Source organism: Sphaerisporangium sp. NPDC004334 (assembly GCF_053602655.1).
Genome location: NZ_JBSGDZ010000028.1, coordinates 56492 through 112407 on the forward strand (window position 1 = coordinate 56492; position 55916 = coordinate 112407).

Genomic DNA, 55916 nt, shown 5'->3' on the forward strand with positions numbered 1-55916 from the left:
TCGCCCGGCCCAAGGCCACGGCGACCCCCACCCGCAACCGCGTCGTGCCCACCCGGGCGCCGCGCGCGGGCGGTGGCGGCACGGCGGCCGGCGGGCCGGCCGAGGAGCCCTCCGGCATCCCCGGCGGGGTGGTCGCGGCGGCCCTCGCCGCGGCCCTGGCCGGCGGCGTCGCGGTGGCCCGCCGCAGGTCCAAGACCGGCTGAGCTTCGCGCCCCCGCACCACCCATGGCTGACTCTCCCAAGTGGCTGAAGGTCGTGGCGATCGGGTTCGTCACCGGGACGATCATGTTCGCCATGACCGACCGGGACAAGGACGCCGCCGCGCCCCGGCAGGCCGCCACCGTCCCCAAGCGCATCGACATCCCATCACTGAACCTCAAGGCGCCCCTGATGAAGCTCGGGCTCTCCGACGACGGAGAGGTCGAGCTGCCGCCGTTCGAGAAGCCCGCGACGGCCGGATGGTTCGACCAGAGCGTCGTGCCCGGCGACGAGGGCGCCTCGGTGATCATCGGGCACGTGGACACCAAGACGGCCCCCGCGGTCTTCTACCGCCTCCGCGACGTCAAGAAGGGCGCCCTGGTCAAGATCCTGCGCAGCGACGGCAAGACGGCCACCTACAAGGTCGACGCCATCGAGCAGATCGCCAAGGACCACTTCCCCGCCCAGCGCGTCTACGTGGACGACGGCCTCCGCCTCATCACCTGCGGCGGCGTCTTCGACCGCAGAACCCACGAATACCTGGACAACATCATCGTCTACGCCTCCAGAACCACCTGATCTCCGAACCCAGCCGCTTTCTCGGCTCACCCGGCGGTTGGGTCGCCCCGTTTGTGTCACCTGACCTCTCCCGGCACCCCATGGCCTTGCGGGTGCCGCCCCTTCCTGGGGCCACCCGACGATCCGGCTCCCACCCACCCCTCTGTGGTACCTGCCATCTCGTCCCCGAACCCCATGGCCTGGCCCCCCACGCCGTGCTCGGGCGCGCCGGTGTCCTGACCGACGAAGGAGGAAGTGCGAGGAACGAGCGCTTCCGAGTGAGGAGGGAAGGGCACCGGCTCAAAGGCGCCCGAGCACCGCGCGACCGAAGGGAGCGCCATAAGCAGGGCGCCCGAGCACAGCGCGAGCGGAGCGAGCGCAATCAAACACAGCTAGGCTTAATGTTCGTGCTGGTCTTGGCCTTCGATACCGCGACTCCGGCCGTCACGGCGGCGCTTCACGACGGCGAGCGGGTGCTCGCCGAGTCGACGACGATCGACGCGCGCCGTCACGGCGAGCTGCTCGTTCCGTCCGTGCGCGAGGTTCTGCGCGAGGCGGGGGCCTCGCTGCGCGATGTGACGGCGATCGTGGCGGGGGCGGGTCCCGGGCCGTACACGGGGCTGCGCGTGGGGCTGGTGACGGCGCAGGCGTTCGCCGCGACGGCCGGCGTCCCGGCGTACGGGGTGTGCACGCTGGATGTGCTGGCGTACGCGAGCGGCCTGGACGAGCCGTTCGTGGTGGCGACCGACGCGCGCCGCAAGGAGGTCTTCTGGGCCCGCTACGCGGACATGCGCACGCGCGTGGAGGGCCCGTCGGTGGACCGCCCGCAGGATGTGCCGGGCGGGTTGCCGGTGCTCGGGGCGGGCGCGCGCATGTACGCCGAGATCGTGGGCGAGGACCGGCTGGTGCCGGGCGCCGCCGACTATCCGGCCGCGGGCGCGCTGGCCGGGCTGGCCGCCGAGCGCCTGGCCACGGGCGCCCCTGGGGACGACGGGGTGCTGACGGCGCCGCATCCGATCTACCTGCGCCGTCCGGACGCCCGGGTGCCGGGTCCGCCGAAGAAGGTCACCGTATGACCGGCGCCACGCTGCGCCAGATGACCGAGAACGACCTGCCGGCGGTTCTGGCGATCGAGCGTTCGACGTTCCCGTTCGACGCCTGGAGCGAGGGCATGCTGCGGGGCGAGCTGGCCGACCAGCCGCGCACCCGGCACTACATCGTGGCCGTGGCAGGCGGAGAGGTGGTCGGGTACGCCGGGCTGGCGGCGGCGGGCGACCAGGCGGACGTGCAGACGATCGCCGTGAACGCGGGGCACCAGCGGGCGGGCATCGGCAGCGCGATGTTGCGGGCGCTGCTGGAGGAGGCCGGGCGCCGGGGCGCGACGGCGGTGTTCCTCGAGGTCCGGGCGGACAATCCGCCCGCGCAGGCGATGTACGAGCGTTTCGGGTTCGAGCGCATCGGGTTGCGGCGCGAGTACTACGACGACGGAACCGACGCGATCATGATGATGAGAAAGCTGGAGGAGGGGAGCGCGAATGGCTGAGGAACCTCTGGTCCTGGGCATCGAGACCTCCTGCGACGAGACGGGCGTCGGCATCGTCCGCGGCAACACGCTGCTGGCCAACGCGGTCGCCTCGAGCGTCGAGGAGCACGCGCGGTTCGGCGGCGTCGTGCCGGAGGTGGCGTCGCGGGCGCACCTGGAGGCCATGACGCCGACCGTCGAGCGCGCCTTGGAGCAGGCGGGCCTGCGCTTCTCCGACATCGACGCCGTGGCCGTCACCGCGGGCCCCGGGCTCGCCGGGGCGCTGCTGGTGGGGGTCGCGGCAGCCAAGGCGTACGCGCTGGGGCTCGGGGTGCCGCTGTACGGGGTGAACCACCTGGCGGCGCATGTGGCGGTGGACCAGTTGGAGCACGGTCCGCTGCCCAAGCCGTCGATCGCGATGCTGGTGTCGGGCGGTCACTCGTCTCTGCTGCTGGTCCCGGACGTCGCCAAGGATGTGATCTCCCTCGGCTCGACGGTGGACGACGCGGCGGGTGAGGCGTTCGACAAGGTGGCCAGGGTGCTCGGCCTGCCCTTCCCGGGCGGCCCGTACATCGACCGCGCGGCGGCCGAGGGGTCGGGGACGGCGGTCGCGTTCCCGCGCGGCAAGTACGACGACGGCACGCTCGACTTCTCGTTCTCGGGGCTCAAGACGGCCGTCGCGCGCTGGGTGGAGGCCAAGGAGCGCGCGGGCGAGCCGGTGCCCGTGGCGGACGTGGCGGCCTCCTTCCAGGAGGCCGTGGTGGACGTGCTGACGCGCAAGGCGTTGCAGGCGTGCCGGCGTTACGAGGTGGAGGATCTGCTGATCGGGGGCGGCGTGGCCGCCAACTCGCGGCTGCGCGCGCTGGCGCAGGAGCGGTGCGACGCCGCGGGGGTGCGTCTGCGCGTGCCGCGTCCGGGGTTGTGCACCGACAACGGCGCGATGATCGCCGCTCTCGGGTCGGAGCTGGTGGCGGCCGGGGTGGCCCCCTCGCCGCTGGACATTCCCGCCGATTCCTCCATGCCCGTGACCACCGTCCACGTCTGACGGCTCGCCACCCGATGCCCGTCGGGTGGGGCGGCGCCGGGGTGGTCCGTCTTGAGGTGCCGCCGGAGTGGTCCCGTTGGAAGGGCGGCGCCGGGCGGGCGGGAGGCGGTCAGTCCTTGGGGGAACGGGCGGGGCGCAGGAGGGCCTCGGCGAGCGCCAGCATGGTCTCCTCCAGGGCTCCGAGCCTGCGGGTGAGGTCGCGGTGCGTCGGCTGGACGATCTGGTCGACGGTCTCGCAGAGCTGGTCGCGGTCGGGGCGGGCGCGGACCAGCTCCACCAGCTCGCCCAGGGGCGGCAGGGCCGCCGCGGCCTCGGTGAGCCGCTCGTCGAGCGTGTCGAACCGCCTGCCCTGGTCGTCGGCCTGGGCGCGGATCAGCTCGCCGACGCGTTTGTGCACCTCGCCGACCTCCAGCAGCGCGGGCAGCTGCCCCACGCGCTGGTTGACCGCCTCGACGCGGTCGTCCACCATCTCCAGCCGCTCGTTGACGTCCTCGAACCCCGCGTCGATGGCGCCGAGGCGTTCGTCCTGCTTGGACAGGCGGCCGTCGACGCCGGTGAGGTGCTGGGCCAGGTCGGTGAGGCGGCCGTCGGCGTCGGCGATCTGCTGTTTGACGCCGGCGAGGTTGCCGTCGACCCCGGCGAGGCACGATTGGACCGTCTCGACGCGGCCGTCGAGGCCGGTGAGGCAGGACTGGGCCGTGTCGACGCGGCCGTCGAGCCCGGCGAGGCACGATTGGGCGGTTTCGATGCGGCCGTCGATGCTCTGCAGGCGGACGTCGACCGTCTCCAGCCGTCCCTCGACCGCCCCGACGTGGCTGTCGACCGTGTCGAAGCGGCCTGACAGGTCGCTCACCCGCCCGTCGGTGGTGTCCACCCGTCCCGCGATGGTCTCAAGCCGCCCGTCGAAGCCGGCCAGCCGGTCGCTCACCCCCGCGAGCCGACCGTCGACGCTCCCGAGCCGACCGTCGACGCTCCCGAGGCGCCCGTCGACGCTCCCGAGGCGCTGGTCCACGCTCTCGAGCCGCCCGTCCAGCGCCTCCAGCGGCGCAAGGCGGCCTTCGACGCCCGAAAGGCGGGCGGTCAGGCACGTCTCGGTCTCGGCGAGCTTGGCGGTCATGCCGTCGACCTTGCCGGCGAGCTGCTCGATGGAGCCGGTGAGGCGCTGAACGGCCGACGAGAAGGTCTCGTCCAGGCCCTCGCCGAGGTCCAGGACGCCGCCCTCGACGCGCTCGGTGCGCTGGGTGAGGTCGAGCAGGGCCTTGTCGACCCGCGTGAAGCGGCCTCCCGCGGCCTCCATGCTCGCGCCGAGCTGGGCAAGGCGCCTGGTCAGCTCGGGCATGCCCTGGGTGCCCTCCAGGACCGCCTGGAGGCGCTTGAGGGCCTCGGCGACGCCTTCGCGCACGGTGCCGAGGTCGGTCCACAGGCCGGGCAGCTCGGCGATGGGCTTGACGCGGTCGCCGACGGCCTCGATGCGGTCGCCGAGCCCCGCGACGCGGTTGCCCACCCCGTCGACGCGGTCGCGCACGATCTCGACGTGCTGCGCCAGGCCCTCCGCCCAGGCCGGGGGACGGCTGACCAGCTCGCCGAGCCGGCCGCTGACCCCTTCCAGCGCGCCGTTCAACCCGCCGAGCTCGCGTTCGCGGACCTCCCGCAGCAACCACTCCATGCCTTCCAGCCGCTGCCGGATCTCGTCGAGCACGGCGCCCTGGGTGCGCTGCTCGTAGACGTGGTCCTGCGCCGCCCTGGCGAGCAGTTCGCGCATGCGGTCGGAGATGGCGGTCTGGCTTCCTGCCTGGAGGAGGGTGTGGTTGGAGTGATCCACCGAAAGCTCCTTCACTCGCGGGCGGTCGGCCGCACGGCGGTGGGGTCGGTACGGTCGTTCTCTGTGGCGAATCGGGCGGGTGCACCATGGATCAGGCAGAATCCCGCGCGCTGGCCAACTGTAGTGGCTCGGCCGGTGACTTTCGGGTCCGACTTTAAAACATCGTGATTATCGCTGGATTGCCCCCATTTGTTGGCGGCGAAAGGCATCGTGGCAGGTCAGGATGGGTCGCAGATGATGGCGAAGGGACGTTCGCCGATGCGGGTCAGCACCACGACACACGAATTATCCCCGGAAAGATGCAAATCTCGCCGCAGGCGCTCCAGGTCGAGCGCCGAACCGCGTTTCTTCAGCGTCACCGTGCCGACGCGGCGTTCCCGGAGTGCGGCGCGCAGGCGTTTGAGGGAGAAAGGCAGGGTTTCCCGAACTTCGTACCGCGACGCCCACGGAGTCGTGGCCTGGTCGTCCCCGGTGATGTAGGCGATGTGCGGGTCGAGCAGGTGGCCGGACACCTGGGCGGCGACCTCGGCCACGAGATGCGCCCTGATGGCCGCGCCGTCCGGTTCGTACAGATAGCGCGCCACCGGCCCGTGGCCGGGCGCGCCGAGGGACGGGTCGGCCGGCAACGTGTGACCGGAGGGCAGCAGGGTCGCCCTGCGCAGCACCGTCTCGGCGGGGCCCGGGTCCCCGCCCGCGGCGAAGGCGCCCGTCCACAGGACGGCCTCCTTGACCTCGCCGCGGTAGGACACCCATTCGGCCTCGGTGCCCTGCGGGATGAACTCGTAGGGGATGCCAGGCGCGACCTTCAGGCAGGCGGCGCGCGCCCGGGCCACCATGGCGAGCACGGCGGGCCACGGCGGCGAGTACCCCATCGGGTCGAAGACCCGCCTGCCGGTGGACCGCCGCGCCGGGTCGGCGAACAGCACGTCGTAGGCCGCCGGGTCCACCTCCGCAGCGTCCGCGGCGCGGACGGTGACGCGGTCGCCGAGGTCGAGCGCGAGGGCGTTCGCCCGTGCGACCTCGACGGTGAGCGGGTCGAGGTCCACGGCGTCGACCTCGCATCCGGCGCGGGCCAGGGCGATGAGGTCGCCGCCGATGCCGCAGCAGGCGTCGGCCACGCGCGCGCCGGCGGTGAAGCGGCGGGCGCGGTGGGCGGCCACCTCGGCGCGGGTGGCCTGCTCCAGCCCGTCGGGGGTGAAGTACATGCGGGCGGCGTCGTGCCCGAACTTGACCGCGCCGCGCGCCCGGAGCCGTGCCTGGGTGAGGGCGGCCGCGGCGAGGGGGGCGTCGTAGGTCTTCCTCAGCCGGCTGGCGGCCGTCACCGGATCTGTGCCGTCCGTCACAGCGCCCACGGCCTCGCCGAGGGCTTTCTGCCCGCGGGGGGTCAGCAATTCGCGGAAGGCGTAGAGGTCCACGTCTCCCGACGCTATCGCGCTGCTCCCGCCTGCGTGGCAGGACCTCGTTAGCGCGCGGGGTCACCGCGACCGTGCGCCGAGGCCACTCCCATAGGCGGACAATTCGGGCGAGTCGTACGGTGGCTCACGACCGGACTGACCTGGGGCGGCCTGTCCGTGTTGACTGTGTCGGCGGCCTTGCATACTGTTCAGTGTTGGCACTCGGCTAGTGAGAGTGCCAATCAATAATGCGACGAGGCAGGTCTGACACCCGCGACGGCAGGCCGCTGGTCGCCTCTTCAGCTCATCACCACAATCTGAAGGGGAGGTCCGATCGTGACGACCGCCACCAAGGTTCCCGTTAAGCCGCTCGGCGACCGCATCGTGGTCCAGCCGCTTGAGGCCGAGCAGACGACCGCTTCCGGTCTGGTCATCCCGGACACCGCCAAGGAGAAGCCCCAGGAGGGCAAGGTCCTCGCGGTGGGCCCGGGCAACTGGGACGAGGACGGCGAGAAGCGCATCCCGCTCGACGTCAAGGAAGGGGACGTGGTCCTCTACAGCAAGTACGGCGGTACCGAGGTCAAGTACGGCGGCGAGGAGTACCTCGTGCTCTCCGCCCGCGATGTTCTCGCGATCATCGAGAAGTAAGCCCCGGGACGCGTAAGCGACCACCTGTACGGAGCCTTACCCGAATACGCGTGTCAAGCCCCGGGCCCTTTCACGAGGCCCCGGGGCCTGACGCTGGGAGGACCTTTTAATGCCCAAGATCCTGGAGTTCGAGGAGGACGCGCGGCGCGCTCTTGAGCGCGGCGTCAACGCCCTCGCGGACGCCGTCAAGGTGACCCTCGGGCCGCGCGGCCGCAACGTCGTCATCGACAAGAAGTTCGGTGCGCCGACCATCACCAACGACGGCGTCACCATCGCCCGCGAGGTCGAGCTCGACAAGCCATACGAGAACCTCGGCGCTCAGCTCGCCAAGGAAGTGGCGACCAAGACCAACGACATCGCCGGTGACGGCACCACCACCGCCACCGTGCTCGCCCAGGCGATGGTCCGCGAGGGCCTGCGGAACGTCGCCGCCGGCGCGTCGCCGCTGTCCCTCAAGCGCGGCATCGACCTGGCCGCCCGCGCGGTCAGCGACCGCCTCCTCGAGCGGGCCCGTCCCGTCGAGGACAAGAAGGAGATCGCCAATGTGGCGACGATCTCCGCGCAGGACGCCAAGATCGGCGAGCTGATCGCCGAGGCGTTCGACAAGGTCGGCAAGGACGGTGTGATCACCGTCGAAGAGTCCAACACCATGGGCCTGGAGCTCGAGTTCACCGAGGGTCTCCAGTTCGACAAGGGGTACCTGTCGCCGTACATGGTGACCGACCCCGAGCGCATGGAGGCCGTCCTCGAGGACGCCTACGTCCTGCTCCACCAGGGCAAGATCTCCTCGATCGCCGAGTTCCTGCCGCTGCTCGAGAAGGTCGCCCAGACCAAGAAGCCGCTGTTCGTGGTCGCCGAGGACGTCGAGGGCGAGGCCCTGGCCGTCCTGGTCACCAACAAGATCCGCGGCACCTTCACCTCGGTCGCCGTCAAGGCGCCCGGCTTCGGCGACCGCCGCAAGGCGATGCTGCAGGACATGGCGATCCTGACCGGCGGCCAGCTGATCTCCGAGGAGCTCGGCCTCACGCTGGCCAACGCCGGCACCGAGGTGCTCGGCACGGCCCGCCGCATCGTGGTCACCAAGGACACCGCGACCGTCGTCGACGGCGCCGGCGACCCCCAGGCCATCCAGGACCGCGTCCGCGAGATCCAGCACGCGATCGAGCAGACCGACTCCGACTGGGACCGCGAGAAGCTTCAGGAGCGCCTCGCCAAGCTGTCGGGCGGCATCTGCATCCTGCGCGTCGGCGCGGCCACCGAGGTGGAGCTCAAGGAGAAGAAGCACCGCCTCGAGGACGCCATCTCCGCGACCCGCGCCGCGATCGAGGAGGGCATCGTCTCCGGCGGTGGCTCCGCGCTCGTGCACCTGGCCAAGGAGCTGGACGACCTCGGCCTGACCGGCGACGAGGCGACCGGCGTCTCCATCGTCCGCCGCTCGCTGGTCGAGCCGGCCCGCTGGATCGCCGAGAACGCCGGCCTGGAGGGCTACGTCGTCACGGCCAAGGTCGGCGAGCTGCCGGCCGGCCACGGCCTCAACGCCGCCACCGGCTCCTACGGCGACCTCATCGCCGAGGGCGTCATCGACCCGGTCAAGGTCACCCGCTCGGCCGTGCAGAACGCCGCGTCCATCGCCGGCATGCTGCTCACGACCGAGGTACTCGTGGTCGACAAGCCCGAGGAGGAGGCTCCGGCCGCCGGAGGTCACGGTCACGGTCACGGCCACTGATCCGATCAATCGATCGAAGCACGGCTCCCGCCGCAGGGCGGGGGCCGTGTTTTTTTGCGTCGAATCGATTTTGCCGCCCCTCGATTTGACGGGACGGTAAACCGACCGGTGCGGCAGTGCGTCGGCCAGGGCGCTCCGCGCCGCCTGCGAGCTGGTGCGACATCTAACGAATATCCAGCGAATTCGGGTCGCGAGTGAAATATGCAAACACTACTGTGTTCGCTCGATTACCCTGCGTTATCGTCGCGTCAATGTGACCAATCCGTATCCGTTCACTATGACGACATGCGCGATCGTGGCGGGCATCATGCCTAACGTGACCGAGGGATGCGTCGCCGACGCCAAAGCTGGGGTAAGGCTTGCGACGAGATCGGACGAGTCCGACCTCAGGGATCTGACGAGCCTCGCCGTGCAAGGAGATCGCACCGCGATCGAGTCACTGCTCGGGCAACTGCGCCCGATGGTGGTGCGCTATTGCCGTGCCCGTCTGGGCCGGGTGTCCGGCCATTACCACATAGCCGACGACGTGGCCCAGGAAGTCTGCATCGCGGTGCTGGCCGCGCTGCCGCGCTACCGCGACATGGGGCGCCCGTTCGCCTCGTTCGTCTTCGGCATCGCCTCGCACAAGGTCGCCGACGCGCTGCGCAGCTCGGTGCGCTCCGCCGTGCCCACCCAGGACCTGCCGGACGGTCCCGACCAGGGGCCGGGGCCCGAGGAGACCGTGGTGCGCTATATCGAGGCCGAACACGCCCGCGCGCTGCTGTCGCGTCTTCCGGAGAACCAGCGCGAGCTGATCATTCTGCGGGTGGTGTCGGGATTGTCGGCCGAGGAGACCGGTAACGTACTGGGTATGTCACCAGGTGCGGTTCGCGTCGCCCAGCATCGGGCGCTGGCAAGGCTGCGGGCGATGGCCGACATGGAGTCGATAGCTTGACCGCCCTCCACCCGGCCCGTTCACTGCGAAAACGGGGGTCCGACGCCGACGCCGACGTGGTCAGGACGGACGCGATCATCGACGCGCTCGCCGGGCGGCGGCCTCTCGACCAGGACGCCGACCCTGTGGTGGGCCTGCTCCAGGCGCTCACCAGGGACGTCGATCAGCGGCTCTCCTCGGTGTCGATCACCCCGTCGACGTAGCCTCTGGCGTACTCCCAGCTCACGTAGTCGGCAGGGTCGGGGGCGAAGGCCGGCTCGTGCACCTGGGGGCGGCCGTGGTCGATCATCTGCCGCAGGTTCCCGCGCAGCAGGTCCCAGTCGAAGTAGTGCCGTTCACCGCACTCGGGGCAGTCGAGGACCAGCCCGAGAACCCCCTGGGGCTCAAGGAGCGAGCGGAAGACCTCTACATCGGCGAGGTCGGTCAGCGCCTCCTCGCGTTCGGTCGTGGTGAGCGGCTCGGAGTCGTCGAGATCACCGAGCACGGAGGCAGGGTCGTTGGGGTCTTCCGCGAAGGGGTCGCGGGGGACGTCTTCCAGCACGCATTCCACCTTATGACCCCCACCTACCCTGATGAGGGCAAGTGGCGGGGATGCCCAGGACGCCCGCCACCTCGCCTTCGCCTCCCACGGCACAGCCGTCACGGCGGTCACACGCCGCCTGACGGCGTGAGGAGCGCCGGCCCGGCGAGCAGGAGACCCCGCTTCTCCAGGGAAGGGACGATCCGCGCCGATGGGGCAGGGGTTCGCGGGCCGAGGGAAGCGTGACGCCTCGCCGCGCGTTGTCCACACCGGGCGCCAGGACTGAGATCTCCGCTCTCTGGTGCCGAAAAGATGACAGGACCTGAAATTTCTCTGTCCGCTGTGCCACATCGACCGGCCGTCCATCAAACCGGCAGATCATCGGATCTCTCGACCCGTTCATCCACAGGAACGGATGGCCGCCGGATCGTCAGGCGGCGGTTATCCACAGGGTCGCCGAGCCGGTGATGAGCGGACCACTAAACTGACCGCAGGGGGCCGGCGCCTTTCCCCATCTTGAGAGCGCCATGGCAGGAGGGTTGCAGATGGCCAAGTTCACCGAGCCGGGGCTCACGTTCGACGACGTGCTCCTGGTGCCCGCGTACTCCGATCTGCAGCCGGGTGACGCCGACACCACCACCCGCCTGTCGCGGTCGATCACCCTGCGCATCCCCCTGGTCTCCGCCGCGATGGACACCGTCACCGAGGCGCGCATGGCCGTGGCGATGGCCCGTCAGGGCGGCATCGGCATCCTGCACCGCAACCTCTCCATCGAAGAGCAGGCCCAGCAGGCCGATCTGGTCAAGCGCTCCGAGGCCGGCATGGTCACCAACCCGGTGACCTGCTCGCCCGACGACACCCTCGCCGACGTCGAGCAGCTCTGCGCCCGTTACCGCATCTCCGGCGTCCCGGTCACCGACCGCGGCGGCGTCCTGGTCGGCATCGTCACCAACCGCGACATGCGCTTCGAGACCGACCAGAGCCGGGTCGTGCGCGAGGTCATGACCCCCATGCCGCTGGTCACCGCGCCGGTCGGCGTCCCCCGCGACGAGGCGTTCCACCTGCTGCGCCAGAACAAGGTCGAAAAGCTCCCCCTCGTCGACGCCGAGGGCAGGCTGCGCGGCCTCATCACGGTCAAGGACTTCACCAAGAGCGAGCAATATCCTCTCGCCACCAAGGACTCCGACGGCCGCCTGGTCGTCGGCGCGGCGGTGGGCGTCGCCGGCGACGCCGAGCAGCGCGCCATGGCGCTGATCGAGGCGGGCGTCGACGTGATCGTGGTCGACACCGCCCACGGCCACTCCCACGGGGTGTGCGACATGATCGCCAAGATCAAGGCCAACGGCCGGGTCGACGTCATCGGCGGCAACGTCGCCACGCGCGCCGGCGCCCAGGCGCTCATCGACGCCGGCGCCGACGCCGTCAAGGTCGGGGTGGGCCCGGGCTCCATCTGCACCACCCGCGTGGTGGCCGGGGTGGGCGCCCCGCAGGTCACGGCCATCTACGAGGCGTCGCTCGCCTGCGGTCCCGCCGGGGTGCCGATGATCGGCGACGGCGGCCTGCAGTATTCCGGCGACATCGTCAAGGCGCTGACCGCCGGCGCCAACACCGTCATGCTCGGCTCCCTGCTCGCCGGCTGCGAAGAGTCGCCCGGCGAGCTGATCTTCATCAACGGCAAGCAGTTCAAGTCCTACCGCGGCATGGGGTCGCTGGGCGCCGTCCGCAACCGCGAGCGCGGCGGCTCCTTCAGCAAAGACCGCTACTCCCAGGAGAACGTCGCCAGCGAGGACAAGTTCATCCCCGAGGGCATCGAGGGCCAGGTGCCCTACCGCGGCCCGGTGGCGGCGGTCGCTCACCAGCTCGTCGGCGGCCTGCGCCAGGGCATGTGGTACACCGGCTCGCGCACCATCGACGACCTCCACGAGAACGGCCAGCTGATGCCCATCACCTCGGCCGGCCTCAACGAGAGCCATCCCCACGACATCCAGATGACCGTGGAGGCCCCCAACTACCACGGCCGCTGACCCCGCGCGCCAGATGGGATGACGCGCCCCGTGGACGAACGGGGCGCGCGAGGGTAATGACGTACGAGGACGCGCGAGTACAGCGGCGGCTTCACCGAGGGACGGGAACGACAAGAGCATGACTCAGGTAGAGATCGGGCGTGGCAAGAGCGGACGCCGCGGGTACGCGCTGGACGAGATCGGCATCGTGCCGTCGCGGCGCACCCGCGACCCCGAAGAGGTCTCCATCGCCTGGCAGATCGACGCCTACCGCTTCGACCTGCCGGTCGTGGTGAGCCCTATGGACAGCGTCGTCTCGCCCAAGACGGCAATCGAGATCGGGCGGCTCGGCGGGCTCGCCGTCCTCGACCTCGAAGGTCTGTGGACCCGCTACGAGGACCCGGCGTCGCTGCTGTCCGAGGTCGCCGAGATGCACGGCGAGGCCGCGACCAAGCGCCTGCAGGAGATCTATTCCGCCCCGATCAGCGACGAGCTCATCGGCCGCCGCATCGAGGAGGTCAGGTCCGCGGGCGTCACCACCGCGGCGCGGCTGTCGCCTCAGCGCACCGCCCAGCACTACAAGGCCGTCATCGACGCCGGCGCCGACATCTTCGTCATCCGGGGCACCACGGTCTCCGCCGAGCACGTCTCCGGCCGGGCCGAGCCGCTCAACCTCAAGCAGTTCATCTACGAGCTCGACGTCCCGGTCATCGTGGGCGGCTGTGCCACCTACACCGCGGCCCTGCACCTGATGCGCACCGGCGCCGCCGGCGTGCTGGTCGGGTTCGGCGGCGGCTCGGGCCACACCACCCACACCGTGCTCGGCGTGGCCGTGCCGATGGCGACCGCGATCGGCGACGTCGCCGCGGCCCGCCGCGACTACCTCGACGAGTCGGGCGGCCGGTACGTCCACGTCATCGCCGACGGCGGGATGACCAGCTCCGGTGACATCGCCAAGGCCATCGCCTGCGGCTCCGACGCGGTCATGGTCGGCTCGCCCCTCGCCCGCGCCGCCGAGGCCCCCGGTCGCGGCCACCACTGGGGCTCCGAGGCCCACCACGGCGAGCTCCCGCGCGGCGCCCGCGTCGAGGTCGGCACCATCGGCACCCTCGAACAGATTCTGCACGGCCCGTCCACGGTCGCCGACGGCTCCATGAATCTCATGGGCGCCCTGCGCCGCACCATGGCCACCGCCGGCTACTCCGACCTCAAAGAGTTCCAGCGCGTAGAGGTAGTGGTAGCCCCCCACGTCTCCTGACTCACCCCCGCCACCCCGCCCACCCGGCGGGGTGGCGACCCTGTTCCTCCACCTGATCCCGATCGCCATGACCGAGCACACCTGAGGTGGAGTGGTCATCCCGTAGTCCACCCGGTCCGGTCGCAACACCCGGACACACCTGAGGTGGAGTGATCATTCCGGGTGAGGGAGGTGCGCGGGGGGAGAGTTCGGGTCACGAGGAGTTGATCCAGGCGCCGTGTTTCATGACGCGGTGGACGGTGAGGTCCTCGTCCAGGACGACCAGGTCGGCGTCCTTGCCGACGGCGATGGAGCCGACGCGGTCGTCCAGCCCCAGCACGCGGGCGGGGGTGAGCGAGGCCATCACGGCGGCGTCGGCGACCGACAGGCCGACCTCCCGCACCGTGCGGCGGAAGGCGACGTCCATGGTCAGCGTGCTGCCGGCGATGGCGCCGCCCTCGACCAGCCGCGCGGCGCCGCCGGACACCTCGACCTCCATCGGGCCGAGCCGGTAGGTGCCGTCGCCCATGCCGGCGGCGGCCATCGCGTCGGTGATCAGTACCGCGCGGCCGGTGCCCGCGGCGCGGGCGGCCAGGCGGAGCATGGCCGGGTGGACGTGCAACCCGTCGTTGATCAGCTCGACGGTGACGCGCTCGTCCTCCAGCAGCGCGGCGACGGGACCTGGCTCGCGGTGGTGCAGCGACGGCAGGGCGTTGTAGAGATGGGTGGCGACCGTGCAGCCGGCCTCGATGCCGGCGATCGCCTGGTCGTAGGTGGCGTCACTGTGCCCCAGGGCGGCGATCACACCGTCCGACACGGCCGCGCGAATGGTGTCGAGCCCGCCGGGCAGTTCGGGGGCGATGGTGATCATGCGGACGTGCCCCCGTCCGGCCTTGAGCAGGCCGGCGAGCTCGCCAGGGGACGGGTCGCGCAGCAGAGCCGGGTCGTGCGCGCCGCAGCGGGATCGCGCGATGTAGGGACCCTCGAAGTGGATGCCGGCCAGCACGCCGTCCTCGCACAGTTCCGCCAGGGCGGTGGTGGCGCGGGCGATGTCGGCGAGCGAGGCGGTCACCAGGCTCGCCATGATCGTCGTGGTGCCGTGCGCGGCGTGGAAGGCGGCGATGCGCCGCGCCTCCTCCTGGTCGCCGGACGGGAACGACCCGCCGGCGCCGCCATGGGTGTGGACGTCGACGAACCCGGGGACGACGTACCGCCCGTCGAGGCCGTGCCCGTCGCCGTGAGGGGCGCGTCCGCGGCCGATATGGGTGATGCGCCCGTCCTCGATGGTGATCCAGCCGTCGTGCACACCTGCGGGGGTCACGACGCGGGCGTCGGCGAGTGTGATGCTCATGAGGACAGGATCACAGATCGGGTCAGGTGAAGTGGCTGGTCGGGGTCCAGGCCGAGGGCCTTGGCGCGGGCCACCGCGACGCGCTGGACGCGGACCAGCTCGGCCATCGGATCGGCGTTCCCACCGACGAAGGCGCCCCCCGCCGCGCGCACGTCCTCGGCGATCCCTTCGGGGGCGGTGCCGAGCATCCAGGTCACGCGGCCGGGGCCGGCGATGCTGATCGGCCCATGGCGGTACTCCATCGCCGGGTACGCCTCGGTCCAGGAACGGGACGCCTCGCGCATCTTGAGCGCGGCCTCCTGCGCAAGCCCGCACGTCCAGCCCCGGCCGAGAAAGGTGAACTGCTCGGCCGCGACGAAGGCCTCGGGAACCGGCTCGGCGATGGCGCGCTCGGCGTCGGCGATCGCCTGGCCGAGGTCCTCGCCGAGGTGGGCGCGCAGCAGGGCGAGCTGCGTGGTGGCGAAGCGCGTCTGGACGACCGACCGCTCGTCGGCGAAGTCGAGGACCACGACCTCGTCGGCGAGGGACATCACGGGGGTCCGCGGGTCGGCGGTGACGACGGTCACCGGGGTGCCGTCGAGGCGGCGCAGCAGGTCGAGCACCTCGGTGGTGGTGCCGGACCGGGTCAGGGCGAGCACCCGGTCGTAGGCCCGGCCGTAGGCTGCCCCGGCGCTGGGCGGGGCCGGGGAGGTCGGTACGGCGATGGGCGCTTCGGAGGCGGCGAAGGCGTCGGTCTCGCCGTGGCCGGCGCGTTCGCGCAGGACGGCGTACGCCTGGGCGATGAACCAGGAGGTGCCGCAGCCGACGACGGCCACGCGCTCGCCGGGCCGCGGGAGGGCCGCGGTGGCGGCCATCTCGGCTCCGCGGCGCCAGCAGGCCGGTTGCGAGGCGATCTCCATCTCGGTGTGCGTTGTCACGGGCCCTCCTCCACACGTCTGCTCTCTTCTGCGGGTTTTACCACAGTAATGAGCATGATTGTGCAGACGAGGTCAGGCGGACAGGTGAATGTGGCCGTGTGGTGTGCGACGCTTTCGGACCATGAGCCGGTATGAACGCTGGAACTCCCTGCTGGAGCTCCTCGCCCAGCAGGGGCGCCTCACGGTGGAGGAGGCCGCGGACACCCTCGGGGTGTCGACCGCGACGATCCGGCGCGACTTCGACGAGCTCTCACAGCAGCAGATGCTCATGCGCACGCGCGGCGGCGCCGTCGCCCAGAGCGTCAGCTACGACCTGCCGCTCCGCTACAAGACGGCCCGGCACGCCGGCGAGAAGCAGCGCATCGCCGAGGCGGCGGCCGCCCTGGTCCAGCCCGGGGCCGTGGTCGGCATGAACGGCGGCACGACGACGTCGGAGGTCGCGCGGACGCTCGCCGTGCGGATTCCGGCCGGCGCCCAGATCACCGTCGTGACCAACGCGCTCAACATCGCCGCCGAGCTGACCGTGCGGCGGAACGTCAAGCTCGTCGTCACCGGCGGGGTCGCCCGGCCGCAGTCGTACGAGCTGATCGGCCCGCTGGCCACCGGGGTGCTCCAGCAGGTCACCCTGGACATCGCCTTTCTCGGGGTCGACGGCATCGACGTCGGGGCGGGCGCGTCAGCCCACCACGAGGGCGAGGCGAGCGTGAACAACCTGCTTATCGGCAGGGCCTCCCACGTCGTCGCCGTGGCGGACGCCTCCAAGGTGGGCCGGCGCGCCTTCGCGAAGATCTGCGACATCGGCCAGATCGACACGCTGATCACCGACGCGAGCCTGACCGACGCCGACGCCGCCGCCTTCACCGACGCCGGCCTGCGGGTGGTGCGGGTCTGAGCGGCGGAAAGATCTACCGGTGGGAGGTGGGGCGCAAGGGGATCGGTGGGGTCGCTGATGGAGCACGGCACGCGTGAGCCGGTCCAGCGGCGATCCGCGCCGACCCCGGTGGAGCACGCCTATCGCATGCTGGTATCTACTCACGGGTAGAAATTGGACACGACGCGACAAGCCGCACCCCAGGGGGTCGCAGATGACAGCGCACACAGCCGGCGGGGCCGATGCGGGCACAGAAGCGAACGCCGCGCAGGGCGGCGACCCGGCGGCGCGAACGGGCGGGGACGCGCGGCAGCGGGCCCGACGGCGCGTAGGTCCGCGCGGGCACGAGGTGCCCGATAGTGGCGTAGGCGTGGAGCGTGTCGACTCATCGGTTCAGTGGGAGGGTGCTGAGGTGGAGATCCGCGACGGCGGCATGCATTCGGCGCGCATGGGGCCGGCCGAGCGGTCGGCGGCGCTGACCCGGATGGCCGATCCCGACTACGAGCTGGACGTCTTCGTGGTGGGCGGCGGTGTGGTCGGCTCGGGCGTGGCGCTGGACGCCGTGACGCGCGGGCTCACCGTCGGCCTGGCCGAGGCACGCGACTTCTCCTCCGGCACCTCCTCCCGTTCCTCCAAGCTGATCCACGGTGGCGTGCGATACCTGGAGCAGCTCAACTTCGACCTGGTGCGCGAGGCGCTGCAGGAGCGGGCGCTGCTCCTGCAGCGCATCGCCCCCCACCTGGTCCGTCCGGTGCCCTTCCTGTTCCCCCTGACCCACCATGTGTGGGAGCGGCCCTACGTCGCCGCCGGGCTGACCCTGTACGACACGCTCGGCTTCTCCACCGGGCTCACCCGGGGCATGCCGGGGCACCGGCACCTGTCGCGGCGCCGGGCGCTGCGGCTCGCTCCGGCGCTGCGCAAGTCGGCGCTCACCGGCGCGGTGCAATATTGGGACGCCCAGGTGGACGACGCCCGGTACGTCACGACGATGCTGCGCACGGCCGCCTCGTACGGGGCGCACGTGGCCTCGCGCACCAAGGTGGTCGGCTTCCTGCGCGAGGGTGAGCGGGTCACCGGCGTCCGGGTGCGCGATCTCGAGGGCGGGGCGGAGCTGAACATCCGCGCCCGGCAGGTGGTCAACGCGACCGGTGTGTGGACCGACGAGATCCAGGAGATGGTCGGCGGACGCGGCCAGATCCACGTCCGCGCGTCCAAGGGCGTGCACCTGGTGGTGCCGCGCGACCGCATCCACTCCCTGACCGGGATCATCCTGCGCACCGAGAAGTCCGTGCTGTTCGTGATCCCGTGGGGACGCCACTGGATCGTGGGCACCACCGACACCCAGTGGTCGCTGGACAGGGTGCACCCGGCCGCCTCCCGGCAGGACATCGACTACGTGCTCGACCACGTCAACGAGGTGCTGTCGGTGCCGCTGACCCGCGACGACGTCGAAGGCGTGTACGCGGGGCTGCGCCCCCTGCTGGCCGGGGAGTCGGAGGAGACCTCCAAGCTGTCCCGCGAGCACGTCGTGACCCACCCCGTGCCCGGCCTGGTGATGATCGCCGGCGGCAAGTACACGACGTACCGGGTGATGGCCAGGGACGCGGTGGACGCGGTGGTCCACGGACTGGACCAGCGGGTGCCGGCGTCGTGCACCGACAAGATCCCACTCGTCGGGGCCGAGGGCTACCAGGCGCTGTGGAACGCCCGCCACCGGCTGGCGCGGTCGTCGCGGCTGCACGTGGCCCGCATCGAGCACCTGCTCCAGCGGTACGGCACGATGATCGACGAGGTGCTGGCCCTGATCGAGCGGGATCCGTTGCTGGCCCGGCCGCTGTCGGGCGCCGACGACTACCTGCGCGCCGAGATCGTGTACGCGGCGACGCACGAGGGCGCCCGCCACCTGAACGACGTGCTGGCGCGGCGTACGCGGATCTCGATCGAGACCTTCCACCGGGGCACGGCCGTCGCCCAGGAGGCGGCCGAGCTGCTCGCCGGGCCGCTGGGCTGGGACGCCGAGCAGGTCAAGCGCGAAGTGGAGTACTACGCCAAGCGCGTCGAGGCCGAGCGCGCCTCGCAGGAGCAGGACACCGACCAGGAGGCCGACGCCATCCGCCTCGGCGCCCCCGACATCGTCCCGGTCTCCGAACCCGACACCAAACCGGTCTGATCCGTCCGCGATCCGCGCTCCGGAGATCGAACCTGCCTGATCGTCTGGTCCGCATTCCGGAGATCGAGCCGGTGTGATCGGTCCGGTCCGCGTTCCGGAGGTTGAGCCGGTCTGATCAGTCTGGTCCGCGTTCCGGAGATCGAGCCGGTCTGATCGGTCCGGTCTTCGGTTCCGGCGTCGAGCCGGTCGGTCGGGGCTGCCGTTGGCCGCACGTTCCGGTCCCTCGCGAGCCCGGAGCCGTGCGGCCCGGCACTCCGGGGCGTATTGCGCGATACGACCCGGAAGCTCCCGGACCTTCACCGGCGACCGGCCGCCCCGCCGGAGGCCCGGCCCATCCGCGCCGGCGGCCCGGCCGTCCGTGCGAGGCGGCGTGGTCAGCCGGTGAAGGGGATCCAGGACCGGTCGGCCAAGGTGGTGGCGTCGCTGGCCTTCAGACCGCTGTCCGACAGGGTCCACAGGGTGTCGCCGACGATCAGGCAGCGCTGGATCGTCGGGGTGGCCGGCGCGAAGCCCTTGGGACTCTTCTCCTTCGGGTGGGTGATAGTGCCGCGGCTGGTGATCGAGTCGTCGGTGACCTTGAGGACCAGGGCGGCGGTGCGGTAGTCGTCGGTGTGGCCGCCCCAGCTGCTCAGTGGCAGCATGGCGAGCCCGGTCGCCGGCCAGTACAGGAAGGCGTGCGGGTCCCACTCGGCCTCCGAGCCCGACTTCTCCTGGTGGAAGCGCGCGAGCCTCGCCGGCCTGGCCGGGTCGCTGACGTCGAACAGGGAGATCTGAGTGCCCAGCGTCCTGCCCTGGTCGCTCGCCTCCTGCCCGACGCCGATCAGCCGCCCGTCGCCGGCGGGGTGGAGGTAGGCCGAGAAGCCGGTGATCTTCAGCTCGCCGGTGACCTTCGGCGCCGCGGGGTCGCGCAGGTCCAGGGTGTACAGCGGGTCCACCTGGCGGAAGGTCACCACGTAGCCGACCGGGCCGATGAAGCGCACCGAGTAGATGCGCTCGCCGTCGCCGAGGCCGGTGACCTCGCCCACCTTGGACAGGGTGGCGGCGTCGAGCACGTACACCGCGCTGGTGCTCTGCTCGGTGGCCACGCCCGGCCGGTCGAACGTGGTGGTGGCGATGCGCAGCTTCCCCTCGTACTCCGACAGGGCGTACTGGTTGAGCAGGCGACCGGGCACCGCGCCGGAGGCGACGTACTCGGGGACCCCCGCGCCGCTGATGTCGAAGCGGTGCACCTCGGTCTGCTCGGGCGGCTCCGGCGCGGCCGTCGCGTTCGGCGCGCCACTCGGCGTCCAGGTGGGCGAGGCCGGCGCCGTGGGCGAGGCCGGTGCGGTGGGCGCGGGCGTCGAGGTGAGGGTGGGCGAGGGGCTCGCGTCCGGCGGGGCGTCGGTCACCCTCATCCTCAGCGAGGGCATGGGCGTCAACGAGAGCATCGACGGGTCGCCGCTCGGCCCGACCTTCTCGGCGGGCGGGGTGCTCGGCGGGTCCTTGGGTGCGACCGTCGAGCCGCCCCCACCGGGCGTCACGGCCGAACCGCCGCCACCGGGTGTCACGGCCGAACCGCCGCCACCGGGCGTCACGGCCGGGCCGCTCGCGACGGGCGACGGAGGCAGGCCGGTCTCGGCCGGCGTGACGGGCGTGGCCGGGGTGAGCGTCGCGGGCGGCGGGGGCGTGTCGTCGATCGCGGCGTTCCGGAACCCCCAGCGGGGGTTGCTGGTGACGTACATGCTGGTCGGAGTGGCGTACACGGTGTCGCCGTCGGCGGCGACGCTGATCGGCTCGTCGCCGTCGAACCCGGCCTCCAACTGCACCGTGTGGACGGTCAGCATCGAGGTTCCGGAGTACTGCCGGGGGTGGCTGACCCGTTCACAGGCCACCTTGTGTTTGGTGGTCGCGCGCCTGGGCCCGGTGATCTCCCAGGTGGGCAGCCAGGCGTCGATCGGCGCCGCCCGGACGATCTCCTGGTTGCGCCGGGTCAGCTCGGCCTCGGGCTCGTCCTTGCCGGGCTGGTGGGTGAAGGCGATCTCCGGCTGCGACCGGACGACGATGCGCACGGTCGAGCCGATCATGCGTGCGTCCACATGGGACCCGGCGGTGGCCATCGACGCGAGGATCTTCATCTCCTTCAGGTCGACCAGCGTGTACTGAGGGCCCGGGGGTGCCGCGGGGCGCATGGCCCTGTCCCCGAACGGCACCATCCCGCCCTCGGTGAACAGCACGAGCGCGCGGTCGCCGTGGACCAGCAGGTTCGCGGGGGCGTAGCCCTTGTCGGCCGGGACGAGCCGCAGGCCGGCGGTGACCTTCCTGGATGCGGCGTCCACGACGCGCAGCACGCCCCGCGCGTAGGTGATGACCCGCTCGCCGTCGGTCTTCACCAGGTCAGGCTCGTCGACGCCCGCCTCGTGCACGTTGGTGGTGGAGTAACCGGGGACGGCGGACTTCGCGTCGGCGGTCATCCGCCCGTCGGCCGACCTGCCGGTGGCGGTGAAGATCTGGCCGGGGCCGATGCCCCAGGGGCCGACGTTCTTGACCGTCGCCTCGCGCAGCCCGGCCAGCATGTCGTCGCAGCCGGTGTAGGCGACCAGGCGGATGGCGCCCAGCGTCGCCGGCGGCACGTCCGGGGAGGCCGTGCGGCTCCCGGCGTCCGTGCACGCCGCCACCAGCAGCGCGGTGGCGAGCGCCGCGGCGGCCGTACCGATCGAAGTCCTCATGCCCCTACGACGCACCGGGACGTGGCGCGGTTCAGGATCAGGGACGGGCGGGCGCCGGACGGCCGGTGGGAGCGGGCCGTCGGTGGGCGCGTTCCGGCGGGTAGAGGCGCCGATAGACTGTGGGGACCGCGGCGTCTTTCCTTTGGGGGTCCTTCCGGTGTCTGAGTTCGACACGGTCCTGGTCGTCGACTTCGGCGCGCAGTACGCGCAGCTGATCGCGCGGCGGGTCCGTGAGTGCCACGTGTACTCCGAGATCGTGCCCTCGACGATGCCGGTGAGCGAGATGCTCGCGAAGAACCCGAAGGCGATCATCCTGTCCGGCGGCCCGGCGTCGGTGTACGCCGAGGGCGCGCCCGCGGCGCCGGAGGGCCTGTTCGACACCGGGGTGCCGACGTTCGGCATCTGCTACGGCTTCCAGGAGATGGCCCGCGTCCTCGGCGGTGAGGTGGCGCACACCGGCATCGCCGAGTACGGCGGCACGCCGCTGACCGTGGGCAGCGAGGGCGTGCTGTTCGCCGGTCTGCCCGCCGTCCAGTCGGTCTGGATGTCGCACGGCGACAGCGTCTCCTCCGCCCCCGAGGGCTTCACGGTCACCGCGTGGACGCCCGACACCCCGGTCGCGGCCATGGAGTGCCCCGAGCGGGGCCTGTACGGGGTCCAGTTCCACCCCGAGGTGCTGCACTCCGATCACGGTCAGGCGGTGATGAAGCACTTCCTGGACGCCGCGGGCTGCCGCCCCTCCTGGACCATGCTCAACATCGTCGAGGACGCCGTCGAGGCCGTCCGGCGGCAGGTCGGCCCCGAGGGGCGGGCCATCTGCGGCCTGTCGGGCGGGGTCGACTCCGCGGTGGCCGCCGCGATCGTCCAGCGGGCGATCGGCGACCGCCTGACCTGCGTGTTCGTCGACCACGGCCTGCTGCGCAAGGGCGAGGCCGAGCAGGTCGAGCGCGACTTCGTGGCCGCCACCGGGGTGCGGCTGCGGGTGGTGGAGGCCGCCGAGCGGTTCCTGAAGGCGCTGTCCGGGGTGTCCGACCCCGAGGAGAAGCGCAAGATCATCGGTCGTGAGTTCATCCGGGTCTTCGAGGACGAGCAGCGCGCCATCCTCGCCGACGGGCCGGTCGACTTTTTGGTCCAGGGCACGCTGTACCCGGACGTGGTCGAGTCGGGCGGCGGCACCGGCACGGCGAACATCAAGTCGCACCACAACGTGGGCGGTCTGCCCGACGACCTGCGGTTCAGCCTGGTCGAGCCGCTGCGCACCCTGTTCAAGGACGAGGTGCGCCGGGCGGGCGAAGAGCTCGGGCTGCCGCCGGCGATGGTGTGGCGCCAGCCGTTCCCCGGCCCCGGGCTGGGCATCCGCATCGTCGGCGAGGTGACCGAGGACCGCCTGGCGATCCTCCGCGAGGCCGACTCCATCGCCCGCGAGGAGCTGTCGCGAGCGGGTCTCGACCGCGAGATCTGGCAGTGCCCGGTGGTGCTGCTCGCCGACGTGCGCTCGGTCGGCGTCCAGGGCGACGGGCGCACGTACGGGCACCCGGTCGTGCTGCGGCCGGTGACCAGCGAGGACGCCATGACGGCCGACTGGTCGCGCGTGCCGTACGACGTGCTGGCGCGCATCTCCACCCGCATCACCAATGAGGTGCGCGAGGTCAACCGCGTGGTTCTCGACGTGACCAGCAAGCCGCCGGGCACCATCGAGTGGGAGTGACCGGCCACCCGGCCGACATATCGGACAAAGCGGAATGAGTGCCGGAGTTCAGGGTTTGGACGGTCGCTGACCGAGTAAATTCTGGCAAATGCTTACGGCTCAGCCGCGCACCGCGCCGTCCCCCGCCGGTCCGGGTTCCGGGCCGCGCCTGGCATGGCTGGACGCGATCAGAGGCGTGGGCGCGACGGCCGTGCTCCTGGAGCACATGTTCTACCGCTTCCTGCCAGGGCTGCGGCCGGGCTGGTTCAACCTCGGCATGTACGGCGTGCTGGTGTTCTTCCTGGTCAGCGGCTACATCATCCCCGCCTCGCTGGAGCACAGGGGTGATGTCCGGGCGTTCTGGGTCGGCAGGTTCTTCCGGCTCTACCCGCTGTACCTGCTGGTCACCGGGCTGGTGCTGGCGTCGCTGCCCCTGGTGCCGCTGCGGCCGGCCGTGGTGCCCGACGCGGCCACGGCGGCCGCGCACGCCACCATGCTGCTGGACGTGGTCGGCTCGGGCGGCGTCGCCGACACGATGTGGACGCTCTCCTACGAGATGGTCTTCTACCTGCTCGTGACGGCGCTGTTCGTCGCGGGGGTCCACCGCCGCAGCGGCCTGTGCGCCGTGGGGTTCGCCCTCGCCGCGCTGGTCGTCGGGCTGCTGCTGGCCGCCCCCGTCCTCGACCGCGGCCCGGCGGCGTTCGCCGCGCTCGGCGCCTTCGTGGCCGGTCTGGCCTGCGTGCTCGCCCCGTCGGGGTGGGCGCGCCGGGCCGGCGCGGTGATCCTCGGCGGCCTGGCCGTGACGCTGGTGCTGCTCGGCAGCCGCACCCCGTGGCTCGGGCCGGCGATCCTCGCGGTGATGTTCACCGGCACGGTGATCCACCGCTGGGAGCGCGGGCAGGCCGGCGGCCTGCGCGCGGTCGCCGTCGTCACGGCCGTGCTGGCGGCGGTCCCGTTCTTCGCCTTCCCCTCCGGCGGGTGGGCCTACCCGAGGGTGTGGATCACCACGCTCGCGCTGGTCGCGGTGACCTTCGCGGGCGGCATGGCCCTGCGCCGCCGCACGGTGCCGCGCGCGCTGGTCTGGCTCGGGGTGATCAGCTACTCGGTGTACCTGCTGCACCATCCGCTGCTGAAGCTGTTCCTCGCCGTGTTCGGCGATCCCCGCGAGCGTCCCGCCGGCGTACAGGCGCTGCTGGCCCTCGCCTTCCTCGTCGTGGTGCTGGCGCTGAGCCGGCTGACCTACCGCTTCGTCGAGCGCCCCATGCAGCGCGCCGGTCGGCGGCTGGCGCAGGCGTGGACGGGCCCGCGCCCGGGCGAAGCGCCCGGTTCCGGGGCATGACGGACTACAGGGGCGAAGGAAAGGAACGCGGCATGGAACCGACGCGGGTTCGCGTCCCGGCCCGGCGGCTGGCGTGGCTGCGCGGCGAGCTGGCCCGCTGGCAGGCGGAGGGCGTCATCGACGCGACCGCCGCCGAGCGCATCGCCGGCCGGTACGTCCCCGGGCGGAGGGTGAGCCTGGAGCGCGTCGTCCTGCTGCTCGGCGGCGGCTTCCTCGGCGTCGGGCTCATCTGGGTCGTGGCGGCCAACCTCGATCAGCTGTCGCCGCCGGCCCGGTTCGCCGGCATCACCGTGGTCTGGCTGGCCGCCGCGATCCTCGGTGAGGCGCTCGCCGGGCCGGCGGTGAGATCGGCGGCCCGGCTGGTGGCGGTTCTGGCCGCAGGAGGAGTGGTCTTCCAGGCCGCGCAGAGCCTGCAGGTCCCGGCGTACGGCTCCGGCCTGCTGGGCGTCTGGGCGGCGGGCGCGCTGGCGTACGCGTACGCGACCCGCGCCGCCGGGCCGCTGCTCGCGGCCCTCGTCCTCGGAGCGTCCTGGTACGGCTGGTGGTCCGGCGAACAGACCGACTCGGCCGGAGGCGTCGCGGTCTGCCTGGTAGCCGCCGGAACAGCCGCCATCTCCCTGGCCGTCCTCCACGAACACTTCGGCGCGCGCACAGCCGAGCCGAGTTCGTGGTCCGGGCGGTTCGCGGCTAGCTGGCGGGCGGCCGGATTCCTGCCGGCGCTGGGCGGACTGTTCGTCGCGGCCTTCCCCGGCGTCTCACAAGGCGAGATGTACGGCGCACCGGCGCTGTGGGCGGGGCTCACCGCAGCGGCCGTGGCAGCGGGTGCGGCGCTCGTCCTCGGCGGCGCGGAGGATCGGCGCGAGGCGGCCGGGGCGCAGGTCTTCGGTGGCCCGCAGGATCGGCGCGAGATGCTCGCGAGGCGCGTCCTCGGCGGCGCGGGCGACCGGTACGAAGTGCTCGCGGCGCTGGTCATGGTCGTCGCCGCGGTGGGACTGGTCGCGTGGGCCCCTGGCGACGCCGAGCCGGCGATGGGCGGGTTCACCGCCGCGCAGACGGCGCGGGCCGTGGCGGGCACGCTGCTGTACATTCTCGCGGCGAGCTGGTTCGCGGTCGCGGCGGCCCGGCGGGACGAGACCCACCTGGTGCTGATCGCCACTGTGGCCCTGGTGGTGTTCGTCACGGCGCAGAGCTTCGCGGTGTTCCAGCCGCTGCTGTCCGGTGCGGCGCTGTTCCTGGCGCTCGGCGTGATCTTCATCGTCACCGGGGCGCTGGTCGAGTACGGGCGCCGGCGGCTGATGGAGGCGACCCGATGAGCGGCTCTTCCTCGCGCGTCTCCCGGCGCACCGCGGTCATGGTGGCCGCCGCGCTGCTGCTCCAGATGGCGCTGCTGGTCGTCGTGCTGCGACCGCAGCTGTCGGCCCGGCTGTCCGGTGCCGAGTACCGTCTCGCCGCGGGGCCGGTGGACCCGGTCGACCCGTTCAGGGGCGCCTACGTGATGCTGACCTACCCCGGCCTGCCGTCCGCCGAGGGGCAGGCGGCGGGCCGGGTGTACGTGCGGCTGGTTCGCGATGGCGCGCTGTGGAAGGGGGCCGGTGTCGAGCGGCGGCGCCCGGCCGCCGGCCCGTACCTGGCATGCCGCACCGGCGGCTACGGGAACCTGCGGTGCGGCATCGACAGCCTGTTCCTGCCCGAGGACAAGGCCCGCCGCGTCGGCTCCGAACTCGCGGCCGACCGCGCCGCGGCCGTGGTGAAGATCGACGACGAGGGCAACGCCGCCCTCATCGACGTGGTCCCCCGCTGACGCCGACGCACCCTCCACCACCGTCCGCCGGCTCACCCACCGTAAAACGGCGCCGTAACCGCCGTCCCCCACCCCGCCGACCCGGCGCCGGTCACATCCAGCACATAGCCGAGGTGGAGAGCCGCGAGCGGCCGGAGCGCGTGACGGTGTCGGTGGTCCCTGGATGGGTGGTCAGTCGAGGCAGAATTCGTTGCCTTCGGGGTCGGCCATCACGATGTGGCCGGCGCCGAGTGGGGGAGTGGGGTCGTGGCGCTGGAGGCGGGTGGCGCCGTGGGAGACCAGCCGCTCGGCCTCCGCTTCCAGGGCCGCCATCCGCGCGTCGCCCTCCAGCCCCGGAGCCGCACGCACATCGAGGTGCACGCGGTTCTTGGCCTGCTTGCCCTCGGGAACCCGCTGGAAGAACAGCCGCGGCCCGGCGTCGTCGGGGTCGACCACCGCCGAGGCGTCGTTGCGGTTCTCGGGCGGCACGCCCATCGCTTCCAGAGCCTGCTCCCATGACTCGAAGCCCTTGGGCGGGTCCTGCGTCCGGTAGCCCAGGGCCTCGGCCCAGAAGGCCGCCAGCGCGGCCGGGTCGGCGCAGTCGAAGGTGATCTGTACGTCGCGGGCCATCTCAGCTCGCCTCCCGGCCGGTCAACTGGTGGGTGTGCAGATGGAGGTCGCGGAGCAGGCACACCTCGGACAGATGGTGGATCAGCTCGCGGTTGATGTGCAGCACCAGCGTAGCCAGGGACCGATCGGCGTAGGGCCCCTCCGCCTCGCCGCACGGGCGGGTGAGGCCGGTCTCGCCGAGAGACTCGACCCCGGCCAGCCAGGTGGCGTACTCCGCGTCGAGCTGGGCCAGCGCCGCGGCCGCGGTCGGGGCGTACTCGAATGATCGGTAGTCGGTGCTCGCCCGGCCGAAGTGCGCGGCGTTGCGCACGGCCAGCACGCCGACGATCACGTGCCCGAGTCGCCAGGCGATCGTCGTGAACGGCGGCGGCTCGGGCATCGGCATCGCGAAGTCGATGGTCATCGCGCCCGACCCCGCCTGTATCGGTGCGGTGCCGGTGCCGCGCGGGCGGACGTTCCAGCAGCCGGGCGCCGGCTCCCAGAAGTACTCGTCATCGGTGAGCCCCTCGAGGCGATCGCGCAGCTGCTCGGTCCAGTGCCAGGCGAACTGCTCGCGGAGCAGGGAGTTCCATGTCTGGTCGGTCATGGGTCCAACCTCCCGCATATAGCGGACAGGATCGTTCCGCGATCTGTGGAACGATGAACGCGTGACCGTGGAGGCGACGACCGAGCGGGTGCTGCGGCTGCTGGGGCTGCTGCAGCGCCGGCCGTCCTGGACCGCGTCCGAGCTCGCCGCCGAGCTGGAGGTCACCGACCGCTCGGTGCGCCGCGACGTGGAACGACTGCGCGCGCTCGGCTACCCCGTGCACGCGACGGCGGGTGTCGGCGGCGGCTACCGGCTCGGCGCGGGCACCCGGCTGCCGCCGCTGCTCCTGGACGACGAGGAGGCGATCGCGACGGCGGTGTGCCTGCGGCTGGAGTCGGGGGGCACGGTCGCCGGGGCGGGCGAGGCGGCGCTGCGGGCGCTGGCGAAGCTCGACCAGGTGATGCCGCCCCGGCTGCGCGCCGAGGTGCGGGCGGTGTACGGCGCCACCGCGACCATGGCCGTCCCCGGGGTCGCGATCGACGCCGAGCTGCTGGTGACGCTCGCGCGGGCCTGCCGCGACGCCGTGCGGGTGCGGTTCAAGTACACCGGCCGCGACGGCGGTGAGCGCGAGCGCACGGTCGAGCCGGTGCGCATGGTGTCCACCGGCCGCCGCTGGTACCTGATGGCCTGGGACGTCGACCGCGACGACTGGCGCACCTTCCGGCTGGACCGCATGCGCGAGGTGGCGGCGACGACCTGGCGCTTCCGGCCGAGGGAGCATCCGGACCCGGTCGCCTACGTGCAGCGGTCGGTGACCGGGGCGCCGTACCGGTATGTGGCCCGGGTGCGGGTGCACGCCACACCCGACCAGGTGCGGCGGCTGGTGCCGCCCCAGGTGGGACGGGTCGAGGACGACTGTGATGGGTGGTGCCTGCTCGTCACCGGCGGGGACGACCTCGACCGGCTCGCCCTGCACGTGGCATGGCTGGGCTTCGAGGTAGAGGTGCTGGAGCCCGTCGAGTTGCGGGAGGCCGCCGCGGTGCTCGCCCGCCGCCTCGCGGCGATGGCCGAGGCGGGCGGCTAGGAGTCAGCCCCTAGTCGTCGAACTCGCCGTCGCGGACGCCGAGGACGAAGGCGTTCCACTCGCCCGGTGTGAAGCGCAGCACCGTGCCGTTGGGGTCGGCGGGGTTGCGGAGCGCGACCGCGCCGCCCGGCAGATAGGCGATCTCGATGCGGTCGTCGGACGTGCTGCCGGGGGCGCTGAGCCAGGTGACGTCCGAGATGTCCATCGCGTACAGCTCGGCCTTCTCGTGCCCGTCGTTCATCGCCGGCCTGCCTGGGTCGTTGCGGGAGGGGTCACGCGGGCAACGTTAGCAGCCGCCCGCCCCGACGGCCGGTCGGTTGCGACGGTCGCTCGATCGCGGCGACCGGCCGGTTGTGGTGACGGAGCGGTCGCGGCGGTTCGCCGGTCGGGGCGGCGGGTCGGTTGCGGCGGTGCGTCGGTCGGTGCGTCGGTCGGGGCGGCGGGGCGGTCGGTTCGCCGGTCGGCGCGGCGGGCCGGACGGTCAGTTCCAGCCGCCCACGGGGTAGACCTCGCCGGCGGCCAGCGACCTGCCGCGCAGCAGGGCGGTCACCGGGACGACGTGGTAACCCTTCTTCTCCAGTGAGGTGAGGATCTTGGGCATGGCCTTCACCGTCTCGGGCCACACGTCGTGCATGAGGACGACGCGGTCGCGCTTGGCCAGGCCGAGCACCTTTTTGGTGACGGCGGCGGTGTCGCGGAGCTCCCAGTCGCGGCTGGTGCCGTTCCACAGGATCTGCGCCATGCCGAGCTCGGCCGCGATGCCGCCCACCCGCTCGTCGGTGTCGCCGTAGGGCGGGCGCATGAGGTCGGGCGCCCTGCCGGTGAGCTTCTTGATCGCGTCCCGTGGGCGGGTCAGCTCGTCCCTGATGTCGCCGTCGGGCAGGGTGGTCAGGTGCGGGTGGTCGTAGGTGTGGTCGCCGATCTCGTGGCCCTCGCGGGCCATCCTGCGCACGATCGAGGGGTACTTGCCGATCTGGGCGCCGACCAGGAAGAAGGTGACCTTGGTGTGGTGCCGCCTGAGCAGGTCCAGCAGCGTGGAGGTGTAGCGGCCGGGGCCGTCGTCGAAGGTCAGCGCGATGCACTTCACCTTGGCGCAGTTCACCTTGCCGGCAGCCGTGGGGGAGGCGGCACCAGTGGAGGAGGCGGCGCCCGTGGACGAGGCGGTGGCCGTGGAGGAGGCGGCTCTCGCCTGGTTGGTCCGCGCCGTGCCGGAGGCGGCTTGGCCGGTGGACGCCAAGGCGGCGGGCGTGGCCGCCAGTGTCATCGTGGTCGCGATCACGGTGGGAATCCATCGCCGCATCGAAAATCCTCCTTGGCTCGGCGCCGCGTCACCTTATCCCAGCCGTACTAATAACCGGATAAGTGGGTCAATATCGGCATGGGTCCGGCACCAGGGGCGGAGCGCCGGGCTAGACGCGAGCCGGCCTCGCGCGGCGGACGGCGGAGGGGAAGGTCAAGCCCTCGGAGGCGGTCGCCGGTGGCGGTCAAGAAACCATCTAGAGATCTCATGTTAGTTACAGACGGTGATTTTCGGTGGCTTCGCGTGGCCATGCTGGCAGTCATGAGGCCATATTCGCTCGATGACGTCCTCGCGACGCGCAAACGCAGAGACTCATGGTGGACGGTGTTCATGGTCGACCCGGTGGCCTGCCGGGTGGCACTGTTCGTAGCGAATCACACCGAGATCACCCCGAACGCCCTCACGCGCTTCTCGCTGGTCCTCGGCATGGTCTCCGCGGGCTGCTTCGCCATGGGCCACCTGGTGCTCGGCGCGGTGCTGTTCTATGTGAGCTTCATGATCGACTGTGTCGACGGCAAGATCGCCCGGCTCAAGGGCACCGGGACCCCGTTCGGGCTGTGGCTGGACTACGTCGGCGACCGCATCCGGGTGGTCTGCTGCGCGGTCGGCCTTGCCTACGGGCAGTACGCCGCGACCGGCCGGCTCGCGTTCGTGCTGCTCGGAGCGGGCATCGCCATCTTGGACCTGTTCCGCTACGTCAACGCCCCCCAGATGAAGCGGGTGCGCCAGACGGTGAAGGCGCGCAGGCGCGCCGCCCGCCGCGAGGAGCTGGACGCGGTCCGCGACGCGATGGCCGTGGAGTCACTGGCGCAGGATCCCGAGTATGACATGCCCTACGCCGCCGCGGCGGCCGCGAACGAGCCGCCGGATCCGTCCGGCTACGACCCCTGCGATCCTTACGACCCGTACGACCAGATGGCCGACCCGGGGTACCGGTTCGAGGACGCGCCGCCCGGGCCGCGCGCGCCCGGACGGTCACCGGGCGAGCACATCGACAACGCGGACAACGCGGACAACGCCGACCAGCCCACCGAGACCTACAACGGGCCGCTGATCCCCCGCCAGGCGTCCCCGTCCAGCGAGTACGGGCATACCTACCCCTACGACCGCGCGGCCCCCTTCGACCAGGCGTCCTCGCACGACTGGACGGGCCCGCACGGCCACGCGGCCTCCTTCGGGCAGGCGGCGCCCGACGGCGAGACCGCCTCCTGGCACGCGGTGGACGCCCGGCAGGTCCCCCCGCCGCCGGAGGGGGAGGAGCCGCCGGCCGGCCTGCGCCAGCGCGTCGGCCTGTGCCTGGCCCGGCACCGCGTGCGCACGCACCTGATGAGCGGCATCGAGTTCCACGCGGCCGTGTTCATCCTCGGCCCGGTGCTCGGGCCCGCGGCGCTGCTGCCCGTCACCACCGGCGCGGGCGCGCTCCTCGTCCTCAACGAGATCTTCCTGGTCTACCGCATGTGGCAGTCCACCCGGGCCCTCGCGGCGGGGGCCGCGCACCCGCCCGCCGGTCCGGACGACGAACCGCACGTGCGCACCGACCCGTTCTTCACGGGGGTGTAGCCGATGCGGACGGACCGGCCGGTCTTCGTGATCGGCTGCCCGCGCTCCGGCACCACGATGCTGCAGCTCATGCTGCACTCGCACCCGCGCATCGCGGTGCCGCCGGAGAACCGCTTCCTGCTCCAGGCCTACTTCCGCCGACGCCTGCACGGGGACATGCGAGAGGCGGAGAACCGCCGCGGGCTCGCCGAGTGGATCGCCACCGACCGGAGCACCAGGTTCGGCGAGCTGGGTCTGGACCGCGCGGCCTACGTCCGCAGGGCGGTCGAGGGACCCGGGTCGCTGGGCTCGGTGATCGGCGAGGCGTTCCGCGCGTACGCCGAGCGGTTCGGCAAGCCGCGCTGGGGCGACAAGCGGCCCTGCTACATCCGGCATGTGGGCGCGCTGCTGCGCCTGTTCCCCGATGCCCAGTTCGTCCACCTGGTCAGGGACGGACGCGACTGCGTCGCCTCGCTCAAGGAGATGACCTGGTACAAACTGGACATCCTCCACGCGATCGCCACCTGGGCGGAGGCCGTCGACCTCGGGCGCCGCTACGCCGAAAGGCTGCCGGCCGGCACCTTCCACGAGCTGCGGTACGAGGACCTGACCGCCGACCCGCACGGCGAGCTGGCCAAGGTGTGCCGCTTCCTCGGCGAGGAGTTCGACCCCGCGATGTGCGAGCCCCGGCGCATGGCGACGGCGGCGGTGCCCTCCCACAAGGTGTGGCACAGCAACACCCACCAGGAGATCACCCAGGCCAGGGTGGGAAGCTGGACCACCCGGCTGGAGCCGTGGGAGATCGCGCTGTGCGACAGCGTCCTGGGCGGACGCCTGCGCGCCAGGGGCTACGAGCCGGCCGGCGCCCCGCGGCCCTCCGTCCCGCGACTGCTCGCCTACCGCAGGACGGCGGCCCGGCGGTGGCTGTCGCTGCGCAAGCAGCGCCTCCGCGACCAGGTGAACGGCCGCCGCGAGCCCGGCCCGGTGGCCGCCATGCTCACCTCCGGCCAGCTCTCCCTCCTCACCGTCCCCGCCCCCCGCGCCCCCTTCCAGGAGTCCACCCCTGTTCCGCGGGTCCCCTTTCAGGAGTCCGCCCCCGTTCCGCGGGTCCCCTTCCAGGACGGCCGGTCAGCGGCGGATGTGCGCGAACAGGGTCTCCCAGCGGTCCAGGACGTTCTCCGGCCGTAACGCCGCGGCCCGGGCCCTGGCCGCGGCGCCCAGGCGCCCGCGCCGGGCGGGGTCGGCCATCAGCCCGCTCAGCGCGGCGGTGAACGCCTCGACGTCCGCGGGCGGCACCAGCGTCCCGGTCGTGCCGTCGAGCACGAGCGAGCGCACCCCGCCCGAGACGTCGAAGGCCACCGACGGCATGCCGTACGAGGCGGCCTCGGCCACGGCCGGGGGAAGCCCTTCATGCTCACTGGACAGCCCGAGGATCGCCGCGTCGAGGAACTCCTGCCCCATCCGCGCGGCCGGCACCCGGCCGCGGAACACCACGCGGTCGCCGATCCCGAGCGAGGAGGCGTGCGCCCGCAGCCGGGTCAGCTCCGGCCCGTCCCCGATCAGGTGCAACTCCCAGTGTCCGCGCGTGCGGCCGGCGCGCGCGAAGGCGGTGATGAGCCGGTCGAACCGCTTGACCGGGGCCAGCCGGCCCACCCCGAGCACGCGCGGCACGTCCAGAGGGGACGTCCTGTCCGGCCAGGCGCGCAGCGGGTTGGGCAGGTGGGCGGCGTTGGGCAGCAGCGCTTCCTCGGCGAACCGGCGGGCGTCCTCGGGGCTGAGGAAGACGGCCTGGTCAAGGGCGCCGTAGTCGCGCCGTACCAAGGCCAGGTGCGTGGTGCCGCGGGCGCGCTCGTACGAGCCGTGGTACTGCCCGATGGCGCGCAGCCGCGGCGGCAGCAGATCGGCCAGCCAGGACACCGCTCCGGGCGAGGTCAGCACCGCGTACCCGGGGCCGATGGAGGCCAGCAGCCGGGCCACCCGGCCGCGCGCCACCCACCGGACGCCCTCGCCGAGCGGCCGCCGTTGCACGACGTGGCGCTCGTACAGCGGCCGCTCGACGTACCGGAACGGCTCGGGCGCCTGGTGCAGGCCGATGACGTGCACCTCGTGCCCGCGCAGGGCCAGGCCGTGGGCGACCGTGTGGGTCACCTGCTGCACGCCGCCGAGCGTGTCGGCGTCCATGCAGGCGAACACGACCGCGTTCATGTGCCCTTTTCGCCGGGCAGGCCGGAGAAGAAGGCCTCCACCACGCGCGCCGCCGCCTTGCCGGTCTCCTCCGCGCAGAACAGGGCGGCGAAGTCGGCGTACCGCTCGGCGTGCTCGGCGCTGACGGCCGGCAGGTCGCGCAGAGCGGCGACCAGTTCGGCCGTGGTCGTCAGGACGGGCCCGGGGGCGATCTCGCGCAGGTCGTAGTTGAGTCCGCGGTCCATCCGCACGTAGTCGTCGTGGTCGTCGGCGTACAGCAGGATGGGCCGCCCGGTGCAGGCGTAGTCGCAGATGATGGAGGAGTAGTCGCTGACCAGCGCGTCGGAGGCGAGGATGAGGTCGTTGACCTCGGGGTACGCTCCGGCCGCCCGGACGAGGTGGCGCACCCGCTCGGGCACGGTGAAGCGTTCCGCCGGATGGGTGCGCAGCACCACCACCCAGTGGTCGGCGAGCGCGCGGGCCATGGCGTCCAGGTCGACGCGCACCGAGGTGCCGCCGCGCCTGTCCAGGTCGCGGTAGGTCGGCGCGTAGAGCAGGATGCGGCGGTCCTCGGGGATCTCCAGGGCCTCGCGCACGCGCGGCCCCGCGCCGGGGTCCCCGTTCACCAGCACGTCGCACCGCGGCGAGCCGAACCCGAGGACGGCGCCGGTGTACTCGTTCGACGGCACGAAGACGCGCTCGAACTCCGGCCCGGGGGAGACCAGCGCGTCCCAGCGGGCCACGGCGGAGCGCCACCGCTCGCGCGGGCCGGGGAAGTCCCCGCGCAGGTCCGGCGACTCGAACCCGACCGTCTTCAGCGCCTGGCCGTGCCAGGTCTGCAGGTAGCGGGTGCCCTTGGGCTTGGGGAAGTCCAGCGGGAACCCGTGGCTGTCCACCCAGTAGCCCGCCCGGGCCATGGTCCAGACGTACCGCCAGCTCATTCGCCGCACGAGCGGCACATCGGCGGGGAACCCGGCCGCCTTCGCCCGGGCCGACCAGCGCACCCGCAGCGGCAGGTCACGCCGCCGGATCTCCTCGTAGATGTAGCGGGGGTTGCCGGTGTAGGAGGCGCCGAGGTCGGACTCGAACAGCGCCAGGTCGCGGCGGCGCGGCACCACCTTGATCAGTCCTCGGTACACCCACAGCTTCAGCTCGGCGCGCCCGGCCAGGTCGCGCAGCGAGCGCAGCCGCGCCGCCCGGCGCAGCGTCGGCGACGGCCGCCAGGAGACGCGCAGGACGGCGCCGTCGCCGCTCGGGGCGACGGTGACCTCGTGCCGCCCCGCGGTCAGGGTCAGGGCAGGGGTGGCCGGGTCGACCAGCAGGCGGTCACTGGTGCGGTGGCCGTCCGGGCGGACGTGGGAGACGCGCACGTCCCGGCCGCCGTCGAACCCCAGGCGGCCGAGCCTGGCTCGCGCCAGGTCCACCTCCACCTGCGTGAGGTAGCTGCCGTCCGGCTGCCGCCGCGGCGCCAGCGGCACGCGCAGCCCTTTGACGGTCAGCTCGGCGGTGGTCTTCCAGCGGCGCAGCACGGCGAAGGGGTCGTAGGTGCGGACCGTCATCGACACGACCGTCCCCTGACAGGAGATCTCGCCCACTTCGTGCCTGATCCGGGACGCGGCGAAGGGCAGCTCGGCCAGCCGCAACGGCGTGATGTCCAGCGCGGGGTGAGCGCGCGTGCCCCAGTACGTCCGGCCGTCCACTCGCAGGGCGTGGCGGGGGGCGGCCTTGGGACCGGTCAGCGACCGCGCCGCCACCAGCAGGTCCTCGGCCCGGTCGGCGGCGATCAGGTGGCAGCACACCCTGATCATCGGATCGGCCCGCTGGAGCACGCCCGGCTCCAGTTCCGCGAGGTAGGGGCGTACGACCGAGGCGAACTCCTTGATCCACACCTTGGTGTGGCGGGGCAGCTTGTTGAGATGGACGCGCAGGTCCTGCGCGAGGAAGCGCTGCTGCCGGTGTCCGACGAGGTCGGAGCACCCGTTGTCGCGCAGCACCGCGTCGCTGATCTGCGCGGCCCGCACCCGGTCGCGCACGCCGTCCAGGTCCCCGGCGGACGGCGGCGGGGAGGCCGGGGCGGCGGCCCGCTGCGACAGGTACACCGTCCACGGCACGATCGCGAAGCGGCGGGCGGCGCAGAAGAGCGCTGCGGTGAAGACGTGGTCCTCGTGGCGCAGGTTCTCGGCGAAGCGCAGGCCCTGCTCGCGCAGGAACGCGGTGCGGTACAGCTTGTTGGTGGCGAACCCGTCCAGGAACAGGCGCGGTTCGGCGCGGATGCCGTCGACCACCCGGCGCGGGCGGAACAGCTCGGGGCGGTAGCGCTGCGTGCGCCCGGTGGCCCCGGCCGGCCGTGCGATCTGCCCGGCGGCGAAGTCGGCGCCGGTGCGCTCGACCTCCAGCAGCAGGCTCTTGCAGGCGTGCCGGGTCAGCTCGTCGCCGCCGTCGAGGAACATGACGTGCGGCGCGCGCGCCGCGTCCAGCCCGGCGTTGCGCGGCGCTCCGCGGTGGCCGCTCCGGGCGTCGCGGCGGACGTACCTGACCCGCGGGTCGTCCAGCCGGGACACCAGGGCGGCGGTGTCGTCGGCGCCGGCGTCGTCCACGATGATCAGTTCGAGGTTGCGCAACGACTGGCCGAGCACGGACGCGATGGCGCGCGGCAGGCGGGCGGAGTCGTTGACGGTGATGAGCACAACGCTGACGTCCGGCTGCATGCGTGGTCTCTCCCGAGTCGGCATTGCCCTGACCGGGGTATTCCCGGGCGGATGCCCGTGCCGCCGGCCACGGCGGAGTGCTGACCGGCGCTTGCCGCGACCTTTGACGCGACGGGGCGCGGCGCGGGGCGGCCGTGGCGATGCTGGGATATCGCCTTCCTTACGCCTGCGGGGGTTTCAGTGGTATATGTCGCCCTTTCTATGACAGTTGCCGTTAACGGGGCGGTCATGATCCTCGGCAAGGCTGCGGATGTCGCATCTTGATCCCATGGGGAGCCCCGCATGCCGCACCTCGACCGACGCTCCTTCCTCGTGACCGGCCTCGCCGCGGGCGCGATCGCCACCATCCCGGCGTCCGCCGCGCTGGCCGACCCCGACCCCGCCGCCGAGACCGCGCAGAGCCTCGCGAGCCGGGGCCTGCGCTCCGACCCGTTCACCCTCGGCGTGGCCTCCGGCGACCCCGACCACAGCGGCTTCGTCCTGTGGACCCGCCTGGCCACCCAGCCGCTGGCCGAGGACGGCATGGGCGGCATGCCCGCGCGGCCCTTCCCCGTGCTGTGGCAGGTGTACTCCGACGAGCGGTGCCGTCGCGTCGTGCGCTCGGGCGTCGCCGTGGCCGCCCCCGAATGGGGACACAGCGTCCACGTCGAGGTGGACGCCCTGCCCTCCGGGCGCGAGTACTGGTACCGCTTCCGCGTCGGCCCGTACCTCTCACCCGTCGGACGCGCGCTCACCGCGCCGCACCTGCTGTCCTACGGCTCGCCGCTGTCGATGGCGTTCGTCTCCTGCGCCCAGTACGAGCACGGCTACTTCACCTCCTACCGGCGGCTGGCCGAGGAGCACCCGGACCTGATCCTGCACCTCGGCGACTACCAGTACGAGTACACCAAGAACACCTACACCATCCCCGGCGGCAACGTCCGCGACCACGAGGGCCCCGAGACCGAGACGCTCGCCGACTACCGGCAGCGGCACGCCCAGTACAAGACCGACCTGGACCTGCAGGCGGCCCACGCCGCCGCCCCCTGGCTGGTGGTGTTCGACGACCACGAGGTCGACAACAACTGGGCCGACGAGGTGCCCGAGAAGCCCGAGGTGCCGCAGCCGAACTTCCTGGCCCGCCGCGAGGCCGCGTTCCGCGCGTACTACGAGAACATGCCGCTGCGCCGCACCTCCGTCCCGCGCGGCATCGACATGCAGCTCTACCGGCGCGTCCGCTGGGGGCGCATGGCCACCTTCCACATGCTCGACACCCGGCAGTACCGCGACGACCAGGGCTGCGGCGACGGCTACCGCGACTGCCCCGCCGCCGTCGACCCGGCCCGCTCCATCACCGGCGCCGCCCAGGAGAGGTGGCTGCTGGACGGCTTCCGCCACTCCCGCGCCCAGTGGGACATCATCGGCCAGCAGGTCTTCTTCGCCCAGCGCGACAACAACGCCGGACCCGCCAAGGTCACCAGCATGGACGCCTGGGACGGGTACGTCGCCTCCCGGCAGCGCATCACCCAGGGATGGGTGGACGCCAAGGTGCGCAACCCCGTCGTGCTCACCGGCGACGTGCACGCGCACTGGGCCTCGGACCTCAAGCTCGACTACGACGACCCCACCGGCCCGTCGGTCGGCTCGGAGCTGGTCGCCACGTCGATCACGACCGGCGGCGACGGAGCGGACTCCGACCCCGCCACCCACCCCTACCTGGCCATCAACCCGCACCTGAAGTTCTACAACAACCAGCGCGGGTACGTCCTGACGAAGATCGAGCGCGACCTCATGAGCGCCGACTTCAAGGTGGTGCCCCACGTGCAGGTCGCCGGGGACCCGGCCTACACCCGCGCGACGTTCGTCATCGAGGACCAGGTCCCCGGCGTCCAGCAGACCTACCTGCGCCCGCTGGACACCACCCTCATGCGCACCCGCCCGATGACCGTCGAGGACACCGTCACCTGGGAGACCGAGCGCCCCTGACCCCTCCCCTCGCCCCTGGTGATCGCCGGGCCCGCCGTGCGGCGGCGGCCCGGCGATCGGCCCGGCATCCCGGGACTCTCCTGCCCGCGTGTCAACCGGATCCGGTCCCCGTCGTGTAGGTCACTGTGAGACCTTCCGGACGGAGACCATGGATGGACGACGGGTTCGACGACTACGTGGCGGCGCGCTATGAGCGGCTGCGGCACGCGGCCTATCTGCTCACGGGGAACCGGGCCACCGCCGAGGACCTCGTCCAGACGGCGCTCGCCAAGGCGTGGGTGGCCTGGCGCCGCATCGACGGCGACCCCGACCGGTACGTGCACCGCATCATCGTCAACACCCACGCATCCTGGTGGCGCAGGAAGTGGCGCGGCGAGGTGCCCGCCGAGCACCTGCCCGACCTGCCCGACCAGCGGGACCTCGCGACCGAGGTCGGCCACAGGCACGTCCTCAGACAGGCGATCGGCGACCTGCCCCGGCAGCAGCGGGCGGTCATCGTCCTGCACTACTTCGAGGACCTGACCCTGGTGCAGTGCGCCGACGTGCTCGGATGCTCGGTCGGCTCGGTCAAGGCGCAGCTCAGCCGGGCCCTGCGACGCCTCCGCGTCGACTCCGAGACTCACCTGACGGGAGCTGAGCGATGACCTTCACCGAAGCCGACCTCCGCGCGGCACTGGCCGACGACCTGCGCGCCGGCCTTCCTGACGTGCCCGGCATCGTGCGGCGCGGTCACCGCATCAGGCGGGGCAGGGCCGCCTCCGCGGTGACCCTCGCGGGCGCCGCGGCGGCCGTCGCGGCGGTGCTGATCGCGAGGCCCGCGCTCGACCCCGCGGCGGTGGACAGGACGCCGGTGACGGCGGCGACCGTCGCCCCGCCCGCCGGCCTGCCGGCGATGAACGATCTGGACAATCCGTTGATCAGGACCGTCGTGTCCACCACGCTCGTCACCGGCCGCGAGATCACCTTCCGGCCGCTGAGCGTCGACACCTCCTACAAGATCGTCTGTGACGATCCGAGGGCATGGGTGGCGGTCCGCACGTCCGACGGCATGGAGATGTCCGGCAGATGCGGGACCGACGGGATCGGCAACTACTTCAGCAGAGACTCGGTTCCCTCCGACTGGCTGCGGCAGCCCCAACGGCTGCGCGTCTGGGTGTTGCCCGCCGACACGCCGATCATCGACCACCGGCCGCGGGAGAACCCGACCGAGAGGTACGCCGGCTGCAAGGTCGTGGACGACTCGGTGGGCCGGTGTGACGGCGGGTACCTGGCCGAGATGCTGCTCCAGCCCGGTCGCGTCGAGAAGCTCGCCACCCGGCTCGGTCCCCGGCCAGGCCGCTGGGCCATCGGCGTCTACGACGGCCCCGAACCCACTGCCTCCGCCACCCCCACTCCCACCATTTCCCCCACTCCGTCCGCGCCTGCCGAGTAGCCCATTTCCGCAGCCCGACCTCATCTCTCCCCGCCGTCCCTGCCCGGGTTGACTGTTGTACGACGGTTTCCGGGGCGCCGCGTCGGCAGGTCCGGGATACGGCGATGCCGGCGCGCTCATGTGCGGCGAGCACCTGGCCGGAGGGCGGCGGGTGTGTGGTCAGCGGCGGGCGAGCATGCGGCGTACGAGCCAGGCGAGGAGGATTACCAGGGCCAGGCCGGCGACGGCCGGGGCGACGCGCTTGAGCACGGGCACTCCGGCGATCTCCAGCAGGTCGAGCGCCTCCTCCTCGGCGGTGCGGGACGTGCGGGCCGTCCCGGCGGGGTGCACCTCGCGGCCCGCCGCCGCCTCATCGGCGTACGGCGGCTCGTAGGAGTCGGGCACGGCGGTGAGATGCCGCGCGGGCGGTTGCTCCCCTCCGCCCGGACCGGCGGCCGGCGTCGCGGCCTCCGCCGGCGCGGCGGCCTGGCCGGGCGGCTCCGCGGCGGCATGGGCGGGTGGCACCTCGGCGGCTTGGCCGGTCTCCTCATCGGCGGCCTGGCCGGATGGCTCCGCGGTGGCCGGCTGCCGGACGTCCTGGTCGCCGGCGCCCCTCAACGGCACCACGTCGGCCGGCGCGCCGATCGCCGTCACCGTGGCCGGCTCCTGGTCGCCCACCGGGACGATCTCGGGAACCTCCTGCTCTTCGGCGTCCGGCAGAGACGTTCCCGGCCGGTTGAACGGGGTCGTGGCGGGCGCGGTGGCCGGCGGCGGAGCGGTCACCTCCGCTGTGGCCTCGGCAGGGGTCTCCGGCGCTGCGGCACCTGTCGAGTCAGCGGGGATCTCGGGGGTCGCGGCGTCCGTCGTCTCAGCGGGAGTCTTGGGGGTCGCGGCGTCGAGGGGCTCGGCGGGGCTCTCGTGGAGGAGGGCCGCCAGGTTGGCCGCGAAGCGGTCGAGCAGCTTGGCGCCGACCTCGGCCATCACCCCGCGTCCGAACTGCGCGGGACGGCCGGTCACGTTGAAGGAGGTCTCGACCTTGACCCGGGTCTGGGCGCCCTCCCCGGCCAGCGCCGCGCTCACCGTCGCGGTCGCGGTGCCGGTGCCGCGCGCCTCCTTGCCGGATGCCTTGAGGGTAAGGGTGTGGGTGTCCTTGTCGACCGCCTCGAAGCTCGCCCGGCCCCGGTAGGTGACGGTGATCGGCCCGACCTTCACCTTCATCCGCCCGGTGAGGTCGTCGCCCTCCGCGCTGTCCAGTGCGGCGCCCGGCAGGCACGGAGCCACCCGCTCGACGTCGAGGAGCACCGCCCACGCCTGCTCAAGCGGCACCGGGACCGTGAACTCGTGCTCGAACCGCATCGTCATCGACCCGCTCCTCATCCAGGTGCCGCCCAGCCGGTGGACGCGGGACGGCCCTCGTCGCTCTTGCGCCATTATGACCGTCCTCCCCTACCTTGCTACCCCAGTGATTGGCCAGGCATCATCCGTCCCACCCCGTACACGATCCACCGCGCCGCCCTGCCTTCTCCGCGCCGTACAGGTATCCGCCCTGGTGGAGGAGCGGTCAGCGGGACGTTTCCTTGGCCCGTCGCTCAAGGAAGGCCCGAACGGCCGGGTCCGTACTGAGGGTGGACGCCTGGGTGTAGGCCGCGACCGCGTCCTCGTGCCGGCCGAGCCGGGCGAGCAGGTCGCCGCGTACCGCGTGATACGGCTGGAAGCGCTCCCGTTCGACGGGCAACGCCGCCAGCAGCGACAGCCCCGTCCGGGGTGAACGGGTCCGGCCGATGACGGCGGCGTGGGCGACCCGGCCGCCCAGGCTCGGCGCGATCGCCACCAGAGCGGTGTAGAGCGTGCACAGTGCGTCCCAATCGGTGGCGCCGCTGCGGGCCCGATCGCAGTGGACGGCCTGAATCGCCGCCTCCAGCTGGAACCGCCCGGGCGCCTGGCCGGGCCGCTCGGCCAGGCGGAGGTAGGCCTCGCCCTCGGCGATGAGACGGCGGTCCCACCCGTCCGGGTCCTGGTCCTGTAACGGCAGATAGCGGTCGCCGGGAGCCGTGGCACGCGCCGAGGCCAGGGTGAGCAGCGCCGCCAGCGCCCACGCCTCGGGCTGGTCGCCGAGCAGCTTCGCGGTCGTGACGGCCAGGTACCGGGCCTCTCCCGCGGGCGACGTCCCCTCGCCCCGCTCCGCGAAGGTCAGTGCGTAGCAGGCGTACACCGCCTCCAGCACCGACGGCAGCCGCTCGGGCATCGCCTGCCGCCCGGGAACGGCGAAGGGAATCCGGGCGTCCTTGATCCGCCGCTTGGCCCGCACCAGTCGTTGCGACATCGCCCCGGCGGGCACGGCGAAGGCCCGCGCGATCTGGGCGGAGTCGAACCCGAGTACGGCCTGGAGCATCAGCGGGGTACGGACGCCGGCGGCGATGGCCGGGTGCGCGCACACGAACAGCAGGGCCAGTCGCCGGTCGGGGATCCGGCCCGGGTCGAGATCGTCCAGCTGCCGGACGGCGTCGGCGCCGATGTCCGTGGCCGTCTCCAGCGGCTGGTTGCGGCGGTGCGCGGCGGACCTCCACAGATCTCGCTGCCGGTTGCGCGCGACCGTCAGCAGCCAGCCTTCGGGGTTGTCCGGCACACCGTCGCGCGGCCAGGTGATCAGAGCCTGCTCGAAGGCCTGCGCCAGGGTCTCCTCGGCGAGTTGGAGGTCGCCGGTCGGAGCGGCCAGCAGGGCGACCAGCCGGCCATAGGACGCCCGTGCGGTGCGCTCGGCGACGTGCGCGGCCGTCTCACCGGTCACGACGACGCGACCCACGTCCCGGCCTCGATGTGCACCGCACCGGGCCGGACCTCGACGGTGCCCCACGACAGCGGCGGCGCCTGCCGCGCCCACTCCAGGGCGGCGTCCAGATCCGGCACGTCGATGACGATCACGCCACCGAGTTGCTCCTTGGTGTCGGCGAACGGCCCGTCCTGGATCCGTGGCTCCCCGTCGATGAGCGTGAGCGTGGTCGAACCGGTCGACGGCCGCAGCACCTGGCCGCTCGCCAGGATGCCGGCCTGCTCGAGTGTCGCGGCGTAAGCGGCCATGGCCCGCATCCCCGCGGCCATCGCCTCGGCCCCGATCGTCTCCTCGCTCGCCTCGCTGTAATGGAACAGCAGCATGTACCGCATATCCCGATCCTCCCTCGTCACTTGACCCGGTAGCGTGCGATGACCACTCCGGTCGTGGAGGTCGTCGCCTCCTGAAGTATCAGGTCGGTTCTTTCCCCCTCGCCGAACAGGCGCGTCCCCGAACCGAGGACGATCGGGTGGATCAGCAGGACGTACTCCTCGACCAGGCGGGCCGCATGCAGTGAGCGCACCAGTTCACCGCTGCCCAGCACCCTGATCACGCCGTCGGTACGGCCCTTGAGCCGTGCGACGGTGTCGGCCGCCTCCCCCGCCAGCAGCGTGGAGTTGGGATAGGCGAGTTCGGTGCGCGCCTGGCGGGAGGCGACGTATTTGGGCGAGTTCACCAGCACCTCGGTGAACGGGTTGGGGTCGCTCACCGATGTCCAGTGGCCCAGCAGGTCGTCGTACGACCGGCGCCCGAAGAGCATCGCCGTGGCCCTGTCCATCCTCCCGACGAACCTGCCGATCACCTCGTCGGTGTACCCGACGCCCCAGCCGCCGTGCCGGAATCCACCCCTGATGTCCTCCTCCGCCCGGCCCGGCCCCTGCATGACGCCGTCTGCACAGACGTTCGCGAAAACGCTGATCGTGCCCACCTCGAACTCCTCATCTCGTGACCATCCAGACGGCGTTCGCGCCCGGCATGGTGATGACGAGTTCGGCAGGCCCAGACAGACACCGTGAGCGGGCGCCGCGCCCCGGGCCGCCCTGGCGGCCTCCTCGAACGTCTCTCCGGTCACCTCGGGGGAGCAGAGTCGGCGAAAAGGCCCACACGTGGTGGCCGGTGACCGGGTCACCACGCAAGCCCACACGCGAGGCCAGCACCGCCCGGGGCGCCGGAACGGCTGTGGAGGAGGGAGTTGCTGACCAACTCGGCGACGGCGAACTCGGCGTCGTCCACCCACCGGGTGCCGGCCAGCAGGCACCGGACGAACGCGCGCGCCTTGGGCGCCTCCTCGGCCACCCCGGTGAACGCGCGCCGCCACACCATCTTCCCCGTGGGCACATGACGGTCGGCCCTTCCGTGAGGCGCGGGAGGCCCGTCCGCCCCTCCGGCGATCTCCCGCTCGTGGCCTTCACCGGTCGGGGAACGCCCGTCACTTCGTCCGGCGGCGAAACCGTCATCGGGGGGCGGGACTCGTGCCGTCCTGGGAGCGCCCGTGACGTCGACGACGGGATCGGCCATGGCGGCCACCTCCTTGCCGATGGTCGCGGGACCACCCCGCGCCGAGGAGTACTGTCGCCCGCGCCCGCCGCGGGATCGAACCCCCATGACCGCCACCGTCCGAACTCCCTCGGTATGGCCCGTGACCTGGGCGGAGGCCGTGGGAACGGTCGGCGACGACCATCGGCCGCAGGCGTTTATGACCCCACGGTCGTCATCAAGAGTGAGCGCGCATGTGCATTGGGTGAGTAAACTGTCCTCTGAACAGTAGAACTGCTGTTCGGAACCGCCCGGACCCAAGGGAGGCCGTCGTGACCGGGGGGCACCGTGTCCTGCTCTCCTGCCGCAGGCGTGGCGAGGAGCTACGGGCGCGCGGGTTCACCTACGAGCAGATCGCCGATGTCCTGGCGGTCGATCTCCATGCCGGCCCCTTGCTGTTCCACCGGTACGCCCATGGCCTGACCGCCGCGCAGGTCGTGGCGGCGTTCAACGACCTCGATCCGGCCGGCACGGCGTCGATGCGCGCGGCGCGGCTGTACGACCTCGAAAGCTGGCCGCGCAGCCGGCGCCGTCCGTCCCCGCGCGTGCTCGACCTGCTCGCCCGCATCTACCAGACGACGGCGCGTCGCCTGGTCACCGACGAGACCTACGGCGGGTACGGCGCGGCCGACCGCGAGCTGATCGACGCCGTCGACCATCGTCACCTCGACCCCTTCCAGCGCAGGAGCCTCACGCCTGCTATGCCGGGAATCGACCGTGCCAGCATGGATTCGACCGATGCGGCAGATCGGCCCGGCCCGCCGGTGGCACCGGCCGTCACCATGCGCACCGACGACTGCGCCGCTCTGTTCCGCGCCCTCACCGCCGAGGAGGCCGACGTGAAGCGACGCGAACTGCTCTTCGAGCTGGCGGCGGCGCTGGGCGGCATCCCCGCCCTCCGGCTCCTGCGCTACCTGACCCCGGACGAGGAGACCCGCCTCGCCCACGTCCTCCGCGGCACCACCCGCGCAGACCCCCAGACCGTGACCACCATCGAAAAACTGATCGCCCAATGCTGGCAGGCGGACGAGGCTCGCGGGCCGGTCTCCTTGAGGCCCGTGGTCGACGCTCAGCGTGGCCTGCTGGCGAGACTGCTGAGCCAGAACGCTCTGCCACCTATGTTGCGTGACCGGATCACCACCGCCTATTGGGCTCTCAGTCATCTCGGCGGCTGGCTTCGCTACGACGTGCTCGACTATGCGGGAGCCGTCCAGTGGTACCAGCAAGGGCTGGAGGCCGCCTACGCGCTGGGAGATCCCACACTTCTGGCCCACACGCACGACTGCCTGTCCAACACCTTCGGCTATCAGGGTAAACCGACCGTGGCGCTCGACCACTCGTACGCGGCGGTGGCCTGGGCGAAGGAATCACCCAGCAGGCTCCAGCGGGCCGCGACATCACTGGCCCTCTCAAGAGCCCTGGCGGACGCCGGACGAGGAGAGGACGGCCTGCGAGCCCTCGATCGTGCCCATGGTGAGGCCGCGACCCCGCGCACCGAGGCCGATCCGAGTCCGCCTGATCGACGGCATCCGCCGCACCAGGCGGCAACTCGACCCCTGGACGAGAAACACCCACGTCAAGGAGCTGGACGAGAGGTTAAGCGCGCTGGGGCGGGTCATGTGATTCCGGCGGTGATCAGTGAGGGCGTAGTCGGCGGCTGAGGAGGAGGGTCAGGGCGCCGGTCGTGTCGGAGAGGTGGTTCAGGGACGCGAGCAGGTCGTCTCTGGAGGCGGGGGGCAGGGCGGTGAGGAGACGGGCGGTGGTGGCGGCGCGGGCGGCGCGTCCGCATTCGATGGCGTCGTGGCCGTGCGGGGTCAGTTCGACGTAGCGGTTGCGGCGGTCACCGGGATCGGCGCGGCGGGTGACGTAGCCGACCCGCTCCATCTCCATCACCACCTTGGACGCGCCCTGCGCCGTCATGCCCAGCAATTCGGCCAGTTCGCTGATGCGCACGGGGCCGGCCAGCAGGTGCTGGAAGACATACCCGTGCACGTCACGCACCTCGGGGTGCCCGGCCTCGGTCATCCGTTCGCGCACCTCGGCCTGGGTTGCGGCGGCGAGGGCGGTGCACAGCAGGGTCAGATCGGCGGACACCTCGGGAGTTGACGGCATGGTGATCACTCTCTAATACTCAACCTAAGTTGCGCAACAATGGTTGAGCATCTGCCTTGTCGGGAGATCACCCGATATCAGGAGGCAGCGGAACGAGAAGAAAGGACCCGCCATGTACTGGGACCCGAAGTTCGACGCGGTGGTCGGAGCCTTCATGGACGGTGCGAGCGACGGACCGGGAAGCGCGCTGGCCGTCAGCGTGCACGGCCGCCGGGTCGTCGACGTCTGGCACGGCACCGCTGACGAGGCGGGCTCGCGCCCATGGGAGGCCGACACGGTGGTGAACGTCTTTTCGGCGTCCAAGGGCATCGTCGCGACGCTGGCGCACATGCTGGCACAACGCGGGGTGCTGGACCTTCACGCGCCGGTTCGCCGGTACTGGCCCGAGTTCGCCGCCGATGCCACGGTGGCCGACGTGCTGTCCCACCGCGCCGGGCTGCCCGCGCTGCGTGATTCGCTGCCGCCGGGGAGCCTCTACGACTGGGAGACCATGACGGCGGCGCTCGCCGCTGAGAAGCCCTGGTGGGAGCCGGGAACGCGTCATGGATACCACGCCGTCACCTTCGGCTGGCTGGCCGGCGAGATCCTCCGCCGGGTGACCGGCAGGCCGGTCCGCGAACTGGCCGTGAGCGAGCTTGGCATCCCTGACCTGTCGATCGGGCTGCCGGTGCACGCCGCCGCCAGGGCGGCGCATGTTCCCCCGCCCGGAGCCGGGGCTCTCCCCGAGACCTCGCCACTGCTCAAGGCCATGGCCGACCCTGAGTCGATCACCGCCAAGGCGTTCTTCAACCCGGCCGATCAGCTCACCCCCGGGCTGGTGAACACCGCGAGATGGCGGGCCGCGCAGGTGCCGGCGTCCAACGGTCACGCCAACGCGCGGTCGCTGGACACCTTGTACGCGCGCATCCTGACCGGTGACCTGCTCACTCGTGAGACGGTCGCCGAGGCCACGATGGCGCGCAGTGACGGGCCTGACGAGGTCCTCCACGGGCGCACCCGGTTCGGGCTGGGTTACATGCTGCCGAACGAAGTCCGGCCGTTCGCCCCGGCGCAAGGTGCTTTCGGGCATCCGGGCGCGGGCGGCGCGCTGGCCTTCGCCGATCTGAAGTCCGGGGTCAGCCTCGGCTTCACGCCCAGCCGCACGATCATCAGCCCCGCCGGTCCCGACCCCCGCTGGCCGGCGATCGTCGAAGCGCTGTACGCCGCCGTCTGACAGGGCGGCTCAGGAGCCGGACGCCGGCCGCGCCCGTCCGCGGCGGCGGGCGGGGAGAAGACCATGCTTCGATTCAGGCGGCCGACCAGGACAGGAGGGTGCCGAGGACGGCGAGGGCGGCGTTGGTGGAGATGGTCACCCCGTGGCGCAGAGCGAGGCCGAGGTGCTGCAGCAGGACCGTGGCCTCGGGGCGGAACCAGGCCGCGGCCGCCAGAGCGATCATGGCGGCGAGCTGGACGAACGCCGTCGAGGCCAGCGCCTTCGAAGCGACCTGTAACGGTACTTCGACCATGCCGCCGTCCCCCGTACGTGATCTACGTGTTCCCCGGGCAACATACCGGTCACTCGATGACCGGCGAACCATCCTCGGGTGAATTCCCGGTGCTCCACCCCACGCTTGCCGCCACGCAAGAGAGACCTCTGCCGCGCCGGTCCAGCCGGCCAGGCCCATCTCGGCTTACCTTGGTGCCGCCGATAATGCGATAAATGCCATTCAGGGTGCTGATCGAGAGGGCTATGTCCTGTATTGATGCAAAGTTTTGGTCAGGCTTTGGTGGGGATGTAATGTCGCTGCCGTGCCTTCTCAAGAACACGAGGCGCTGATCCTGCTTTTCCGAAATCGTCCGACTTTGGCCGCCGAACTGCTGGGCGATGCATTCGGTATGGAAATGCCGGAATACAGCGAGGTAAGAATCGAGTCGGGAGACCTCACCGAGTGCCCGCCGGTGGAGTACCAGGCGGACGCCGTCGTGGTGCTCTCGTCGGGTGCGTCGCCGGTGCTGGCGGTGGTGGTGGAGGTCCAGCGTGGCCGTGATCCGCACAAGCGGTGGAGCTGGCCGGTGTACCTGGCGTCGGTGCGGGCTCGGGCGCGCTGCCCGGCGATCCTGCTGGTGGTGTGCACCGAAGCCCCGATCGCGCAGTGGTGCGCGGCACCGATCGACATGGGCCATCCCGGCTGGCGGCTCACCCCCATGGTCGCCGGTCCGGCGACCGTTCCGGTGGTGACCGATCCGGCCGAGGCGGTTCGCGCACCGGAGCTGGCGGTGTTGTCGGCGGTCGCCCACGGGGGTGACATCGAAGCGCAGCCGATCATGGATGCGTTGTTCGCGGCCTTGGCCACCATCGACGCGGATCAGGCACGGCTGTACGCTGATTTCGTCCTGATGATGCTCCCCGAGGTGGCTCGCAAACATATGGAGGAATTAATGGCTACCGGGACTTACGAGTACCAAAGCGACTTCGCGCGGCAATACGTCGCCGAAGGTCGGGCTGAGGGTAGGGCTGAGGGCCGTGCGGAGGGGAAAGCCGAGGGCCGGGCAGAAGGGAAGATCGAGGGCCGGGCCGAAGGGAAGGCCGAGGGCCGGGCCGAAGGGAAGGCCGAGGCGGTCCTGATTCTGCTCGGTACGCGGGGGGTCGCGGTCTCCGAGGAGGCCCGGGGACGCATCCTCGGTTGTACGGAGGCGGCCCGGCTCGATGTCTGGATCCAGCGTGCGGCCACCGCCGATGCCATCGACGACCTGTTCGCGTGATGGTCGTCCTTCAGCGTCGGCCTTCCTGACCGATCTTCCGCGTCTGGTCTCCTGGTGGTTCCCCGCTTCGTCAACGCTGCTCCCCGAAGAGATGGAGACGTCGGTGAGGGGTGGCCCAGGCGTCGCCGAGTGGGGCGCCGCATCATTGGGTGGGATGCGGCGCCCGTGGTGCCGGGGTCAGACGGTGGCGGCGGCCGTCAGGAGGGCTCTGTGGGTGAGGACGCCGGCCAGGTGCCTGCGGTAGTCGGGGGTGGCGTGGAGGTCGGTGGGCGGTGAGGTGCCGTCGGCCGCCGCCGAGGCGGCCTGGCGGAGGGCGTCGGCGGCGTGGGCGCCGAGCCGGCCGGAGCCGTTGCCGTTGGCCGTGGGACCGTAGGGGGCAGGAGAGCCGTTCAGTTCGAGGCCCGGGACGGCCGTCTCGACGGCGGTGGCGCGGACCGGGGTCGGGCCCATGTTGGTCAGGCCGATCCTGGCCTCCTCGACCCGGCGGGGCGGGCCACCCCTGCCGCCGGATACCCGCACGGCCGCCGCGACGCCGACGATGGCCCACGACTGGGCGGTGCGGTGGAACTTCTCGTAGTGGAAGCCCCAGCCTTCGCCCAGCTTGGGCACCCGCACCGCGGCCAGGATGTCGCCGGGCTCAAGGGCCGTCTCCAGGTAGTCGAGGAAGAAGTCGCGGGCCGCCACCACGCGCTCGCCGGACGCGGAATGAATCAGGAACTGCATGTCCAGGGCCAGGGCCACCGCGGGCAGGTCGCCGGCCGGGTCCCCGTGGGCGAGCGAGCCGCCGAACGTGCCGCGGTGACGCACCGCCGGGTCGGCGACGGTGGCGGCGGCGAGTGCCAGCAGCGGGCATTCGGCGTTGACGATGGGCGAGCGGACCACCTCGTCATGGGTGGTCGTGGCGCCGATCAGCACGTGGCCGTCCTCGTCGCGGACGCCGTGCAGTTCAGCGAGGCGTCCGACGTCGACCAGCACGCTCGGATAGGCCAGCCGGAGCCGGAGCAGCGGCAGCAGCGACTGCCCGCCGGACAGCACCTTCGCGTCCTCTCCGGCGTCGGCGAGCACCGAGACGGCCTCGTCGAGCGAGGAGGGACGGACGTAGTCGAACGGCGCTGGAATCATGAGGTGCCTCCCTGGAGGGCGCGCCAGACTCGTTCGGGGGTGCAGGGCATGGGGACGTCGTTCACGCCGTACGGGCGGAGCGCGTCGACGATCGCGTTCACCACGGCCGGGGTCGAGGCGATCGTCCCCGCCTCGCCGACGCCCTTGACGCCGAGCGGGTTGCTCGTGGCCGGCGTCTCGGTGCGTTCGGTGATGAAGTCGGGCAGGTCGGCCGCCGACGGCACCAGGTAGTCGGCCATGGTCGTGGTGAGCAGGTTGCCCTCGGCGTCGTAGACGGCCTCCTCGAACAGCGCCTGCGCGATGCCCTGGGCGAGGCCGCCGTGCACCTGTCCCTCGACGATCAGCGGGTTCACGACCTTGCCCACGTCGTCCACCGCGACGTACGACCGGATCTTCGTGGCGCCGGTCTCGGTGTCGACCTCGATGGCGCACAGGTGCGTCCCATGCGGGAAGGAGAAGTTCTCCGGGTCGAACGTCGCGTCGGAGTCCAGGCTGGGCTCGACCCCGTCGGGCAGGTCGTGCGCGGCGAAGGCCGCGAGCGCGATCTCCTGGATGGTTTTGCCCGCGTCGGTGCCGCGCACCTTGAACCTCCCGCCGTCGAACTCGACGTCGTCGGCGGAGGCCTCCAGCAGGTGGGCGGCGATATGCCGGGCCTTCTCCTTGACCTTCTCGCACGCCTGGACGACGGCGACGCCGCCGACGGCCAGCGAGCGGGAGCCGTAGGTGTCCATGCCCTTGTGCGAGATCGCCGTGTCCCCGTGCAGGACAGAGACGTCCTCGAACGGCACGCCGAGCGCGTCGGCGACGATCTGGCTCCAGGCCGTCTCGTGCCCCTGCCCGTGCGGGCTGGCGCCCGTGACGACCTCCACCCTGCCGGTCGGCAGCATGCGGACGGAGGCGTGCTCCCACCCGCCGGCGCCGTAGCTCAGCGAGCCGAGGACCCGGCTCGGGGCCAGGCCGCACATCTCGGTGAAGGTGGAGACGCCGATGCCGAGCTGGACCGGGTCGCCGCGGTCGCGCCGGTCGACCTGTTCGGCCCGCAGCTTGTCGTAGCCGAACAGGGCGAGCGCCCTGTCGGTGGCCGCCTCGTAGTTCCCGGAGTCGTAGGTGAGCCCGGCGATCGTGGTGTACGGGAACTCCTCGTGGGTGATCCAGTTGCGCCGCCGCACCTCGATGGGGTCGAGGGACAGTTCGGCGGCCAGCTCGTCCATGAGGCGTTCGACGGCGAACGTCGCCTCCGGCCTGCCCGCGCCGCGGTAGGCGTCGGTCGGCATCTTGGTGGTGAACACGCCCGTGCAGGTGAAGTCGTAGGCGTCCATCTTGTAGATGCCGTTGTACATGAACGCGCCGAGGATCGGGATTCCCGGCGTGACCAGCATCAGGTACGCGCCCATGTCGGCCAGCAGGTCCGCCCGCATGCCGCGCAGCCGCCCGTCGGCGTCGGCGGCGAGCGAGACCCGCTGGAGCTGGTCGCGGCCGTGGTGCACGGTCAGGTTGCCCTCCGAGCGCGACTCGGTCCACTTGACCGGCTTGCCGAGGCGCCTGGTGAGCAGCAGGAGCAGGACCTCCTCGGCGGTGACCTGGAGCTTGGAGCCGAAGCCGCCGCCCACGTCCGGCGCGACCACGCGGAGCTTGTGCTCGGGGATGCCGGTGACCTGGGCCAGCATGATGCGCAGGATGTGCGGGATCTGGGTGGCCGAGTGGAGGGTGAAGTGGTCGCCGTCGGTCTGGGCGACGACGGCCCGCGGTTCCATGGCCGTCGGGATGAGCCGCTGCTGGACGAAGGTCCGCTCGATCACCACGGGCGCGTCGCGGAAGGCCGCGTCGATGTCGCCCTCGGCGTACTTCCAGGTGTAGGCGCGGTTGCCGGCCTCGTGGACCCTGGGGCCGCCCTCTTTGAGCGCCTCGGTCATGTCCAGCACCGGGGGCAGCGGCTCGTAGTCGATCTCGATGGCCTCCAGCGCGTCGTTGGCCTTGTACCGGTCGGTGGCGACGACGCAGGCCACCGCCTCGCCCGCGTACCGCACCTCGTCCACGGCCATCGGCGGGTGGTCGGGGATGACGATGTCCTCGGTGACCGGCCAGGCGCACGGCAGGGTGCCCTGCTCGCCCGCGAAGTCGCCCCCGCTGAAGGCGGCGATCACCCCGGGCATGCTCCGCGCGGCCGAGGTGTCGACGCCGGTGATGCGCGCGTGCGCCATCGGGCTGCGCAGGAACGCCACGTGCAGCATGCCGGGGAGCTGGATGTTGTCGGTCCACTGGGTCCGGCCGGTGACCAGCCGCGCGTCCTCCTTGCGCCTGCGGGCGGCGCCCACCTCGTGCCGATCGGGGGCCGGCTCGCCGAGCATGTCGCTTTCGGCGATCTTCTGGGCGACGAGGCCGGCGTCGATCTCCTCGGTCATCTGCCGCTCACCGCTTCCTGGTCGCTCATGCTCTGCGCGCCTCGCCGTACGGCCCGGACGATGTTGCAGTAGCCGGTGCAGCGGCACAGGTTGCCCTCCAGGCCGTCGCGGATGGCCTCGTCGGAGGGGTCGGGGTCGTCCTTCAGCAGGTCGATGGCCGCCATGATCATGCCGGGCGTGCAGTAGCCGCACTGGAGGGCGTGCTCCTCGTGGAAGGCCCGCTGCATGGGGTGCCACCGCTCGCCCTCGGCCAGGCCCTCGACGGTCAGCACGTCGCATCCGTCGGCCTGGACGGCGAGCACCGAGCAGCTCTTGGCGCTCCTGCCGTCGAGCATGACGGTGCAGGCGCCGCAGTTGCCGGTGTCGCAGCCGATCGGTGTCCCGGTCTTCCCCAGCCGGTCGCGAAGGAGGTGGACCAGGAGCAGGCGTGGCTCGACTTCCTCCTCGTACTTGACGCCGTCGACGGTGAGGTTGATACGGGTCATTGGTCCTCCAAGCGCGCTGGCTGCTTGAACTAGTGCCGTGCGCCGACCTGTGCGAACATCGCCGGACCTCGCGGGAGGTGCCGTCCCCGGCCGGCGGCCGGGGGCGCCCCCCTGCGGGGGAGGCGGTGGGTGGCGAGCGCACTAACGGTGAGAGGAGTGGATGGAGTGAGAACCGACAAATGCGAACGTACGCCCCTGATGTGGCCGGTCAACCCCTCGGGCGTCGAAACACCGCTCCCGGCGGTCGCGACGGTCAGGCGAGGGGGAACGGGCGGCCGTACTCCTCCGCGGGACGGGGGCCGAAGATACGGCGCTCCTCCTCGCCGATCGGCAGATCGTTGATGCTCGCCTCGCGGCGGCGCATCAGGCCCTCGGCGTCGAACTCCCACAGCTCGTTGCCGTAGGAACGCCACCACTGGCCGGCGGCGTCGCGGCACTCGTACTGGAACCGCACGGCGATGCGGTCGCCGGTGAAGGCCCACAGTTCCTTGCGCAGGGCGTAGTCCAGTTCGCCGGACCACTTCCGGGTGAGGAATCCGATGATCTCCTCCCGGCCGGTCACGAACTCCGACCGGTTGCGCCAGACCGAGTCCTCGGTGTAGGCGAGGGCCACCTTCCGCGGGTCACGGGTGTTCCACGCGTCCTCCGCGGCCTGGACCTTGATCCGCGCGCTCTCCTCGTCGAAGGGCGGTACAGGAGGTTTCATCGCGACGGTCCTTCCTCGTGCCGGACGGGGAGCGGAGGGTTGAACGGAGAGGCCTCGACGAACCGCCACGGCGCGGGCACCTCCTCCGCCATCTCCACGACCTCCTCCACCTCGAAGGCGATCTCTCCGGCCTCGCCGCCGCCGGGCGTGGCCCGGCCGGTGATCCGGAGCCCTCCTCCACTCTCCCAGTCGGGGAACAGCAGGCCGCAGGCAGGGTTGAGCCGCAGGTTCCCGAGCGTCATGAACATGAAGTTGCCCGGGTACTCCCGCCATGCCAGCCGCCGCTCGCCCAGCACCCGGACGAACCCGGGCGCGCCGCCCCGGTGGGAGGCGTCGGAGCCCAGCCCGTCGACGTGGGTGGCGATGAAGAAGGTGTCGGCCGTGCCGATCCACCGGCGCTGCGCGGCCGTGAGCGCCCGGCCGGTACCGAGCGGGCGGGACGGCCCGGACGGAGGGGGCGGCTCGGACGGCTCGGATACCCCGGACGGCTCGGACGGCCGCGCCGGGCCGAAGGCGGGCTCGCGGCGCTGGATGTACTTGGGGCAGTTGGAGTACACCTGCTCGGTACGGACGACCAGGTGGTCTCCTTCGCGCCGGGCTCGGCCGTTCACGCGCATGCGGCGGCGCGTGGCGGGCTCGATGGCGATGACGCCGATGTCGCGCCCGTCCTGTCCGGCGTCGTCGAACAGCCCGGCCAGGGGCCCGGTGGGCAGCGCGCCGATGACGACGTGCCGCTCGTCCGGCGCGTCGGCGAACCCCTCGGGCCCGGTGAGGGCGCTCGCCCAGACCCGCCCCTGGTGGTCCGGGGTCGCGATCACGAGCATGCGCTGGTCGCGGAGGAAGGCGGCCGCCACGGCGGGGATCTCCGGACGCGCCCGGGCCGACCCCAGGGGCCTGGTCACGCCGGCCCGGCGCTGGAGCAGCAGCTCTCCCGGGTGCTCCATTAGAAGAATCCGCAGGTGGGAGCGTTGGCGACCGGGGCTTTGAGGTCCTCGGCGCCGGTGGGGGAGGAGATCTCCACGCGGATGCCGTCGGGGTCCTCGAAGAACACGCCGCCGGACGGCCTTCCCTCGCCGTGCGGGACGGGCCCGTCGTAGGCGAACCGCACGCCGATCTCCTTGAGAGTGGCCTCCGCCCGGCGCACCGCGTCCATGTCGGGCACCTGGAAGGCCAGGTGGTGCAGGCCCGGCGAAGTGGTCGGGAAGCGGCCCTCGCTCTGCTGCCAGAGCGTCAGCGCCGTCCGGCCGTCGCGGCCCAGGGAGGCGTACCGCCGGTCGCCCTCGGCCGACTCCTTGAGCAGTTCGAGCCCGAGGAGGCGCAGGTAGAACCGCTTGCTGCGCTCGAGGTCCGTCACGTTGAGCCCCACATGCCCGATATGGAAGGTCATGCGCCCTCTCCCTTCGCCCATCCTTGTCAACGGTAAAAACGCATGCATCCGTTAGAAGACGGGGCAGAGCCTACCTAACGGATAACCTCGATTCAATCCGTTAGGTAGCGAGGTGGGGGACCCGGCGTCAGCGCTTGCGGAAGGCCTTGCTCAGGACGCCGACGAAGCCGGCCAGGCCGAGGCCGAAGATGACGATGGGCGCCATGACCATCACGTCGGGCACGGGCGCGATCACGAAGCGGATGCCCACGCCGACGAACAGCAGCCCCGCGAGCAGCGACAGCCAGTCGGTCCTATGCCGCACGGCTGACCTCCACATCTCCGATGCCGGCCTTGACGTGCAGTTCGATGACCGGCACCGTCCCCGCGGAGGTGACGTCCGGCTCGATCACCTTGTCATGGTGAACGTCGGCGCCGCCCTGCACCACGTGCTCGATCTTGACGTCGCCGAGCCGGGTGTAGCCGAAGACCTTCACGCGCGCCGTGCGGGGCACGATGACCTTGAGCTCGCCGACGGACACCGAGGCGTCGAAGCGGGTGCTCGAGCCGGGCGGGAACCTGGTGTCCCGCAGGTCGAGCGTCCCGTCGCCGATGCCTACCGTGTAGGTGCGCACGGCCTGCGAGCTGTCGACCGGCTCCCAGGTGTAGCTGCCGATCTTCTTCGGGATCCCGTTCACGGTCGATCCGGCCACGAGGAGGAAAGAGACGATCGTTCCGGCCGCCACCAGGCCCGCCCCCCGGCCGAACCAGGTCGCGACCAGCAGCCCGGCGCCGATGGTGATGAGCACCGCGCCGCCGATGACCGGCGCGTTGAGCGAAC

53 protein-coding genes (2 of these 53 running past the window's edge) are annotated in these 55916 nt (G+C 71.9%); 26 read left to right on the forward strand and 27 right to left on the reverse strand.

Features of this window, described 5'->3' with window-relative positions:
* The 5 genes from ACWEN6_RS31350 to tsaD all read left to right on the forward strand — a co-directional run.
* On the forward strand, positions 1–203 hold the 3' portion of the coding sequence (locus ACWEN6_RS31350) for a hypothetical protein (protein ID WP_354837497.1). The gene continues 445 nt to the left of window position 1, outside the view; 203 of the gene's 648 nt are visible here — the last part of the coding sequence; its start codon lies beyond the left edge, outside the window; it ends in the stop codon at positions 201–203.
* 22 nt (positions 204–225) lie between these two features.
* Positions 226–777: a class F sortase gene (locus ACWEN6_RS31355; protein ID WP_452575250.1), complete on the forward strand. Its 552-nt coding sequence runs from the start codon at positions 226–228 to the stop codon at positions 775–777.
* A 386-nt stretch (positions 778–1163) separates the two neighbouring features.
* Positions 1164–1832, forward strand: coding sequence for a tRNA (adenosine(37)-N6)-threonylcarbamoyltransferase complex dimerization subunit type 1 TsaB (gene tsaB / locus ACWEN6_RS31360; RefSeq protein ID WP_452575252.1), 669 nt, complete (start codon positions 1164–1166; stop codon positions 1830–1832).
* Complete coding sequence (gene rimI, locus ACWEN6_RS31365; RefSeq protein ID WP_452575254.1) at positions 1829–2299, forward strand: ribosomal protein S18-alanine N-acetyltransferase; 471 nt, start codon at positions 1829–1831, stop codon at positions 2297–2299. Before tsaB ends, rimI begins: the two co-directional genes overlap by 4 nt.
* Positions 2292–3323 carry a tRNA (adenosine(37)-N6)-threonylcarbamoyltransferase complex transferase subunit TsaD gene (tsaD, locus tag ACWEN6_RS31370; protein ID WP_380825906.1) on the forward strand — a complete coding sequence of 344 codons (1032 nt, stop codon included), beginning with the start codon at positions 2292–2294 and terminating at the stop codon, positions 3321–3323. Before rimI ends, tsaD begins: the two co-directional genes overlap by 8 nt.
* Positions 3324–3432: 109 nt before the next feature.
* Here the strand turns inward: tsaD and ACWEN6_RS31375 are convergent, their stop codons facing one another.
* Positions 3433–5145 (reverse strand): hypothetical protein, encoded by a 1713-nt coding sequence (locus ACWEN6_RS31375; protein ID WP_452575256.1) that lies wholly within the window; start codon positions 5143–5145, stop codon positions 3433–3435.
* A 218-nt stretch (positions 5146–5363) separates the two neighbouring features.
* Entirely contained in the window at positions 5364–6560 is a 1197-nt protein-coding gene (locus tag ACWEN6_RS31380) for a class I SAM-dependent methyltransferase (protein ID WP_452575258.1), read from the reverse strand.
* A 315-nt stretch (positions 6561–6875) separates the two neighbouring features.
* On the opposite strand from ACWEN6_RS31380, the gene groES reads away from it, so the two are divergent.
* From groES to ACWEN6_RS31400, 4 genes are all read left to right on the forward strand, one after another.
* Positions 6876–7187, forward strand: coding sequence for a co-chaperone GroES (gene groES / locus ACWEN6_RS31385; protein ID WP_055482820.1), 312 nt, complete (start codon positions 6876–6878; stop codon positions 7185–7187).
* Between the two features lie 109 nt (positions 7188–7296).
* Positions 7297–8913, forward strand: a complete 1617-nt coding sequence (groL, locus tag ACWEN6_RS31390; RefSeq protein WP_452575260.1) for a chaperonin GroEL — start codon at positions 7297–7299, stop codon at positions 8911–8913.
* Positions 8914–9220: 307 nt separating this feature from the next.
* Positions 9221–9847 carry a sigma-70 family RNA polymerase sigma factor gene (locus tag ACWEN6_RS31395; protein WP_354837622.1) on the forward strand — a complete coding sequence of 209 codons (627 nt, stop codon included), beginning with the start codon at positions 9221–9223 and terminating at the stop codon, positions 9845–9847.
* Positions 9844–10050: a hypothetical protein gene (locus tag ACWEN6_RS31400; RefSeq protein ID WP_354924561.1), complete on the forward strand. Its 207-nt coding sequence runs from the start codon at positions 9844–9846 to the stop codon at positions 10048–10050. The genes ACWEN6_RS31395 and ACWEN6_RS31400 overlap by 4 nt, the downstream gene beginning before the upstream one ends.
* Here ACWEN6_RS31400 and ACWEN6_RS31405 read toward each other — a convergent pair.
* Positions 10011–10388 carry a DUF5319 domain-containing protein gene (locus ACWEN6_RS31405; RefSeq protein WP_354837475.1) on the reverse strand — a complete coding sequence of 126 codons (378 nt, stop codon included), beginning with the start codon at positions 10386–10388 and terminating at the stop codon, positions 10011–10013. The two genes, ACWEN6_RS31400 and ACWEN6_RS31405, sit on opposite strands and share 40 nt — an antisense overlap.
* Positions 10389–10912: 524 nt before the next feature.
* Here ACWEN6_RS31405 and guaB point away from each other — a divergent pair.
* Entirely contained in the window at positions 10913–12391 is a 1479-nt protein-coding gene (gene guaB / locus ACWEN6_RS31410) for an IMP dehydrogenase (RefSeq protein WP_452575262.1), read from the forward strand.
* Between the two features lie 118 nt (positions 12392–12509).
* Entirely contained in the window at positions 12510–13628 is a 1119-nt protein-coding gene (locus tag ACWEN6_RS31415; protein ID WP_452575264.1) for a GuaB3 family IMP dehydrogenase-related protein, read from the forward strand.
* Positions 13629–13821: 193 nt separating this feature from the next.
* On the opposite strand, the gene nagA is transcribed toward ACWEN6_RS31415, so the two are convergent.
* Positions 13822–14958 carry an N-acetylglucosamine-6-phosphate deacetylase gene (gene nagA, locus ACWEN6_RS31420; RefSeq protein WP_452575266.1) on the reverse strand — a complete coding sequence of 379 codons (1137 nt, stop codon included), beginning with the start codon at positions 14956–14958 and terminating at the stop codon, positions 13822–13824.
* A complete protein-coding gene (locus ACWEN6_RS31425) occupies positions 14955–15875 on the reverse strand; it encodes an SIS domain-containing protein (protein WP_452575268.1) in 921 nt (306 codons plus the stop codon). The genes nagA and ACWEN6_RS31425 overlap by 4 nt, the downstream gene beginning before the upstream one ends.
* Before the next feature lie 121 nt (positions 15876–15996).
* Here ACWEN6_RS31425 and ACWEN6_RS31430 point away from each other — a divergent pair, with 121 nt between their 5' ends.
* Both ACWEN6_RS31430 and ACWEN6_RS31435 read left to right on the forward strand, forming a co-directional pair.
* Positions 15997–16767 (forward strand): DeoR/GlpR family DNA-binding transcription regulator, encoded by a 771-nt coding sequence (locus tag ACWEN6_RS31430; protein WP_452575270.1) that lies wholly within the window; start codon positions 15997–15999, stop codon positions 16765–16767.
* Between the two features lie 412 nt (positions 16768–17179).
* The gene (locus tag ACWEN6_RS31435; RefSeq protein WP_452575347.1) at positions 17180–18916 is read left to right on the forward strand and encodes a glycerol-3-phosphate dehydrogenase/oxidase; all 1737 of its coding nucleotides are present in this window, start codon (positions 17180–17182) and stop codon (positions 18914–18916) included.
* A gap of 374 nt (positions 18917–19290) precedes the next feature.
* Here ACWEN6_RS31435 and ACWEN6_RS31440 read toward each other — a convergent pair whose 3' ends face one another.
* Positions 19291–21621 carry a beta-propeller domain-containing protein gene (locus tag ACWEN6_RS31440; RefSeq protein ID WP_452575272.1) on the reverse strand — a complete coding sequence of 777 codons (2331 nt, stop codon included), beginning with the start codon at positions 21619–21621 and terminating at the stop codon, positions 19291–19293.
* A gap of 142 nt (positions 21622–21763) precedes the next feature.
* Between ACWEN6_RS31440 and guaA the strand changes: the two genes are divergently transcribed.
* The 4 genes from guaA to ACWEN6_RS31460 all read left to right on the forward strand — a co-directional run bounded on the left by guaA (position 21764) and on the right by ACWEN6_RS31460 (position 26448).
* On the forward strand, positions 21764–23329 hold the full coding sequence (gene guaA, locus ACWEN6_RS31445) for a glutamine-hydrolyzing GMP synthase (protein ID WP_380825890.1): 1566 nt from the start codon (positions 21764–21766) through the stop codon (positions 23327–23329).
* Between the two features lie 88 nt (positions 23330–23417).
* Positions 23418–24647, forward strand: a complete 1230-nt coding sequence (locus ACWEN6_RS31450) for an acyltransferase family protein (protein ID WP_452575274.1) — start codon at positions 23418–23420, stop codon at positions 24645–24647.
* A gap of 32 nt (positions 24648–24679) precedes the next feature.
* The gene (locus ACWEN6_RS31455) at positions 24680–25960 is read left to right on the forward strand and encodes a DUF2157 domain-containing protein (RefSeq protein ID WP_452575276.1); all 1281 of its coding nucleotides are present in this window, start codon (positions 24680–24682) and stop codon (positions 25958–25960) included.
* Positions 25957–26448, forward strand: a complete 492-nt coding sequence (locus ACWEN6_RS31460) for a GDYXXLXY domain-containing protein (RefSeq protein WP_452575278.1) — start codon at positions 25957–25959, stop codon at positions 26446–26448. Before ACWEN6_RS31455 ends, ACWEN6_RS31460 begins: the two co-directional genes overlap by 4 nt.
* A gap of 171 nt (positions 26449–26619) precedes the next feature.
* On the opposite strand, the gene ACWEN6_RS31465 is transcribed toward ACWEN6_RS31460, so the two are convergent.
* Both ACWEN6_RS31465 and ACWEN6_RS31470 read right to left on the reverse strand, forming a co-directional pair.
* Positions 26620–27057: a VOC family protein gene (locus ACWEN6_RS31465; protein ID WP_354924548.1), complete on the reverse strand. Its 438-nt coding sequence runs from the start codon at positions 27055–27057 to the stop codon at positions 26620–26622.
* Position 27058: 1 nt separating this feature from the next.
* Entirely contained in the window at positions 27059–27643 is a 585-nt protein-coding gene (locus tag ACWEN6_RS31470) for a DinB family protein (RefSeq protein ID WP_452575280.1), read from the reverse strand.
* Between the two features lie 67 nt (positions 27644–27710).
* Here ACWEN6_RS31470 and ACWEN6_RS31475 point away from each other — a divergent pair, with 67 nt between their 5' ends.
* Complete coding sequence (locus ACWEN6_RS31475; protein WP_452575349.1) at positions 27711–28667, forward strand: helix-turn-helix transcriptional regulator; 957 nt, start codon at positions 27711–27713, stop codon at positions 28665–28667.
* Between the two features lie 10 nt (positions 28668–28677).
* On the opposite strand, the gene ACWEN6_RS31480 is transcribed toward ACWEN6_RS31475, so the two are convergent.
* The gene (locus ACWEN6_RS31480; protein WP_354837447.1) at positions 28678–28908 is read right to left on the reverse strand and encodes a DUF397 domain-containing protein; all 231 of its coding nucleotides are present in this window, start codon (positions 28906–28908) and stop codon (positions 28678–28680) included.
* 240 nt (positions 28909–29148) lie between these two features.
* A complete protein-coding gene (locus tag ACWEN6_RS31485; protein WP_452575282.1) occupies positions 29149–29967 on the reverse strand; it encodes a polysaccharide deacetylase family protein in 819 nt (272 codons plus the stop codon).
* A gap of 261 nt (positions 29968–30228) precedes the next feature.
* On the opposite strand from ACWEN6_RS31485, the gene ACWEN6_RS31490 reads away from it, so the two are divergent.
* Entirely contained in the window at positions 30229–31527 is a 1299-nt protein-coding gene (locus ACWEN6_RS31490) for a CDP-alcohol phosphatidyltransferase family protein (protein WP_452575284.1), read from the forward strand.
* Positions 31528–31530: 3 nt separating this feature from the next.
* Entirely contained in the window at positions 31531–32694 is a 1164-nt protein-coding gene (locus ACWEN6_RS31495; RefSeq protein ID WP_452575286.1) for a sulfotransferase family protein, read from the forward strand.
* Here ACWEN6_RS31495 and ACWEN6_RS31500 read toward each other — a convergent pair.
* Together ACWEN6_RS31500 and ACWEN6_RS31505 are read right to left on the reverse strand one after the other, a co-directional pair.
* The gene (locus ACWEN6_RS31500; RefSeq protein ID WP_452575288.1) at positions 32635–33711 is read right to left on the reverse strand and encodes a glycosyltransferase; all 1077 of its coding nucleotides are present in this window, start codon (positions 33709–33711) and stop codon (positions 32635–32637) included. The two genes, ACWEN6_RS31495 and ACWEN6_RS31500, sit on opposite strands and share 60 nt — an antisense overlap.
* Positions 33708–36398 (reverse strand): CDP-glycerol glycerophosphotransferase family protein, encoded by a 2691-nt coding sequence (locus tag ACWEN6_RS31505; RefSeq protein WP_452575290.1) that lies wholly within the window; start codon positions 36396–36398, stop codon positions 33708–33710. Before ACWEN6_RS31505 ends, ACWEN6_RS31500 begins: the two co-directional genes overlap by 4 nt.
* Positions 36399–36680: 282 nt before the next feature.
* Between ACWEN6_RS31505 and ACWEN6_RS31510 the strand changes: the two genes are divergently transcribed.
* The 3 genes from ACWEN6_RS31510 to ACWEN6_RS31520 all read left to right on the forward strand — a co-directional run bounded on the left by ACWEN6_RS31510 (position 36681) and on the right by ACWEN6_RS31520 (position 39795).
* Positions 36681–38363, forward strand: coding sequence for an alkaline phosphatase D family protein (locus ACWEN6_RS31510; protein ID WP_354924532.1), 1683 nt, complete (start codon positions 36681–36683; stop codon positions 38361–38363).
* 152 nt (positions 38364–38515) lie between these two features.
* A complete protein-coding gene (locus tag ACWEN6_RS31515) occupies positions 38516–39007 on the forward strand; it encodes a SigE family RNA polymerase sigma factor (protein WP_452575292.1) in 492 nt (163 codons plus the stop codon).
* Positions 39004–39795: a hypothetical protein gene (locus ACWEN6_RS31520; RefSeq protein ID WP_452575294.1), complete on the forward strand. Its 792-nt coding sequence runs from the start codon at positions 39004–39006 to the stop codon at positions 39793–39795. The genes ACWEN6_RS31515 and ACWEN6_RS31520 overlap by 4 nt, the downstream gene beginning before the upstream one ends.
* Before the next feature lie 159 nt (positions 39796–39954).
* Here the strand turns inward: ACWEN6_RS31520 and ACWEN6_RS31525 are convergent, their stop codons facing one another.
* From ACWEN6_RS31525 to ACWEN6_RS31545, 5 genes are all read right to left on the reverse strand, one after another.
* Positions 39955–41136 carry an SRPBCC family protein gene (locus ACWEN6_RS31525; protein ID WP_452575296.1) on the reverse strand — a complete coding sequence of 394 codons (1182 nt, stop codon included), beginning with the start codon at positions 41134–41136 and terminating at the stop codon, positions 39955–39957.
* Between the two features lie 199 nt (positions 41137–41335).
* The gene (locus ACWEN6_RS31530; RefSeq protein WP_452575298.1) at positions 41336–42577 is read right to left on the reverse strand and encodes an RNA polymerase sigma factor; all 1242 of its coding nucleotides are present in this window, start codon (positions 42575–42577) and stop codon (positions 41336–41338) included.
* Positions 42559–42936, reverse strand: coding sequence for a YciI family protein (locus ACWEN6_RS31535; protein ID WP_452575299.1), 378 nt, complete (start codon positions 42934–42936; stop codon positions 42559–42561). The genes ACWEN6_RS31530 and ACWEN6_RS31535 overlap by 19 nt, the downstream gene beginning before the upstream one ends.
* A gap of 17 nt (positions 42937–42953) precedes the next feature.
* Entirely contained in the window at positions 42954–43532 is a 579-nt protein-coding gene (locus tag ACWEN6_RS31540) for a dihydrofolate reductase family protein (protein ID WP_452575301.1), read from the reverse strand.
* 197 nt (positions 43533–43729) lie between these two features.
* Positions 43730–44209 carry a hypothetical protein gene (locus ACWEN6_RS31545; RefSeq protein WP_452575303.1) on the reverse strand — a complete coding sequence of 160 codons (480 nt, stop codon included), beginning with the start codon at positions 44207–44209 and terminating at the stop codon, positions 43730–43732.
* Between the two features lie 203 nt (positions 44210–44412).
* On the opposite strand from ACWEN6_RS31545, the gene ACWEN6_RS31550 reads away from it, so the two are divergent.
* Positions 44413–45801, forward strand: a complete 1389-nt coding sequence (locus ACWEN6_RS31550) for a hypothetical protein (RefSeq protein ID WP_452575305.1) — start codon at positions 44413–44415, stop codon at positions 45799–45801.
* On the opposite strand, the gene ACWEN6_RS31555 is transcribed toward ACWEN6_RS31550, so the two are convergent.
* Complete coding sequence (locus ACWEN6_RS31555) at positions 45776–46252, reverse strand: MarR family winged helix-turn-helix transcriptional regulator (protein WP_452575307.1); 477 nt, start codon at positions 46250–46252, stop codon at positions 45776–45778. The two genes, ACWEN6_RS31550 and ACWEN6_RS31555, sit on opposite strands and share 26 nt — an antisense overlap.
* A gap of 112 nt (positions 46253–46364) precedes the next feature.
* Between ACWEN6_RS31555 and ACWEN6_RS31560 the strand changes: the two genes are divergently transcribed.
* Positions 46365–47465 (forward strand): serine hydrolase domain-containing protein, encoded by a 1101-nt coding sequence (locus ACWEN6_RS31560; RefSeq protein ID WP_452575309.1) that lies wholly within the window; start codon positions 46365–46367, stop codon positions 47463–47465.
* Positions 47466–47538: 73 nt separating this feature from the next.
* On the opposite strand, the gene ACWEN6_RS31565 is transcribed toward ACWEN6_RS31560, so the two are convergent.
* Positions 47539–47757: a hypothetical protein gene (locus tag ACWEN6_RS31565; protein ID WP_452575310.1), complete on the reverse strand. Its 219-nt coding sequence runs from the start codon at positions 47755–47757 to the stop codon at positions 47539–47541.
* Positions 47758–48040: 283 nt separating this feature from the next.
* Between ACWEN6_RS31565 and ACWEN6_RS31570 the strand changes: the two genes are divergently transcribed.
* A complete protein-coding gene (locus ACWEN6_RS31570) occupies positions 48041–48994 on the forward strand; it encodes a hypothetical protein (RefSeq protein WP_452575312.1) in 954 nt (317 codons plus the stop codon).
* A gap of 177 nt (positions 48995–49171) precedes the next feature.
* Here ACWEN6_RS31570 and ACWEN6_RS31575 read toward each other — a convergent pair whose 3' ends face one another.
* The 8 genes from ACWEN6_RS31575 to ACWEN6_RS31610 all read right to left on the reverse strand — a co-directional run.
* Entirely contained in the window at positions 49172–50116 is a 945-nt protein-coding gene (locus ACWEN6_RS31575; protein WP_452575314.1) for an FAD binding domain-containing protein, read from the reverse strand.
* Complete coding sequence (locus ACWEN6_RS31580) at positions 50113–52464, reverse strand: xanthine dehydrogenase family protein molybdopterin-binding subunit (protein ID WP_452575351.1); 2352 nt, start codon at positions 52462–52464, stop codon at positions 50113–50115. The genes ACWEN6_RS31575 and ACWEN6_RS31580 overlap by 4 nt, the downstream gene beginning before the upstream one ends.
* A gap of 50 nt (positions 52465–52514) precedes the next feature.
* Positions 52515–53003, reverse strand: coding sequence for a (2Fe-2S)-binding protein (locus tag ACWEN6_RS31585; RefSeq protein ID WP_452575316.1), 489 nt, complete (start codon positions 53001–53003; stop codon positions 52515–52517).
* Positions 53004–53256: 253 nt separating this feature from the next.
* Positions 53257–53709, reverse strand: a complete 453-nt coding sequence (locus ACWEN6_RS31590; RefSeq protein ID WP_452575318.1) for a nuclear transport factor 2 family protein — start codon at positions 53707–53709, stop codon at positions 53257–53259.
* Entirely contained in the window at positions 53706–54653 is a 948-nt protein-coding gene (locus tag ACWEN6_RS31595) for a pyridoxamine 5'-phosphate oxidase family protein (protein WP_452575320.1), read from the reverse strand. The genes ACWEN6_RS31590 and ACWEN6_RS31595 overlap by 4 nt, the downstream gene beginning before the upstream one ends.
* A complete protein-coding gene (locus tag ACWEN6_RS31600) occupies positions 54653–55096 on the reverse strand; it encodes a VOC family protein (RefSeq protein WP_452575322.1) in 444 nt (147 codons plus the stop codon). Before ACWEN6_RS31600 ends, ACWEN6_RS31595 begins: the two co-directional genes overlap by 1 nt.
* Positions 55097–55223: 127 nt before the next feature.
* Complete coding sequence (locus tag ACWEN6_RS31605) at positions 55224–55400, reverse strand: hypothetical protein (RefSeq protein ID WP_354837409.1); 177 nt, start codon at positions 55398–55400, stop codon at positions 55224–55226.
* Positions 55390–55916: the final stretch of a PspC domain-containing protein gene (locus ACWEN6_RS31610; protein WP_452575324.1), read on the reverse strand. It continues 1405 nt past the right edge of the window; 527 of the gene's 1932 nt are visible here — the last part of the coding sequence; its start codon lies off the right edge, out of view; it ends in the stop codon at positions 55390–55392. The genes ACWEN6_RS31605 and ACWEN6_RS31610 overlap by 11 nt, the downstream gene beginning before the upstream one ends.

Bases quoted from the DNA above. Each gene is read 5' to 3' on its own strand.
- ACWEN6_RS31525 (WP_452575296.1), bottom strand. From the start codon at position 41,136: ATGACGATGCGGTTCGAGCACGAGTTCACGGTCCCGGTGCCGCTTGAG.
- ACWEN6_RS31585 (WP_452575316.1), bottom strand. From the start codon at position 53,003: ATGACCCGTATCAACCTCACCGTCGACGGCGTCAAGTACGAGGAGGAA.
- guaB (WP_452575262.1), top strand. From the start codon at position 10,913: ATGGCCAAGTTCACCGAGCCGGGGCTCACGTTCGACGACGTGCTCCTG.
- ACWEN6_RS31480 (WP_354837447.1), bottom strand. From the start codon at position 28,908: ATGAACGACGGGCACGAGAAGGCCGAGCTGTACGCGATGGACATCTCG.
- ACWEN6_RS31460 (WP_452575278.1), top strand. From the start codon at position 25,957: ATGAGCGGCTCTTCCTCGCGCGTCTCCCGGCGCACCGCGGTCATGGTG.
- nagA (WP_452575266.1), bottom strand. From the start codon at position 14,958: ATGAGCATCACACTCGCCGACGCCCGCGTCGTGACCCCCGCAGGTGTG.
- ACWEN6_RS31485 (WP_452575282.1), bottom strand. From the start codon at position 29,967: ATGCGGCGATGGATTCCCACCGTGATCGCGACCACGATGACACTGGCG.
- ACWEN6_RS31600 (WP_452575322.1), bottom strand. From the start codon at position 55,096: ATGACCTTCCATATCGGGCATGTGGGGCTCAACGTGACGGACCTCGAG.
- ACWEN6_RS31580 (WP_452575351.1), bottom strand. From the start codon at position 52,464: ATGCTCGGCGAGCCGGCCCCCGATCGGCACGAGGTGGGCGCCGCCCGC.
- rimI (WP_452575254.1), top strand. From the start codon at position 1,829: ATGACCGGCGCCACGCTGCGCCAGATGACCGAGAACGACCTGCCGGCG.
- ACWEN6_RS31465 (WP_354924548.1), bottom strand. From the start codon at position 27,057: ATGGCCCGCGACGTACAGATCACCTTCGACTGCGCCGACCCGGCCGCG.
- ACWEN6_RS31510 (WP_354924532.1), top strand. From the start codon at position 36,681: ATGCCGCACCTCGACCGACGCTCCTTCCTCGTGACCGGCCTCGCCGCG.
- ACWEN6_RS31440 (WP_452575272.1), bottom strand. From the start codon at position 21,621: ATGAGGACTTCGATCGGTACGGCCGCCGCGGCGCTCGCCACCGCGCTG.
- ACWEN6_RS31355 (WP_452575250.1), top strand. From the start codon at position 226: ATGGCTGACTCTCCCAAGTGGCTGAAGGTCGTGGCGATCGGGTTCGTC.
- ACWEN6_RS31575 (WP_452575314.1), bottom strand. From the start codon at position 50,116: ATGATTCCAGCGCCGTTCGACTACGTCCGTCCCTCCTCGCTCGACGAG.
- tsaD (WP_380825906.1), top strand. From the start codon at position 2,292: ATGGCTGAGGAACCTCTGGTCCTGGGCATCGAGACCTCCTGCGACGAG.
- groL (WP_452575260.1), top strand. From the start codon at position 7,297: ATGCCCAAGATCCTGGAGTTCGAGGAGGACGCGCGGCGCGCTCTTGAG.
- ACWEN6_RS31490 (WP_452575284.1), top strand. From the start codon at position 30,229: ATGAGGCCATATTCGCTCGATGACGTCCTCGCGACGCGCAAACGCAGA.
- ACWEN6_RS31535 (WP_452575299.1), bottom strand. From the start codon at position 42,936: ATGCGGTACATGCTGCTGTTCCATTACAGCGAGGCGAGCGAGGAGACG.
- ACWEN6_RS31495 (WP_452575286.1), top strand. From the start codon at position 31,531: ATGCGGACGGACCGGCCGGTCTTCGTGATCGGCTGCCCGCGCTCCGGC.
- ACWEN6_RS31555 (WP_452575307.1), bottom strand. From the start codon at position 46,252: ATGCCGTCAACTCCCGAGGTGTCCGCCGATCTGACCCTGCTGTGCACC.
- ACWEN6_RS31515 (WP_452575292.1), top strand. From the start codon at position 38,516: ATGGACGACGGGTTCGACGACTACGTGGCGGCGCGCTATGAGCGGCTG.
- ACWEN6_RS31560 (WP_452575309.1), top strand. From the start codon at position 46,365: ATGTACTGGGACCCGAAGTTCGACGCGGTGGTCGGAGCCTTCATGGAC.
- ACWEN6_RS31520 (WP_452575294.1), top strand. From the start codon at position 39,004: ATGACCTTCACCGAAGCCGACCTCCGCGCGGCACTGGCCGACGACCTG.
- ACWEN6_RS31435 (WP_452575347.1), top strand. From the start codon at position 17,180: ATGCATTCGGCGCGCATGGGGCCGGCCGAGCGGTCGGCGGCGCTGACC.
- ACWEN6_RS31595 (WP_452575320.1), bottom strand. From the start codon at position 54,653: ATGGAGCACCCGGGAGAGCTGCTGCTCCAGCGCCGGGCCGGCGTGACC.
- ACWEN6_RS31455 (WP_452575276.1), top strand. From the start codon at position 24,680: ATGGAACCGACGCGGGTTCGCGTCCCGGCCCGGCGGCTGGCGTGGCTG.
- ACWEN6_RS31450 (WP_452575274.1), top strand. From the start codon at position 23,418: ATGCTTACGGCTCAGCCGCGCACCGCGCCGTCCCCCGCCGGTCCGGGT.
- ACWEN6_RS31545 (WP_452575303.1), bottom strand. From the start codon at position 44,209: ATGGGGGTTCGATCCCGCGGCGGGCGCGGGCGACAGTACTCCTCGGCG.
- ACWEN6_RS31415 (WP_452575264.1), top strand. From the start codon at position 12,510: ATGACTCAGGTAGAGATCGGGCGTGGCAAGAGCGGACGCCGCGGGTAC.
- ACWEN6_RS31395 (WP_354837622.1), top strand. From the start codon at position 9,221: ATGCCTAACGTGACCGAGGGATGCGTCGCCGACGCCAAAGCTGGGGTA.
- ACWEN6_RS31590 (WP_452575318.1), bottom strand. From the start codon at position 53,709: ATGAAACCTCCTGTACCGCCCTTCGACGAGGAGAGCGCGCGGATCAAG.
- ACWEN6_RS31470 (WP_452575280.1), bottom strand. From the start codon at position 27,643: ATGACCGACCAGACATGGAACTCCCTGCTCCGCGAGCAGTTCGCCTGG.
- ACWEN6_RS31500 (WP_452575288.1), bottom strand. From the start codon at position 33,711: ATGAACGCGGTCGTGTTCGCCTGCATGGACGCCGACACGCTCGGCGGC.
- ACWEN6_RS31565 (WP_452575310.1), bottom strand. From the start codon at position 47,757: ATGGTCGAAGTACCGTTACAGGTCGCTTCGAAGGCGCTGGCCTCGACG.
- ACWEN6_RS31505 (WP_452575290.1), bottom strand. From the start codon at position 36,398: ATGCAGCCGGACGTCAGCGTTGTGCTCATCACCGTCAACGACTCCGCC.
- ACWEN6_RS31430 (WP_452575270.1), top strand. From the start codon at position 15,997: ATGAGCCGGTATGAACGCTGGAACTCCCTGCTGGAGCTCCTCGCCCAG.